Genomic DNA, 57,671 nt, shown 5'->3' on the forward strand with positions numbered 1-57,671 from the left:
GCCGCATCCAGCATCCCCGCCCTTCCAGACCTTAACCATTTTCAGCTGCTAGTTGCAGGAATCCCGAGATGTCTTCCCTGGCTTCATCCTCCTTCCGCACGCCCGCACTGAGCACCTTGTGCAGACCGTGTTCTCCGATGCGGCGGCTGACAATTCCTTCCGATTCAGGGATGAGCCAGTCGGGCATGACGGTGATTCCCCGCCCAGCTTCAACCAGAAGAAGCATCATCTCATGGCTGTCCAGCTCCCTCCGCCGGGGAAGCATCTGTCCCGAGGGGATAAGAAAACGGGTGTAAATATCCAGCCGGGTAATTTCCACAGGATAGCTGAGAAGCAGCTGGTCAGATAGATCGGCAGGCCGGATCTGATCCTGAGTTGCAAGATGATGTCCGGAGGGAAGCACCAGCCGCAGCTCGTAGTTCTTCAGGGGATGAAAGCTCAGGGTTTTTAGCTCATAGGGATCGGGGGTTATTAAGAGATCAATTTTATGATGCAGCAGGGCGTCCATGGCGGCAAACTGGAACTCCCGGTCTATCCGGGTGTCCGTGCCGGGAAACCGGGCCAAAAATCGCTTGAGGCTCTGAAGCAGCCACTGATAGCAGGGATGACACTCCACCCCGATAATCAGCGAGGACGCCACACCCGAGCGGTGGTTTTCCAGCTCTTCCTCCAGTTTTCTGAATCTGGGCAGAATTTGTCCCGCAGATCTGAGCACCGACTGTCCGCTTCGGGTGAGCACAATGCGCCGCCCCTGACGCTCCCATATCCGAAGCCCCAGCTGCTCTTCCAGCCGACGGATGCTGTGGGTGAGCGCAGGCTGGCTCAACGCAAGCACTTCCGCCGCCCGGGATAATGTCCCTTCCCGGGTGAGAGCCTCCAGGATTTCCAAATGCTGCCGTTCTACTGTATACATATAAATATTTGTAATTGATATATAATATAATATCAATTTTTTTCATCATTTAATTTTGATATTGTTCATCCTGTAATAATGAATCAGGAGGATACAGATGAGCGTTACCCTGCATAGCCTGGGACTTCCCAGGATCGGAAAAAACCGAGAACTGAAGCGTGCCCTTGAATCGTACTGGAAGGGAAGAATTGACCGAGAAGAGTTGGAGCGGCAGGGCCGAAATATCCGCATGGAAAACTGGAAGCTGCAGGCATCGTCAGGACTGAGCATGGTGAACGTGGGGGATTTCAGCTTCTACGACCATGTACTGGATACATCGTTTTTGCTGGGCCATCTCCCCCAACGATTTGAGAAGGCCGACGCAGCGTCCCGCCTGGACCGCTACTTCGGTGTGGCCAGGGGACTCACCCAGCAGCACATCGAACCCTCGGCAATGACCAAATGGTTCGACACCAATTATCACTATATTGTTCCCGAAATCGATGCTGCAACCGTCTTCACTCCCCGGACAGACGATCTGCTGTCACAAATTCGTGAAGCGGTGGAGGCAGGCTTTACCCCCAAACTAGAGCTTTTGGGCCCGGTGAGCTATCTGCATCTCAGCCGATCGAAGCTTTCCACGGAGAACGAACATGGCCATGAAGCGGCAAAACTAGAAAAGCTGGATGAGCTTATCGCTGCATACCGCAGTATTCTGGAACAGGTTTCAGCCGAAGGGGTTGAATGGGTACAAATCGATGAGCCGATCCTTGTTCTGGATACTCTGAATGATAGCTGGCGCAATGCATTCACCCGGGCGTATGAAAGGCTTAGTGAAGCAAGCCCCCACACCCCCGCCGTCGGCAACCCGGGCAACGGAAACGGCGCCGGCCGCGCTCCAGAGGTAACCAGCACCGGAGGCTCAGGCGACACAGGAGCTGCCGGCAGCGCTCCAGAAGCAAACGGTACAGCCAGCCGATTTCCCAAACTCCTGCTTACCACCTACTTTGAAAGCATCGAAGAAGAGCTGGATACCGTGCTGAAGCTGCCGGTGGACGGCATCCACTTGGATTACGAGAAAAATCGTCAACTGCTGCCCAGGCTGATTGATCGCCTCAATCCCGACCAGGTGTTAAGCCTGGGCGTAGTGAACGGCCGCAGTCCCTGGCGGGAGGACCCTGAAGTTCTTGCGGCGGAATTGAAGGCGCAACTGAAGAAAAAGCTGGCACCCCTGCGCAGCCGGGACCGGGCATCCGAACCCGACCGCCTGTGGCTGGCCCCCTCATGCTCCCTTCTACATCTTCCTTGGAGCATAGAAGGTGAAACGCTTCCCCGGGAACTGCAGGGCGTATTGGGTTTCACCGTGGAAAAGCTGGCCGACCTGGGGAAACTGGGCGCTGCCCTGGAAAAACTTCGAGCCCCGGACTCGGTATCCGATTCCACATCTTTCTCTGGCCCCTCTTCTGGCCCCTCTTCTGGCTCCTCCTCTGGCTCTTTCTCTGGCTCCTCTTCTGGCCCCTCTTCTGGCTCTTTCTCTGGCTCTTTCTCTGGCCCCTCTTCTGGCCCTTTCGTTGGCCCAGGATCCACCGGGATCCCATGGGCCGAGACTGAAGGGGACAACCTGGAGGAACTTCTGCAAAGCCGGCGCAGCTCTTTCCGTGAGCGGCAGAATATTCAGCAGGAAGCCCTGAAGCTCCCTGCGCTTCCAACCACCACCATCGGTTCCTTTCCCCAAACTTCGGATATTCGGAAGCTGCGCCTGTCCTGGAAGCGGGGAGAGATCGATAATTCCGCATATGAGAACCGGATTATGGAAATAATCGAGCGGAATATCCGTCTGCAGGAGGAGATCGGTCTGGATGTGCTGGTGCACGGCGAACCGGAACGCTCGGACATGGTGAGCTTCTTTGCAGACCGCCTGGAGGGAGTATGGACCAGCAAGTCCGGCTGGGTGCAGTCCTACGGAAGCCGCTGCGTGAAGCCGCCGGTAATCCATTCATCGGTACGGCGAAGCCCGGATCTGGGCTGGAAATGGATCAGTTATGCCCAGAGCCTGACTGACAAACCGGTAAAAGGGATGCTCACCGGGCCGGTGACAATTTTGAAATGGTCGTTTGTTCCCCCCCACACTCCGCCGGAGAAGATCGCCTACAATATTGCCCTGGCCCTTCGGGAAGAAGTGCTGGAGCTGGAGGCTAACGGCATATCAATAATCCAGATTGATGAGCCGGCCTTCCGGGAAGTGCTGCCCCTAAAGCAGCGGATGTGGCCCCGGGCGCTGGAGTGGGGTGCCCAAGCTTTCCGCTTAAGCCATGCGGGGGTGAAGGATGGTACGCAGATTCACAGCCACATGTGTTACTCGGATTTCAACAGTATTTTCGAGGGGATCGATGCCATGGACGCCGACGTGATCAGCATTGAGACAAGCCGCTCACAGGGAGAGCTGTTCGGCGAACTGGCAAAGAAAGGCTACGCCAAAGGCCTGGGCCCCGGGGTCTACGATATCCACAGCCCGCTGGTTCCCGAGACCCGGGAGATACGCACCCGGGTTGACCGGGCTCTGGCCCATCTTGACCCCAGGGAGCTCTGGGTAAACCCCGACTGCGGTCTGAAAACCAGAAACTGGGATGAGGCAAAGCCGGCGCTGGAGGCCATGGTTGCTGCGGCGAAGGAGCTTCGGGGGGCATGACAAACCCCTCTTGCTTCCCGGAATGCTGCTGTTCACGCATTATTTCCTAAATTTGGGGGATTTTCTGAACAGCAGCATGAATTCCCCGGCTTTCTTGAGTAAAATGGTAATATGACTAATGAAAACCGGAAGTTTACCAAGGTGGACAATCCGAAAATAGACGACGCACATGCAGAGATAATCCGCACCATGGATGGGGCCGCAACGGTTACCAGCAAGGCGGGTCTTCTCTCGGTGATTATTGATATATACAAGCATGCTTCGGTGCATTTTCTGGAAGAAGAGCAGTTCATGAAGGATCAGGGAATGCCCCGGGATTATGTGTACGAGCACAGCGGGCATCATATCAGATTACGAAAGCATATTCAGTCGGTAATTATGGACATTGACAGCTACAGCCTCCAGGAACTAAAGCAGCTGCTGAGTCAGATGAAGGACTTAATGCTCCACCATATTGAAGCGGTGGATTCAAGAATGGTGGAGTATTTAGACGATTAGTCCCGCCGCAGAATGGGTCGGGACTGCAGCGGGTGATTATTTTTCATTTCTATTTCAGAGCGGGTTCAAAAGCAAATTTAGCAAAGATGCTAGGGGGTAAAAATGATCCCCGCCCCAGCCCGGAACAGATCAGGGGAGAAGCGGTAGTCCAGTCCGGCTTCAATTCCGTCGGCGCTGGTCTCCCATGCAGTGCGGTTCCAGCCCACACGAAGTTCCAGTTTCACCCCGTCGCTGAGATGGTACAGACCGTTTGCATACAGATCATGGGAATAGACTCCGCTGGAAAAGTTTATGCCCATACCCGCTGCATACGCCAGAGTCAGGTTAAACACCGGGCTGCGCCGGACCATATGCACATAGGTGAGCCCGGGACGGAGATAAAGTGTCTGCTGATCGTTGTAGAAGTTGTAGATGTAGCGGGCTTTCAGAGAGCCGACCCAGTCCTTTCCGGGCAAAAACGGCAGCAAAGCCCGGGGGGTGGCATCCGCAATTAACAGATGCTCCAGGCGGTTAACGCTGTCCGCCCAGCTCCAGCCCCCCGCACCGTCGGAAACCCAATCGTCGTCGTGACGGGCACCCAGCTGCATGCGGTAAAATGCCCCAAGCTTCAGATTATCAATGATCCGGAAGTAGGCTCCGGCGGTCAGAGAGCTCAGCCCCAAAGGCTTGGAGTCCGGCTGAAATGCAGTGGAGATCTCAACCAAGGGATCGATCCGTCCTGTGTCCGGGGCAATGACCGCCCGGAATTCGAATTCGGCAGAACTTTCTTCCACCTCGGAGGGAACATTATTGTCCGCCAGGATGGCGGATGGAATGAGGACCAGCAGTGCGCCGAGTATCAGCATCAGCTTGCTAAACGGGTGCAGGAATCGAGGGAGTAATGTATCAATCATAATCGATATCCAGAAGGTCGTCGTAGAGGGCATCGGCTCGGGTTCCGTCTGTAACCGGTCCCGCATTCGGATCCATATTCCAATTCAGCTCTGTGGTCCATTCATAAAAGCGGGGATCGGTCACGGTTCTTCCGCCCAGAATATTGATCCCCTCCCCTTCTTTCACCAAGGTCTCGCTCTCCGGATCTAATTCCGGAATGGATACGCCCACCGCACCCTCGTTCACGCAGAGCCAGACATCCCGCTCGTCGTCCACCTGTTTCCCGAAGAGGGTGAAGAACTCGGTGCCACGGACCCCGGCAACCATGGAGCCGGCCCGGAGGTCAAACTTCCGTCCTCCCAATCGGTGAAGGCGGGAAAACACAGCGCCGCTTTTCAGTTCCACGGCAATATCACCTTGAATCGAATCCAGGACCAATTCAGTACCGGGAAGCAGCTTCACCTGTCCCCGATCATCAATATTGATAATCACCAGTCCGTCTTCTCCGGTGATTACAATATCGCCCTGCTCCAATTCATCGCCGAAATTCGGCACGAAGGTATTCCCCCCTCTCTGCAGGGTTACTTCCCCTTCCAAATATTCAATAAAACCGTTTTGGGCGGTCAACGACATGACCGATGCAAAAAGAACTGCGAGTAACAATACAAAACGTGGTGTACGGAACATGCATAATCTCCTAAGGAAAAAATCATAAGATATTCTACGGGTAATACTATAGCTTTTTAGTCAGAATTTCTTCCATGATAAAAAATTATTGTGGCGTTTTAGATTTTATAGATCTGCTGTGTGGATTGGCATGGTTTCAGTGCATTTGGGTGCGCCCTAACTGTAACGGAGCAGTTTCCACACTCTTTGGGGCATTCATTAATGATTTTAGATTTTATCCAGCTCCGCCACTACGGCATGTGAAAAATCCCGAAAATCATTCAGATGTGTAGTGACAATGGTATACAGAATGGCAATATTCATTTCCCGGTATTCATGCACGGCAACATTGCGAAAACCTACAGCTCTGCGCATCCGCAAGGCTGAATCCTCGGACAATATACCTGCATTTGCGAGGGCTGAAAAACCTTCGCTCATGCTGGATGGAGCCCTCAAGCCGCTGTTCACTACAAGGTGAGCAGCGATATCAACACATTGCTGAACCGCACGCTCAAGATTCAGAACAATAATATCCTGGGCGTCCATATCCTTAGAAAGCTTTTCAATACTCTCAGGCCGCTTTTCCTCAATTCTTTTTATGCATCTGCGTAGGGAATCAAGCTTGCTGTATATTAATTCTTTATTCATTAATCCAGTCCTTCAGGGCATCCCTTTGCGCCTCTAGTACTGCCGGAAAAAGATTCTCACGAAAATCCATAGCTTTTATAGATAGACTGCTGCGTAGCGTTTCCTCTTCTATGAGCACCTCTCCGCTTACGGCTTCGCATAAGATGAGACCCTCTGCACTGAGCAGATCGATAATATCCACGGTTTTAGACAGCCGTTTTTCCAGCTCCACTGACAGGTCAATTTTTGTCTCAACACTCATAATACCCGAATGTAAGGCAATTGCGATATCAATATCGGATGCAGAATTCATGGTTCCCGCTGCAGCGGATCCAAACAGCAGGGCGAGACGAATATCCGAATTACGTTTCAATGCTTTCATTGTCCGGTTGGCAATAGAGTTTTTACCCATACCAGTTACCCGCCTTATTGTGTGAACAAAATACACGGTTTTTCAGTTTTGAGTAAATAGTACCATATTAGAATAGGGAAATCAGCTGGGTGAAGCATTATGGGAGGCTGATCGAAAGAGGGACAGAATTTCTTCGGGATCGAGATTGCTGAACAATGACTCGCCGCTGCCGAAGATCTCGTCGGTGAGTCTGCGCTTTTTTTCCTGAAGCTCCCGCACACGCTCTTCAATGCTGTCTTCAACAATGAAGCGCATGGCCAGAACCCGCCGGGTTTGACCGATTCGGTGACTGCGGTCGATGGCCTGGGATTCAACAGCAGGGTTCCACCATGGATCGACAATGCATACATAATCGGCTTCGGTCAGATTTATTCCCACTCCTCCGGCACGGAGGCTGAGGAGAAATATCTGTTTGTTCTCGTCTTCCTGGAACAATCTGATCTGCTCATTTCTCCGGCTTGCGGAGAGCGAACCGTCCAGATAGGCGTAATCCATGCCCCGTGCATCCAAGCGGGCGCTGATCAGCTGGAGAACCTTCACAAACTGACTGAAGACCAGGACTGAGTGTCCTTCGCCGGATGCCTCCTGGAGCTTTTCCACCAGCATGTCAAGTTTCGCCGACACTTCAGGCCCGCCAACCAGCTGGGGAGCGATGGCCGCTTGCCTCAGATGTATGAGGGTTTGAAGAATGGCAATTCCAGCTTCCTGGGCTTCCATGGATGCCATAATCTCAAGAACCTTCTGCCGACAGGCCTGCTCAAGTTTACGGTAAAATGATCGTTCCTGGTCCCCCCGGCGGACGCTGATAAGCATCTCCTCTTTCTCCGGTAAATCCAGGGAAATCTCCTCCTTGGTTCGACGGAGAAAGAACGGACGAATCCGGCGCTGTAGTTGCCCGATTGCAGCCGCTCCGGAAGATTTGGACACGAATCGGCGCTTGAACCTCTCCCGTTTCCATAGAAGACCGGGGTTAGCTATCTCCATGAGCGACCAAAGGTCCAGCAGGCTGTTCTCAACCGGGGTTCCCGAGAGGATAATTGTCTGGGAAGCATTCAGCTTCTTCAAAGCCCGGTGCAGCTTGGTTCGGGAATTTTTAAACTGCTGCCCTTCATCCAGGATATTCAGGCAAAATTCCCGGGCGGTGAACATTTGGATGTCCCGAAGCATGGTCTGATACGAACAGAGAACGGTTCCGCTCCCTGGGAGCTGTGCCCCCCTGCCGCTTCCCGCATGGAGATGAACTGTTTCATCGGGAAGAAAGCGTGAAATTTCCCGCTCCCAGTTGCCCAAAGTGGAGACAGGTGCAAGCACCAGTGCGGGACGCAGGTCATCTTCATCCCGATAGTCAGCCAAAATCCCAATGGCCTGGATGGTTTTTCCCAGCCCCATGTCGTCCGCCAGGATTCCCCCTGCCCCCAGATTTTTCAAAAACCGCAGCCATGCCAGCCCGGTTTGCTGATACGGCCGCAGCACCGCCTGAAACCCCGCCGCCCCCGGTGCATCGGTGGTGGTAAACGCCCATTCCGCCCTCTCAGCCATACTCAGAATGCTGTTGAGATGGTCCTGGTCCGTCCCTTCTGCGGCACTCCCGCTCTGACCGTTTTCTTCCAGCAGCGTGCGGATGTATTCCCCGGCTTCGGCGTCTAAGGGGTGAATACGTAATTCGCCTTCTTCGGAAGTTTGTGAATCCCCGTCCAGATCCAGTTCCCTCAATTTCTGCCAGGCCCGTACGCGCTGGGTATCTATGAGCCGGTACGCTCCCCGGGACTTCAAGACGTTCCACAAGCCGTCAACCTCAAACTGGGATAGCCGTTCATTCTCAAGATGGCCGGATTGCTCAGGATCTGTTTCACTCAGGCGGGCATGCAGCCCCAGCCAGTCAACTCCGGAAGTGACTTCTATCTGGATGGCTCCCCCGGAGTGTACCGGCTTCCTGTTTATAAATAATTTGGTTTCACCCCGATCGATATCCGGGAGAAACTCATTCGCTATCTGTTCCATGAGCTCATCCGGGGGTACGCCGTCAAAATTGTAGCATTCATCCCCAAAACGGGATTCCACTACGGCTCCCAGGCCGTCGGCTATGCTTTCAGCCCTCATTTCAAAAGCCGCCTCGGCCTCATAGTCAGGGATCATCTGAAGCTCACCCTGTTCTCCCGAGAATTCCACCCAGGGTTTGCGTTTTGCCATGGGCGGCAGTTCTCCTGATGCATACTTCACCATGGGCCGCATGGTGAGGGAAAAACCCGAATCAACATAGAGCCTGAACTCGGGCTGGGCGCTGGGAAGAGAAGCCAGGTGAACGGGTCCATGTATATGAACAATATCTTTAAGAGAACCCAAAGAGTTCAGTTTTTCCTTGAGAAGTTCAATTTCGGGCTCCCGATAGGTAACGGGGCTGTAACTGATAAGCTGAAGAATCTCCCCCGTGTACATCTGACGCAAGCTGTCACCAGGGCTCGTATTCGGGACCGCGTCCTCATTTTCCTGAACAGCCGCTCTTCCATCCTGAACACCCCCTCCTCCCGGCATGGCAGTGGAAGCCCAGGCTGAGCTCCTTCCGAGAGAATCGCTCTCATAGAGAACCCCATTCAACCCATCCAGAAAAAACAGATCCGGACCTGCATTTATAACCGAAAGAAAGTGTCTGTGACAGCCCGAGATTACCCGGCCATCGGCAGACAAAAAACTGATGCGGGGAGTGTAGACGCCATGAGAATTTTCGAAGGCGGGAATTCCCGATCGTTCAACAACCAGCTTGGGGTAGCTGACTTCCCCCTCTTCAATGAACTCAACGCGTATGCATTCCGGAGAAGATACTGTCAGCTCCTGAAATCCCTGCTGAACCGGAATAATGAGCCGGGGTGAACTCCGGCCGTGTGTATGTTCATCGAACAGGGTTCGCAGCCATCCGGAAACGGGGAAACGCCGATCTTCAGTGTTCATCGCCTGGTTAATAAGTGGATACAGAAGCTGATGTGACTGAGCCCCTGTACTGAGTTTCATTTTCGGATTCCAGCGACTGTATGCCCCAGGCCTCGCATCCTGCTTGATATATTGTCCATACAAATCAAGAAACCAGCCGCTTCGCAACGAATTGACGGAGGAAGTCAGCCGGCCGTCAATCTTTCCTCTCCGATTATCCAGCAGAATACAGGGAGTATATCGCTTCTCATCCTGACTGCGCTGTTTTCCCCTCAGCTCCCCAGGGTCATTTTCCGCTGTTCGGACAGCATCCCCATTGTGATCCGCCCCGTTTTTCGGATCCAGACGTGAAGAGAGACGAATAATTGAATCCAGCATTCTTACAACAGGATGGTCCGACGACCCGCGTTCATAGCCTTCAGAGCCTATAGCATCTTCATCGCTTTCATCACCTCTAGCCGCTTCATCGCTTTCATAGGAATCCATCTCGCTTATAAAAATATCTTCCTGAAAGGCCGTGATTATCGCCGCAGCCATATGTTTACAGGTATCGTCATAGGGACAGTTGCAACTGGCATGTAATATCCCCTCTTCAATGGAGGAATGGATAAAAACAGTGTAGGGTACGGAACCGCTGCCTGCCACCCGGAACTGAACCCCATCCGGTTTTCTGAGATATTCTTCTACCTTTCCCAATCGTGCATAATTCTCTCCCCGCTCCCAAATCTGGGGGGAAAAGAATTGTGACCGGATTGTATGCAATTGGGTGTTTGCCTTCATATAGATTTCAGAGTGTTCCACGCAGAATGGCAGCGGGCATTACAACCCCGCCAGGGCCAGACCCACCGGTACAGCGGCGATCAGCAGGGCAAGAATGCTTGAGAAAATCGTGAATCTCCGGTTGGATTCATCGAAGCGTTTATCCATTTGTTCAAACCGCTTTTCAACGTCTTCAAAGCGCTTATCTACCTGCTCAAAGCGTCTGTCCACCTGCTCGAAGCGTCGGTCCACCTGTTCGAAGCGTTTATCCACCTCTTCGAATCGCCGGTCCATTTGGGTCTGCATGTCGTTAAAACGCCGGTCCATGTAGGTTTGCATCTCTTCGAAGCGCTTATCCGATTGAGCCTGCATTTCGGCAAAGCGTTGATCCGATCGTGTTTGTTGCTCGGAAAAGCGGGCGTCCATGCTCTTTTGCAGATCTTTAATGGCTTCATATTGATGCTTCAGCTCTTCCTCGACCCGGACAATTCGTTCACTCAGGGCAAAACCGGCCAGGGGAGATATACCCGATGCACTAAGCTTTTGCTCCTGTTCAATAATCCATTGTGAGAAATTTTCTTTGATATATGCTTCGATTTGCTGATAGTCCTGCTCTGTCATGTTAGCTTCCGCCATCTTCTCCCCCGAATATACTCCGGTCTGGACACAGGAACAAGCTCCTGTGTACGTATAACCGGGAAAAACGGGGCGTCTGATTTATCCCGATACATATTTTCGCATATATGAGGCCTCAATTTACAGCCGATGCCGCTTTTGGGCTCGACAATATTTCTAAAACCAGTTGGAATGGGTATATGATTGAATCTGATGCACGCTACGCACATACATTGTTGGACGAGATTCTCCCGCCTGCTTTCGATTACGCACAGAGAAAACGGATAGGCGATCGTAATTTCAAGCATTTGAAACAGCTAGATCTGTATGAAAACCAGGACGAACAGAGCCTGGATCTGATTATGGGGATGCTGGTGGCCGGCGCCCTGTTTACATTTACCAAACATGTCGGAGGATTCCTCCGGGGTCGGGGAGATGAGCTCAGTGATGATGCCCTGAAAACCGCCCGTGTATGGCGAAAAATCCCCTGGATTTTTATGGCCGCTGATATTGAATCCCGGGAGGGAAACACCCCGTTCTTCCAGATGAAAGCCCATGGCGCCCAACCCTCATCCCTTCCCTCCGATGAACCCTGGCCGGAATTCACCCTCTATTCCCCCGCTCTTCGAGATCTCCATTCCCAGGGGTACGTCAGATTCTTTTCCCTTTTCTGGAAAGCCGGGGATTGCTGGCACAGCTACGGTCCCATTATTCCCCTTACCCAGCTGCAAAGCATGAATGACCTCCGCTACTATGGGGAAATCAGCGCAAAAGAGCGGAAGAACGGCCAAATAACCGGTGCACGAAAGGAATCCGAATATCCTCTCAGTACCCGCATGGCATCCAACCCCATACCCTGGATCCGATTAATCCAACTATCCGGGATGCCCAGGGTGGAAAACCCAAGATTCACTATGGGCATGTTCGCTTCCTGCGCCGACCACCCCAAAACACCCGAAGATACCCACCAGCTGCTCACAGAAGCGGAACACATATCCGCGGTATTGGAAGAGCAGAATCTTCACCCCCATGTTCGAAGCGCTGAAATACCCGGGCTGGGACCCGCCGTCCGCCTGGGCATAGAGAACCCCCAACGGCCAGGGGATATGAGCACGCTCTATATCCACAAGGGAACCGTTTTTCTCCGGAGCCTTGCACTGGAAAGCTACAACGAGATCCGCAAATTTCTTGAAACCCTAGTGCAGCTCCCTGAACAGCCCATGCTGGATATCAACTACGTATTATACGGTTATGCAGATGACTGGTATGCATCCACCGATACCCTGCATTTGCTCATAGAAGCCTTCGAAGACGAGATAGATGACGATGACGACTTTGATGATTTTGACAACTTCGAGGATCATGACGGTGAAAAGGCTCACTCCTCCCCCGGTGGAGATGCTCCGGAACTCCAATTCAATGTTGATTTGGAGACCATCAACAGCATATCCGGTGAGCTGATTTCTGCCCGGAATAGCGGTAGGGAGCCTGACCTGGATCAGATTATGCAGCGTACCGGCGCTTCCCGCAGCGATGTGGAGAATGTTCAACGGATGATTGAGCGCTCTTTGGCAAATATGGGGGTGGATGACAGTCCGGGACCGTTCGATTTACCTCCGGCAGCCGTTCACGCTCTCACTACGCCCCCGCTGGAGGAGGCCGACGGACTGCTTTCGCTGAAGACCCTCTCCCGGCTTGATCCTGAGGAATTTACCGATACGCCGGTAATCCGTGTGTACAAAAAACTCACGGAGGCATCTGAATCGGGAGGGTTCATCCCCGCCACTGCAGCAGGCTACATCAAGCCCGCAATTGTGAAACAATTGGCTCAGGAATTACCTGAAAGCCGCGTCTTTGGAAAAGCCATGAAAATTTCCAAAGAAACGGATTGGTTGTGGCTTCATCGGATGAGAAATGTCTTTGTGAGCGCCGGTATTCTTGTTACCGAACCCAAGGGGTTCCGAATATCCCGGACCGGCACAAATTCTGAGGCACTCAAGGAAATCCACCTTCAGGTACTCAAAACACTGTTTCACCACCATCCCTGGGAGGACCACCCCCGATTCAGCGCCAACAATGAAACCTGGATTCACCGCACATCGGCCCTGCTGCTCTACGGCTTGAAATACCTGGCTCAGCAGGATCCGGAACAGAGGGTCTACGATCATCAGATGGCGTTCCATCTGGCCAACTATATACCGGAGTACCGGGAAGCGTTAAAAAACGCAACGGACCAGGATGCCGATTCTTTCGACTCGCCCCTCTGGTATCTACGTTTACGGGTAATTAGCCTGTTTTTTTCCCATTTCTGCGTACCCATGGGCCTCGCTCAAGAAGTGAACACCGAAGAAGGACTCTTTAAGCCCGAACCCCTAGTCCCCACCGCTCTGCTGGATGCATTGGTGAGCCTCAGGAACTGACGGCGCGGCCAGAAACCGTTCACTCCCTCACTACACCCCTGCTGGAGCAGGAGCGTTCTCATCGCCGGGATATGCAAACCGCGTTTATTTTCGCCGGGGTTTTTCAGAGCAGGGTACGCAGATGAGGGCTTCGGGAACCAGCCTGAGCCGGCCCATGGGAATAGGTTTTCCGCAGCGGATGCATTTTCCGTAGGTGCCGGCCTCAACACGGCTCAATGCGTTGTTCAGACGCTCGAGACTCCGCTTGGCCTCTCCCAGAATATGTTCATTCACACCCTTGTCGTTTAAAGCTTCCATGCGGGTCAGACGCCCAAGGCTGCAGCTTGGACTCACCACCTGGGTTTCCTCATTAAGATAGGGAAGCTGATCCTCCAGCTCGTGTATTCGCTGGAGTATGAGCTCTTTGAGTTCCATCAGTTCATCTGCACTGTGTCCATCGCTGTTTTGCCCGTTCATTATGCCTCAATAATACAGTATTTCGCCCGATATATCAGTACCGGTACTCCGCAGAAGCCTCTATTCTCAAGCCTTTTGGAAATTCGCCGAACAGCTCACCGTCCTGCCCAATGAACAACGGTAGATTCAGCTTGAGTTTCAAGCGCTCAAAAAGCGTATACGATGCCCCGGCAACCAATACGCTGCTCCAGTCCTGCACTGAAATCGCATAGCCCAGGGTACTTTGAAACTGATAGTCGGGGCTTATATAGCTGATTCCCGAGATAATCAGATCGGAAAACATGGATTCCATAACAGGTTTCGGAGAGCTGTTCCAATGGGGATGATATTCGCTGAAAAACACAACAGAAGGCTGAAAAAGCCGATAATTGAATCCTAGAACGCCCTGGAATGAGAGGGGGCTGAAATAGAGGCTATCGGCACCGATGTAATCCTCTTCCCGGGATGACGGGTAGGCCTTATTGAAGCTGAACAGCACATCCGAATAGATCTGCAGGGAAGATCCGCTGTACTTCACCGCCCCTCCCAGACTATGGTTTCTCTTGGTAATATGGGTCAGGTAAATCCGATACTCTGATCCATCCACTCCCGGATTAAAGAACACCAGTTTCGGAATATAATTTTCATCCCCCGGCCGGCCGTAATAATAGAGCAGATTCACATCCAACGGACCAAAGCTGCTCCCCCATTCGAGGGCCGCAGAAACATCCCGGAGAAAATTCCACTGAGAGAAATCTGCTGCATAAGGCTGAACATAGCGGATATCCTGAAGAAAATACCGGGGAGGGTCCTCACCCCCCTGGGGATCTTCCACAACTTCAGGAAAACGATTCGCCGGGAAATATGGTGAACCGGGCGGGATATCGATTATCGTGGGCGGGAATGGTTCAACAGAGGCTTTGAAATACCCCACAGGACTGTAGTAACTGCCCTGGAGCAATACTCCCCGGGACAGCGGATTCTCCAAGCCGAGAATTGCCTCCAAACTTCCGCGGGTGAACACATTGACTGGAGAAAGAAGCTGCGCCGCACCAGGCCCATGGGCCAAACGGCCCAGGCTGAGCTCGAAATTCCCCGAAGGATACCAGGATGCACTCCATTCATCCACGCGCCAGTTAAAGTAGAGCCCCCTCTGACCTTCCTGCCCCTCCTTCTCGGGAGCATAAACCGGAAGGTAATGTAGCGGTGAAGATGGTGCATAACTCCAATAGGAAAACCCGATCTCCGGGGTGACCTCAATGCTGAATGAACTCCACCACAGACCGAAGCCCAGTTCCTGGGACAACAGCAGCCGCTGGGAGTCCTGGGAACCTGAACTTCCTCCGGAAATAAAGACCCGGGCATCCATGGTGGAGCTGCTCTCAAGCTCAACATCCAGCGCAGATACTCCGGTTAACGGCAGAAACAGTGCGGTCAGAATAAGCCTGAGAATACAGAAACGGGAGCGGCAACCGGAGTGGGAGCGGCGACGGGGGCGGCAAGGGGTGAACAACTGCCGTTTCAACTGATGTCCGGTCACTGAAGATTCCCCCGGGAAAAAATCCGGCGGGGAATGACCGCATTCAGTTCAACATTCCGAAGCTGCAAAGCGGTGGAACTGCCCCGGTTCAGATCTTCCATTCTTGCAAGCGAAGCCACAGGTTTCTCCCCGGATCCGCTGATTTCCAGCACCCGGTAGCGCTTTACAATTTCCCGCTGCCCGCTGCCCGTCCCATCTTCGCGGCCATCGCCTGACACTGCATAGAAATCAATTCCCAGAATCAGGCCGCTGGACTCATGAACAAAGAGACGCTGCACCACCGTCTCTTCAGAGACATCCGCGGCGGAAGCTGTGGAAGAATGGGCTGAGGAAAAGCGCTGAACGGATACAACATCTGCACCCGAAATATCCGACGGAAGATCTGTTAATCCTTCACCTCCCCGGGAATCCATCCGATACCCGGCGGAAGTATCAACAAAGAAATCCCCTGAGGTGAAGTCCGAGTCAAATATTCGCCGATCGCCTGCTCCGGGTGGTATGCGCTCCACACCCGCCGAACTTGCCAGCCACTGCTGAACCGACCCGTCCCCCGAATCAATATGCAGATACTTCATATTCCGGAGAAACGGAGGGCTGGTAACCCCAAGAAACAGCCGGGCACCCTGCCCCTCCTGGTCCAAATGGAGGGAAAATGTCCGGCGTTTCTCACTGCTGCCGTCCTCCATGAGCATATCGATTTCCATCACTGCCGTGTCCGCAGGGGCGAAAATATATGCACTCCTCATCACATCCTCGGCAGTCTGGCCGGATACCGAAAAGACGACACACACCATGAGCATGGCTGCGATTATGTAAAGTTTGTAGGATTTTACCATTCTTACCTCGATTCCAACCGCCGGGGAAAAAGGGGCGGTAGGACGATATAGGTGAGAAGTGTAACATATACAATGGATGGAATAAATAAAAGTGCAGCTTCGAAAATCTGCTGAAGGTCCGAAAGTAACAGCACGGAGAATCCGGCGGCCAATACGGCCGTTGTGTTCAACACCGCCGCACCATACGAACGACGGAGCATTTTCAGCGCATTCGGCTTGTCATGCTCCTTTCGGTACTCCAGATACCCCAGAACCACGATGACAATATCGTCCAGACTGAGACCGAGAAAAATACAGAGGATCATTAGATGTCCGGGGCTGATATACATATCAAACCAGTAGGCGGTCATATACATGAGCAACAGCCCCCCGACCGGGGGAAGCAAAATAAACGGCAGCATCCGCTTTCGGGGAATCAGAATGAACGATAAAACAGAAACACACAGGAAGAAGGCTATTGGAAACCATACTAAAATCCGCCGGAGTTTCTCCGCCCGTTGTACTTTATTCTTTATTCCTCCGGTAATAGTATGGAGATACGGAGAAAAATCATCATGCAGACGCTTCAAAAACTCACTTTGACCGGTGAACAGCTCTTCCCTCTTCTCTGCGTACGGGTATCCTAGGCGTATCTGAGCATAGCGATAATCCCTGCTGATCAGCAGCGGCATCATGCTGCCGTATTCAGACGAGTAGAGCAGCTCAAGGCTCTCACCAATTCGAACATCAGTGAGACTGTCATCTCCCGGATACCGTCTCTCCAGCTCTGCTTCAACCAAATCCACGTATGAAAGCACACTTAGACCGGGAATTTGTGAGCTCAGCTTGGATAGCTTGGCATTTATATCGGAGTAAACCTGAGGATCAATGAGTCCGTACTCTTCGCCGCTGTCAATATACAGCGTAAGGGTATCGATGATCCCGGTTGACTTGATGTACTCCTGAAACTGAATCTCAACGCTACTCCCTGTTCTGAAAATATACCCCGGGCCCATTCCTATTTTCAAAGATGCGGGAGTGGTGAAAAACAACACGAGAGGAAGCAACGTGAGAGCAGCAGCCGATATATACAGAACTTTGCCCGGGGGATCACCGGAAGTAATCCGTTGAGTCTGCCTGTTTTGGGAGGTAAATGTGACCCGGAAAATGATAAAAAGACGGGGGAGAACGGTTATAGCTACAATAAATGAGAGGACGATGCCCGAAATTAAATAGATGATCAGGTTTCCTGGTATGAGATCCCGAGCGGTTAACAGTGCAAACACCGTCAGGGAGGTTGTGAGCATTGCAAGAAACAGTACTTTCCATAAGCGCTGGAGACTGTGGATGCTGTTCAGTTCGGGATGAGCCTGACGATGCTGGTATACGTGGATGCCGTAGGATGTTGCTATGACAAAAACCTGGAGGGGTACGAGCAGAGAGAACACATCAATAAGCACGGAATTCAGGGAAAAAAGCGCCAAAATTACAAGACCAGGCAGAACTGCAGCAATCCATAAGCTCAGTGCATCACGGATTCGCCTGGTTATCACCAGCTCGATGAGAAAAATGAACAGCATTGCAGCAACAATTAACTTCCATGCCTCGTTTTTAATTGTGCTTCGCCGCAACTCCGTGCTGTAATCCGAGCTATACTCGGTAATTGTCGCATCCGGAGGGAGTAGAGGGGCAATTATCTGAATAAGCTTTTCAGATGAACCGCCGCCGTGTATCAACCAATGGGATTCATCACCTGAGCCGAGAAGAAGAGATCTCAAGCGAGGCATATTGTTCAGAAACTCATCGTACCTGTCCACAAAATACTGTTCCGAAAGTCGGCCGTTTGAATGCCATTGTTCCATGATCATGGGACCGGAAAGGACATCTGATCCATTGTATTCCTGTTTAAGGGCTTCGTGCACAGAATACAGAGAACGCAATGATTCCCCGGATGGGGATGAAGTTTCGGAATCTGCGGGATATTCAATGAGAAATCGGGTGAGCCGGTAATCGCTAAAACGCTCTGCCAAATTCTCTTCTGAAGTGCCGATCGCATCCGTATCGGGGAAGCCGATCTCACCGGAAACATCCAGTCCATTAAGGCTGATGACAACCAGTGAAGCAACAATGAGGGCTGCCACTAACGCGGTGAGTGTATGTGATAATGTATGGTTCATCTACAGGCGGCTCCGGCAGGATCCCGGTTCCATGTAATCGACTTTCGCCGGATCACCTGGAAAAGGCCCGGATCAGCATAAAAAATCCCCGGCTCATAATGCCGGGGTATTTAATTCACAGATAATTATTTCAGCTCGAGCGTCCAGCTTTTCGGACCAAACGATCTGTCTTCGGCGGACATTCCGTTTGAACTGGAAAAATCAGCCTTCACAATCCCTATGCCTTTGGCAAAATAGATACTCCCTTCGTATGTATATTCCTCAGTGTTTTCATAATCCTGGCTGTCATCTGTCTTGTGATCTCGAATTCTGCTATAAAGGTTAGTGAAGACTCCATCAACCCTAACCACAGAATCAAATGTACCGGCGGGAACGGTTACCGAATCATCCACGGAAGCTACAGTAAGAATAATATCCACAGTGGTGGTATCTACTGAGGTTTCTACCACATCGCCAGTGCTGCTGTCGGTCACGACCTCATCGTTGCTAAAGCTTTGAGCAAATCGCGACTCGGCACCTTCGACCAGTTCGGGGGGAAGCAGTTCAAGACCGTTAGAGTACAATGCGCTAAAAGAAATATCTTCGGTATCTGTTTCATTATCGAATGTATCTTCATAGATGGATGTAAAATCACCGGATACGCCATGAACTCTTACTCCCAGGTTGTTGGAAACATACATGTAAAATCCCTGGGCGATATCATTGAATTCATCGAAATCTTCCTGTGTGGAGGAACTTCCAGCCTCATTCATTTCCGCTGCGCTCACCTGCCAGCGCATGCCGGGCACACCCTCAACATCTGATTCGCCGGCAACAGTCATAGTAACATCCGCGTTCAACGCCATGCTATCATCTTCATTAATACCGTTTGAATCCCAGAAACTCAGATCTACATTGTAGGTCTGACTTGAACCGTCTTCCAAAGGAAAGAAATTCGCCGCATTTCCCAGTGCTCCATTGAATAGATTGCAGGATGAAACGGCAAACAGCATGCCGATTGCCACAACGGCCAGAAATATCTTCTTCATTACGCCCTCCATTGTCCAAATATCGTTGAAGATGCTTCGCGCATGTGAGAGCTTGGATACTCAGATTAGTAATATTTGGTTAATGCAATATATCACCTTTTCATGAGATATACCAGTTCAATTGATTATACATCAAATCATCTCTCTGAGAATCGTAACCGCCTGCTCCACCGACACCTTCTGGGTATCCACAAACAGCTCCGCATCGTGGTTCACCTCGTAGGGCTGATGGATTCCGGTGAAGTTTTCAATTTCTCCGTTTGCGGCCTTTTGGTACAGCCCCTTGGGATCCCGTCGTTTAGCTTCTTCCAAGTCAACCTTCACATGAACCTCTCTGAAACGTCCTTCGGGAAAGAGCCTGCGCACATCATCACGCATGGCTTTTCGGGGGCTGATAAACGTACACAGCACAATGAACCCGGCGTCATAAAAGAGTTTGGCGGCATGGCCCACCCGGCGGATATTCTCCTGTCGGTCGGCTTCGCTGAAGCCCAGGTCCCCGTTGAGTCCGTGACGGATATTATCGCCGTCCAGCATCACCACCTGTCGGCCTTCTGCAAACAACCGCTTTTCCAGGGCCTTGGCAATGGTGCTTTTACCGCTGCCTGAAAGACCGGTGAACCAGAAAATCTGGGCTTTATGGCCGTTCCGTTCTTCCCGGGCGGCAAGGCTAACGTCGGTGTCTTCCCATTTCACGTTGGGGCTGACGGTGCTGCGCTCAGCTGCGCCCGGGACTTCAGGTCCATTCTCGGATATTTGCCGTGCGCTGTGGCGGATCATGCCGGCGGCTACAGTGAGGTTGGTTGCCGGATCGATGAGGACAAAGCTGCCGGTCTGTCGGTTGCGGCTGTATGAATCAAAATAGAGGGGATGTGCGGTTTCGATCCTTACCGCTCCGATTTCATTCAGTGTGAGACTGTCTGCGGGATCGTGGGACAGATCGTTTACATCGATATTGTATTCCAGCCGATTCACATAGGACTGAACCCTGCGGGTGGTCTGTTGGAGAATGTAATGGTTGGAGAGAGACAGATCGTTGGCGTCGTCCATCCAGCAGAGTATTGCTTCAAAATTGGTGGAAGATTCGGGGAGATCCTCGCTTTTCACGATCATGTCGCCCCGGGAAATATCAATTTCATCTTCCAGAGTGAGGATCACCGATTGGCTTTCGAAGGCCTCATCCAGCTCCCCTTCGTAGGTGACGATGGATTGAACAGTGCTGATTTTGTTGGAAGGCAGGGCGGTAATCGCATCTCCCTTCTTCACCGTACCCGAAGCAATTCTCCCGGCAAAACCCCGGAAGTCCAGATGGGGTCTCACCACATACTGAACCGGGAAGCGGAAGTCTTCAAGGTTTCTGTCTCCGGCCAGGGTAACAGTTTCCAGATGATGGAGCACCGAGCGTCCCTCGTACCAGTCCATGTTGCTGCTTTTATCCACCACATTGTCTCCGGTGAGGGCCGAGATAGGGATAAAGGCAATGTCATCAATGTCCAGATTATCGCAGAAATCGGTATAGTCGGTGACGATATCGTTAAACACCTGTTCGGACCAGTCCACCAGATCCATTTTGTTCACCGCCACCACCAGATGGGGAATACCCAACAGGCTGGCAATGAATCCGTGGCGCTTGCTCTGTGTGAGAACCCCTTTGCGGGCATCGATAAGCACTATTGCAAGATCCGCGGTGGATGCGCCGGTAACCATGTTCCGGGTGTACTGCTCATGTCCCGGGGTGTCGGCGATAATGAACTTCCGCTTGGGGGTGGAAAAGTAGCGGTATGCCACATCGATGGTAATACCCTGCTCCCGTTCGGCTCTCAGGCCGTCGGTCAGCAGGGCCAGGTTCACATCTTCTTCCCCACGCAGCTGGCTGGACGCCTCCAGCTGTTCCATCTGATCCTGGAATATGGCTTTGCTGTCGAACAGCAGGCGGCCGATGAGGGTGGATTTTCCGTCGTCCACGCTTCCGGCTGTGGTAAACCGCAGAAGTTCCCGGTTTAAGTATTCTTCAATATTGTATTCGTCATGTTCGCCTGCGGTGTTTGTTGCCCCGTCTGCCTTGCTGGCTGCTTGCTGAGTGGCCGCTTTCTTGTTGGCTGCTTCCTGAGTGGCCGCTTTCTTGTTGGCTGCTTGCTGAGTGGCCGCAGCCTGAGCGGCGGAACTCTGATTATGCTCATCGTTATTTTTGGTCTTTGAACTCATTAGAAATACCCCTGTTTTTTCCGGTCTTCCATTGCAGCTTCGCTCCGCTTGTCGTCGGCCCGGCCTCCCCGTTCGGTGGTTCGGGTGGCGGCGATTTCCGCAATAATTTCTTCAACATTCCGGGCGGGACTTTCCACCCCGCCGGTGCAGGTCATATCTCCGATGGTTCTGAACCGGACTTCCTTCTCCACCGGTTCTTCACCGGGCAGCTTCTCAATTACATCGCTGTCTCCCAGAATCACACCGTCCCGGATAAGTACCTTCCTGGTGTGGGAGAAGTAGAGATTGGGCATGGGAATATTTTCCAGGGCGATATAGCTCCACACATCCAATTCGGTCCAGTTAGATATGGGGAAGACCCGGAAGTGTTCACCCATGTTTTTTTGGGCGTTGAATATGTTCCAGAGTTCGGGACGCTGACTCTTCGGGTCCCATTGGCCGAAGCGGTTTCTGAAACTGAAGAAGCGCTCCTTCGCCCGGGCCTTTTCTTCATCACGCCGGGCTCCGCCCATGGCTGCGTCGAATTTATTCTCTTTAATTGCATCGAGAAGGGTTACAGTCTGAAGGGAGTTTCGACTGGCGTAGGGGCCGGTTTCTTCGCTGACCCGGCCGGAGTCTATGGAATCCTGAACGTGGGCTACGATCAGGTTCGCCTCATAGTCTTTAATGAACTGATCCCGAAACTCGATGGTTTCAGCGAAGTTGTGACCGGTATCCACATGCATGAGGGGAAAGGGAATTTTCCCCGGATAAAAGGCCTTTCTGGCCAGATGGGCCATGCAGATTGAATCCTTGCCACCGGAAAACAGCATTACCGGCCGTTCAAATTGAGCAGCCACCTCCCGAATTACATATATGGCTTCGGATTCCAGTGATCGCAGATGATTCAGATGATACTTTTTCATAGAACTGTCCTTGCCGCCCTGCTCATACCGTATGATCGGTCATCGTTGCAGAGCAGATGTATTTAGTGCTCCAGAATCCTCGGGTCCCGGTATACCAGAAACCAGGGATTCAGCAAATCTTCCTTGTTATATTCCAGGGGCTGATGATTCTCAGCCTGTACCACCCCAAGACCTGCAGCCCGGCACACTGCGTCTGCTGCCGCAGTGTCCCACTCCATAGTGGGGGCAAAACGGGGATACACGTCGGCCTCCCCTGACGCCACCTTGCACAGCTTCAGACTGCTGCCGAAACTTGCGAGCTCAACCCCATTATACGCCGATTCGAGCCCGGCGATAAACTCTTCGGTGGCCTCATTCAGGTGACTTCGGCTTGCCACCACTCTGAGAGACTGCTGTGTTCCCGGACCGGAGAGGGTTTCCGTTTCGGTGGACACGGCAAGTGCAACACTTCGAGTCCTCCAGGCGTCCACGCCCTCAGACAGGCGGTTGATCTGATAGGCCCGTCCCGGAGCGTCGGCACCCGGAGCGTCGGCACCCGGAGCGTCAGCACCCGGAGCGTCGGAACCCGGACTGCCGTCGCCGTCATCTCTGTCCCTCCACCCGATATAGGCAATATCCTGCACCGGTACATACACCACGCCCAGAACCGGCTCCCACACCCCGTGGGGGGCATCCGGGGAGTCCGGACCAGCGCCGGCACCCTGAGCACCTTGAGCGCCGGCACCCTGAGCACCTTGAGCGCCGGCATCCTGAGCCCCTGGAGCGCCTGCGCCCGAAGGCCGGGGGGCCATGAGGGCGATGTTGGTGGTGAACTCTCCGTTACGCTTGATAAATTCCTTGGTTCCGTCCAGGGGATCGATGAGCCAATAGCGCCCCCAGTTTCTCCTCGAGCCGTACTCTGAAATATCCCCTTCTTCGGAAAGCACAGGAAGCTTCTCATCGCCATCCTGGGAATCTGCATCCCCGGCCAGCGTCAGCTTTTCCAGGCCCCGCTGAATTACGGCGTGGGAGCGGCGGTCCGCCTCGGTGAGCGGGGAGTCGTCCTGTTTCATATCCACGGAAAAATCCCGGGAATACACGTCCAGGATCTCCTTACCCGCCTCAAGACTGATCTTCAGCAGTGCGGAGATGAGTTCTTCGCTGAACGGTTCATGCTGGTTGTTGGTCATATATCCTGTTCACCCTCGGGAGAAATAGTAAATCCGGTTCAATTATTATTGATGAAGCCATTCTATCGGTTAAAGATAGAGCATGTCCACCATGAACATTGTCACAAGAAATGAGATCACATTCATGGGAAGCCCCACCTTGAGAAAATCCCGAAACCGGTACTGGGCGGCACTCTGAACTATCAAATTGGTCTGATACCCCATGGGAGTGGAAAAACTGCTTCCCGCGGCAACCAGGAGAACCATGATCATAGCTCTGGTATCGATTCCCATGCTTTGGGAGAGACTCATAACAATAGGAAAGAGAAGCACAGCCGCCGCATTATTGGTGATCAGCTCGGTGATAATATTAGTGATAATAAACACCACCGCCAAAATGCCCAGGGGACCGAAGAACCGTGAAAGGGTGAACATCTGTTCGCCGATTCGATCGGCAATTCCCGTATTCTCCAGGGCAACGGAGATCCCGATGGCCGAGGCAATAATAAACAGCAGATCGAAGCGGATCGCCTCCTTCATATCCCTGGTATTGATGGTTCGGGTTGCGAAAAGGATGGCAACCAGAAGGGCGGCAAAGTGGAGCAGCCCCATTGGCCGTCCTCCCACACCCAAAATAAAGCCCATGGTACTTAAGGCGGCCAACGCGATCATAATTACCGTACCGGCGTACACCAGGTAACGCTGCCATTTTTTCAATACCGTTACCTCACGGGTTCTGTCCAGGAGATAAAATTCCGGAATCCGGCGAAGCTGTTTAACCCGATCATCCGTTGTGAGAATGAGAAGGTTGTCCCCTGGCTTCAGCTTCATATCGCCGATGCGGCCGCTGAGCCGTTCACCCTTTCTGTGGACGGCGATCACCGCCGCACCGTAGCGGCTGCGGAAGGACATCTGTTTAATGCTGCGCCCGGGAAGTTTGGTATCGTCCCGGACAACCAGCTCAACCAGGCGGTTTTGAATATCCCGGGTATCGGAGGCAAAGCTTTTCGGATCTCCGGGAACCAAATGCTTCTCCTGGGCCAACTCTTCGGCGGCCTCCACATCTCCGGCAAAAATCAGCCGGTCACCCTCTTTCAGGCGAAACTCGGGCTCCACAGGTCCGTAGAGCAGATCCTTGCGGTAGATCTGGGCAAGATACACTCCCCGGAGGTTTCTAAACCCCGCCTCTTCCACGGTCATACCCGAGAGAATACTGCGTTTGGGAACCATCAGCTCGATCAGGTATTCATCGCTGTGAGCCGCCAGCCTCTGCCCCGGTTCTTCATAGGAGGGAAGCAGATGTCTGCCCGCCAGCATCATGTAGAGAATACCTGCAATGGTCAGGGGCACACCAATAACTCCCGGTTCAAAGAAAAACAGACCGTTCCCGCTGTAATCGGTAAAGAGGTTGTTGATCAGCAGATTGGTGGAGGTTCCGATGATGGTCCACATACCGCCGACAATGGCGGCGTAACTCAACGGTATGAGCAGCCTGCTGCTGGGCACATCATGCTTCTGCGCCCAGCCCTTCACCGCCGGAACCAGCATAAGAACGATGGGCGTATTATTCAAAATAGAGGAGAAAAGGGCTACAGGAAGCATGAGCACGAAAATCAGCACCGTCTCAAAACGGAAGGTCTTCTCGGTGCGGATAAAGCGGACCGCATCGCCGATAATTCCGGTCTTCTCCACCGCCTTGTTTACAATAAAGAGCAGTGCCAGGGTGGCGATTACCGGGTTGGCAAAACCGCTCAGAGCCTGAGAGGGAGTAATAATCTGAAGAAGAAATAAAACTCCCACCGCTCCCAGGAAGGCAAAAACCGGGCGCACCCGGTCGCTGATCAATACCGCCAGCAGCACTCCAATGGTTACAATGGTGGCGATTGCATTGAAGCTCAGTAAAGGCATATACCTTCCTTAGCTGCGCCTGTACGGATTAGCTGAGAATTTGCCATTTACCGCAGCCACGCATAGTCGTCTTCAAGACGCTGCACGTCGGTTTCATCTATCTGGACGCTTTGTCCGCCCCGGGTCTGGTCGTTTGCTTCATGGGCTCCGCTGATATCAGGGTGGGGAAGAGATTCGTCCTGTTTACCCCCTTCCTCTTTGGAGGGGGCTGGGGCCACGGCCGCGGATGAGGCGCGGGCTGCGGCGGCGGGAGTATGGGCTCCGGCGTCGGCCGCCGTTGAGCCGTTCTTTCCGGTGGAAACACCCGTTCTCTCAGGGGCGTCGGCGTCGGCAACTCCAAGCTGGGTTTCAATAATTATGAGGGTCTCATCGGAGGGGTTTTCTATGCGGTGATACGCCCCCATGGGAATCTCAACTCCCTGCCCGGGATAATAATGCTTTCTGCTCTTCTCAATCTGTACCAGCGCCTGCCCGGAAACAATGGTCCAATGCTCCTCCCGCTTGAAATGGCGCTGGAGGCTGGTGCGCTTTCCCGGTTTAATCTCTATGCGCCGGACCATATACGCTCCGCCGTCGTGCAGGGTGGTGTACTGCCCCCATGGCCGTTCAATGGTGGGAAAGCGCTCGGTGAGCCGGGACTCGGGACCGTCACGCTGCTCCAGCTCCTTTACCACATTCTTCACCTTCTGGCTGCTTCCCCTCCGGGATATAAGCAGGGCGTCCGGCGTCTCCACAACCATGAGATCCTCAACATCGATCATGGCCACCTGCCGGCCACCGCCGATTACCAGATTACGTCGTGAATCTATATACACCGGATCAACGTCCGCAGCGGAGGCGTTGCCGTCGTCGTCAAAATCCGCCTGATCCCCGGACATGGCCTCCCGGGCGTCCGATTCGCCGTCCCGGTAAAAATCGTAGAGTGCATCCAAACTTCCCAGATCGCTCCAGCCGATATCGCAGGGGACAACTGCAATCCGCCGGCTCTTTTCCATTACCGCATAGTCCACGGATATTGCCGGGATCCCTTCCATATCTTCAACCCGGGGCTGCCAGGGAGTTCGCTCCCGTTTCGCCTCAGGTCCACCGGCGTCTTTGAAGGCCGCCAGGGCGGCGGAGTACACATCAGGTGCATGCAGCTTCAGTTCTTCCAGAAATGTGCCTGCTTTGAAACAGAACATTCCGCTGTTCCAATAGAAATTTCCCGCTTCAACGAATTGTTCCGCTGTGGCCTGATCAGGTTTCTCACGGAACGCCTTCACCCCGTAGGGATCGGCGTCGCTGCTGCCCTCCTGCGGGCCCTGGGCTTCAATATACCCAAAGCCGGTTTCAGGATACTCGGGGCGGATTCCGAACGTGACGATCCGGCCTGCCCGCGCCAGCTCCACCGCCGTTTGAACGGCGTCGGCATAGGCCTCTTCTTTTTCTATGAGATGATCCGAAGGGGTGGCCAGGATAAGGGTTTCTTCATCCACCAGCATGGCTGCCAGCGCCATGGCGGGTGCGGTGTTCCGTCCCACCGGCTCGATGAGGCCGAAATGCTCGTGGATGCCCAGACCTTCCATCTGGTTGAAGCCCAGAAACGCCTGATGCCGGTTTGCCGCAAGCATGGTGGCGGATGCAATCTTACGGTTCCTGGCAACCGTGCGTTCAAAGAGGGTTTGTCCCCTGAGAATTCGTGAGAACTGTTTTGGAAGAAGCTTTCGGGAAAGGGGCCATAATCTGCTGCCCACCCCGCCGCAGAGAATAAGATTCACAAGTTCGCCCGATGGATTCACTGCATTGGAACTGCGCCTGGACATACTCACTCCTTCCGATCATGTACCTTTCGATTATTAGTGGTCAATCATTCTGCGCTGCAGGCAGCAATCCATACCGGGGAATTTGCAGCCCAGCTCTATCCGGATATTACCGAACGTTCTGAAATCATCTTACCCCCGGACAGAATAGCTTTCCAACCCCAAATTCTTCATTATTCGAATAGATGCCCCCGAGTTGTTCAGTGTATAGAGGTGAATCCCCGCAACCCGGTGACTCAGGAGATCACTGATCTGCTCGCTGGTCCAATGCTCACCCACCCGGGAAACTGCGTCCCGGACTTCGGCAGTGTTGTTTGCTTCTGCGCCGAATATGCCCCACTGTCCTCCGTTGTTGTTCACACTCCGCTTCAGCCGCTGAAGCAGGGCCGCAGGAAAGCGGCTGCCCCCGGAGAGCTCGGCCATTTTTTCCATCCCTTTCACGGATGTTACCGGCATGAGTCCGGCAATAATGGGAATATCAATTCCCGCCAGCCTGCAGCGCTCACGATAATCGTAAAAATCCCGGTTGTCAAAAAACATCTGGGTCACAATATAATCCGCCCCGGCGTCCACCTTCGCTTTCAGATAATCCATCTCCTTCAGACGGTTTGCAGTAGCCGGATGCCCCTCCGGAAAGCCCGCCACACCAACCCCGAAATGGGGGTACTTCCGTTTGATATATCCCACAAGATCGGCGGCGTAGGCGAAGGGGCGCTCAAGCACCGTTGCTGCCCCTGTCTTGGGAACATCCCCTTTAAGCGCGAGAATGTTGTGGATGCCCTCCCGGTCGTAACGCTCAAGAATGGCGGCAATCTCCGTCTCGGAACTTTGTTCGCAGGTAAGATGGGCAACCACCGGCAGCCCTTCGCCGTGAATCCGGCTGACCAGATCATGGGTGTTGTCCCGGGTGCTTCCGCCGGCGCCGTAGGTTACCGAGACATACGCTGGATTCAGAGGCAGCAGTTCGCGCATGGTGGTGAAAAGCTTATCCCAGCCCCGGGAAGTCTTCGGGGGGAAGAACTCGAAGCTGAAGGGTATTTTCCCCTCATCGTTACAGCCGTTAAAAATATCTTTAATAAGCATTGAGTTGTTCTTTTTCCCGGACAATTTACAGTGCCGCCTTCAGAGCAGCCGCTCTGTCGGTCTTCTCCCAACTGAAGCCGTCCCTGCCGAAATGACCGTAGTTGGTTGTGCTGCGGTAGATGGGCTTAAGGAGATCCAGTTCGCTTACAATGCCTTTGGGGGTAAGGTCGAACACCTTCTTCACCGCTTCGGCAATCTGAAAATCCTCAATTTCCCCGGTGCCGAAACTGTTCACCATGACGCTTACGGGAAAGGGTACGCCGATGGCATAGGCAAGCTGAACCTCAGCCCGGTCGGCCAGACCTGCCGCAACAATATTTTTCGCCACATACCGCGCCATGTAAGCGGCGGAACGGTCCACCTTGCTGGGGTCTTTTCCGCTGAAGGCTCCGCCGCCGTGTCGGCCCATGCCGCCGTATGTGTCCACAATGATTTTTCTTCCGGTCAATCCCGCATCTCCGTGGGGGCCGCCGATAACAAAGCGTCCGGTGGGGTTAATAAAAAAGTCGGTTTTGGGTGTAAGGAGCCCCGTAGGTTCCAGCACCGGGCGGATAACCTCTTCCCTGATCCGCTCTTCAATTTCCTTCCGGCTCACATCTGGGTCATGCTGGTGGCTTACTACCACTGAATCTACGCTCACCGGGGTGAATCCGTCATATTGAATAGATACCTGGCTTTTACTGTCGGGCCTCAACCAGGGAATGTTCCCGTTTTTACGTAATTCGGCTGCCCTGCGCAGGATTCTGTGGGCAAAACTCACCGGCGCGGGCATTAATTCATCGGTTTCATTACAGGCGAAGCCGAACATCATGCCCTGGTCCCCGGCGCCCTGTTCGCCGGAATAGAGCCCTGAGCCGTTCACTCCTTGGGCGATATCCGGGCTCTGGCTGTGGATCGCATTGAGCACCGACATGCTCTCCCAGTCCAGACCGTAATCCGCATGGGTGTACCCGATATCCCGCACCACATCCCGGGCAATCTGCTGAATATCCACATACGTCTCGGTGGTGATTTCTCCCCCGATGAGTACCATACCCGTGGTGGTGTAGGTTTCACAGGCCACATGGGCTGTGGGATCATCGTTGAGACATGCATCAAGAACCGCATCGGAAACCTGATCCGCAAGCTTATCCGGGTGTCCTTCAGATACAGACTCAGATGTGAATACATACTTCTCTTTATGTTGGGCCATGTGACCTCCTGATTAACTGGGGTAAACCATCGATCCCATCCCGCTCTGCGTATGGATCGGAGTCCGGATTATGAGTGGGAATATACAGAAAAGCACAAGGATAATCAAGGAAAGTATCGATATATCGCGATTCATAGATATTCTATTGAATATTGCCGGAGCTTCCCATTCAACCCTTGGAAACAACCAGACGATTTCTTCCCCCGTCTTTTGCGGCATACAGCGCCTGATCCGCCCGCTTCAACACTGCAGAAGCATTCTCTGAAGAATCATCCCTCCGGGACAACCCCATGCTTACCGTAATATTGACCGTCTTGGGCACCTGATTTCTGCTGCGGCTGTCTGTGTTCCCCTTCCCTTTTGCTTGGGGGATCTTTCTTCCCCCGGTCTTCTCTTTCGGACCGCCGCTTCGGCCTTTAGGACTGTGACGGTAGGGCCGGAAAAACTTTCTCAGGGCAAAGGGATAGGAAGCAATTTTTTGTCTGATGGAATCAGCATGCCGGGCCGCTTCACCGGCATCCAGACCCGGAAACAGCAGGACAAACTCTTCCCCCCCGTAGCGGTAGGCGGTTCCCGGGCGGGCATGTGCAGCCATGATTCTTGCCACCATCTTCAGCACCTGGTCTCCCACATCATGACCGTAACTGTCATTAAAGCTTTTGAACTTATCAACGTCCACCATCACAATGCTGTATTTCTTCCCCAGATTAGACAAGGCATCATCGAAGGCCCTGCGTCCGGGCAGTTCGGTGAGCTGATCCTGATACGCCATACGATAGGAAATGTCGAAGAGGGTTACCACTTCCAGAATTGCGGCGGTGAACACCGCCAGGGCAAGAAATCCGTGAAGGCCCGGCTCAACCCCTTCCCCGGCCATGAACATAAACTCGGGGGTCAGCTCATTTCCTTCCAATCCCGCAGTCACCAGCTCGGGATAACTTTCCATCCCTGCCATCCGGATCATCACCAAAGAAATTACCAGTATCCACAACACCGCAGCCATGTCCCGACCGGGCCTGAGAATATACCTGATAATCCCCATACTCACGGCTCCCCCGTACAAAAAAAGCGACCATGACGAAACGCCCAGCTGGGCCAGTTTGGTATCCGGCGGCACAAGATCCAGGGAAGCAGCCCAACGGGTAAGGGGAAGGCCCGCATACTGCTCCAAAAGAAATCTCAGCAGCACCGGCAATCCAATAATGAGAAGAAGAAAACGGGTGTGGGGACTGAAAATACCCCGTTCCCGGGCAAACATGAACACCGCAAACGCCCAGGGAATAAAGATGAACGTCCAGTATGCGCCGTTGGTCAACTCTTCCTGCTGAAAGAACCACATCTGGATAATCAGCAGGAGGGTGAAATAGAACCCCCGGGCACGGAAGTAGCGAAGCGAGAAGGAGAATATTGCCATCATTCCGATTACCAGAGCCGCGTCCAGAAGATTCAACACGACCTGGGAAATCCGGGCGGCCTCGCTGAAACCGCCCATAGGCAGATATAGCACCCCCATGAATACGGCAAAAAAAACAGCACCGGGCAGAAGGATTGGCACAAAGTAATCGCCGAGAATGCGTCGGATTGTCGGGGCTTCCATGTTTCTCAGCATAATGCCCGCCATTGGGAAAGTCCACGGAAAGGGGAAAGTCCGCAGAAAAAGTTGCGAAGGCCGGCGGCCTCGGCTATTCTATGTAACAGATCAGCAACCCTGCGGTAACGGCCCGGGAGGAAACCATGTCCGAATCACTGAACATATCAGCGTTTATTTCGCAGATTTACCCGCCAGACACGGCACAACATGCACAACAGGAACTCAGCAGGCTCCTGAAGACCCATGGGGAAAAACTCAGGGAAGCCCGCAGCCGCTTCCAGTCGGCCAGCCAGGCAGTGGGAGAAGACGGGGACAGCGGAGGAAATGCTTCCGGCCCCTCAGATGCAAACCGGAGCCGGCTGCCCCTGAGTGAAGAGGACGCCTTTGTGATCTGCTACGGGGACAGTTTTCTTTTGGGGGAGGAACCTTCTGCTCCTGAACAGCGCAGCCGGGCCGCCCTGGGTGTGGGCGGCGGCATTGAAGAAGACGGAAGCCTTCATCCTGAAGCGGACGAGAAAAACCGCCACCTGCGGGCCCTGGCGAAGTTCGCCGGGAAGCATCTAAAGGATGTGGTAAGCGGAATTCACATTCTGCCCTTTTTCCCCTACTCTTCGGACGACGGGTTCTCCATTATCGATTACTACCGGGTCAACCCCGACCTTGGGGACTGGTCGGATATCAACCGGATTGCTTCGGACTTCCGGCTGATGGCGGACCTGGTGCTCAATCACTGTTCCGCAAAGGGCCCCTGGTTCAAGGCCTATCTTGAGGGGGACCCCAAGTATCAGGGATTTTTTATTGATATGCCTTCAGACAGCGATGTTCGGGAAATTGTCCGCCCCCGCACCCATCCGTTGTTGACCCCGTTCCCCGCAAAGGATCCTGAGAGGGGAGAACAGATTACCCGGCATGTGTGGACCACATTCAGCGCTGACCAGGTTGATCTGAATTTCAGCCACCCTGGCACCCTGGTTCAGATGATAGATGCCATCTTGTTCTTTATTGAGCAAGGCGCTCAGGTGATTCGGCTGGATGCAATCGCCTACCTTTGGAAGGAATTAGGCACCCCCTCCAGTCATCACGAAAAAACCCATCTGGTGGTTCAACTTTACCGGCACATTCTTGACGTTCTGGCACCCTGGGTGGTGCTTATTACCGAAACAAACGTTCCCCACCGGGAAAACATGAGCTATTTCGGAAACGGGGTGAACGAAGCCCACATGATCTACCAGTTCAGCCTTCCCCCGTTGATCTTCGATGCCTTCCTTCGGGGTGATGCGTCGCATTTACGGGATTGGGCGAGAACTATTCCCAGCGGAAATCCCGGACCGGTGGGATACCACAGCAGCTACTTCAATTTCTGCGCCAGCCACGACGGCATCGGGGTCACACCCGCCCACGGCATACTCAGCGAGGATGAACTGGAGGGACTGTATCAGGCGGCTACATCCAGGGGAGGAAAGATCAATTACAAGGCCACACCCGGGGGCAGGATTCCCTATGAACTGAATATTAATTATTTCAGCGCCGTTGCGGACCCGGATTTACCCACTGATATGCGGGTTAAGAAATTTCTGGCCAGCCAGACCGTACTCCTTTCTCTGGCAGGAGTCCCGGGGATCTACATTCACAGTCTCATCGGTTCGGAAAACTGGGAAGAGGGCGTGGAGCTTACCGGAGCCAACAGAACCATCAACCGTCAGAAACTGTTTCTCTCCCGGGTGGAAGAGGAGCTGGCCGACCCCTCCAGTCTCCGTTCAATGGTGTTTAGCGGATATACACACATGATCAAAACCCGGCGAAAACAGAGGGCCTTCCATCCCGCGGGAAAACAGAGTATTCTGGATGTGGGCTCCGAAGAGGTGTTTGCCGTTCTCCGGGAATCGCCCCTCCCCCCCCAGGGAGGAGAGCCTGATCAGATCATACTTTGCCTGATAAATACATCGGCACGGCCCGTACACGCGCGACTGAACCGGAATTTGGGATACACCGGGATTGCGGGAAAGGAGTCCGGACCGGATTTCTACGACATCCTCAGCGACCAGATGTTTTGCACCAGCCTCCAGTGTTTCGAAGGGGAGGAAACGGCTGCAGATTCAAAGGAAGACCTGAGCGAACGCACCGCCATTCTCAAGCTGGCTCCCTGGGAAGTTCTCTGGCTGGAAATACGCAGCCCCCGGTGATTCCCTCCATTAACGCAGCTGTCATTCACAGCCGAGCTGTGCCTGTATAGATTTTCCTAGGAGGAGTATCGAATGAAGTTTCCATCCCGGCTGAAGCCGATCACCGACAGACTGTCCGATTACAGCGAGGGTATCCGTTCCATGCGGGAACAGATAATCACCAATTCCATCCTTATCGGCCAGGTTCCCCCCATCGCAGTGAACGTGAAGCAGGATGAGGTGGAACATAAAAACACCAATCTCCGGGTAAGAACCTTTCTTGAACGTCTTTCGGAAGTGGGGCTTCATGAAGCCGCCACCGATACCGCAGGAAACGCCGTGGGCTTAATTAAGGGAGATGGGGAACGGGAAGGCTGCATCGTGGTGGCCGCCCACATGGACACAGTGTTCCATTTCGACCAGGAAACCCACCTCTCCATCGACAGCAACAGCATCAGCGGACCGGGGATTATCGACAACTCCATCAGTCTGGGAGTGCTGCTCAGCCTGCCGGAAATCCTGAATCACCTGGCCCTGAAATTCAATTCCGATATCGTTCTGCTGGGCCTGAGCGAGTCCCTGGGCGAGGCCAATCTCCGGGGAATCCGCGAATTTCTCAAGCATTGGCGCCGCCCCATTAAGGGAGCAGTGATCCTGGAAGGTGCCGAGCTGGGGCGGCTCAACTATTTTTCCCGCTCAATGATCCGTGCCAACATCAACTGTGAAATTCCCATGATCTCCGGCTGGGAGAATAAGTACGGAAACAACGCTATTATTATTCTGAACGAAATTATCAACAGAATTCTGGAGATACATCTTCCTCAGCGGCCCCAGACCCAGATTATCATCGGAAAGATTAAGGGAGGCATTAAACACGGAGACCTTGCCCTGTCCTCCAGCCTGGGTCTGGAAATTGAATCAACTTCCGACGAGCTGGTTCAGCAGATATATTCAAAGATCGAAGATATTGTGGACACCGGAAAGCACGAGAATCTGATTGATATTACCCTCACTCCCCTTTCAAACGTTCATGCGGCCCGAATGGAATACACCCATCCTCTGGTGAAAACCGGGGTTGCATGCCTTGAGGCGTTGGGAGTAAAACCGGTAATTGAATCCAGCGAATCCGAGCTCTCTATTTTTCTGGGCCACAAGATTCCCGCAATTACGGTGGGGGTCAGCCACGGGGAAAACTATCATACGGAAAATGCCCAAATTGAAATTGACCCCATATTTAAGGGGATTGCCCAGATCGTGGGCATTATTGAAGCTATAGACAAGGGGATCATCGATGAGCAATAGCACACAAAGCTGGCTTCAGCACAACACATATCATCATTCCGATTTTGCAGATATCCGGAAGCTGGTGGAGATGAAGAAGAAGAAAAATCTGACCATTTCCCTCTGCCTGCCCACCCTGAATGAAGAAAAGACCATCGCCAAGGAAATTATCATCATGAAGTCGGAGCTGATGCTCCGCTATCCCCTTCTGGATGAAATTGCCGTTATCGATTCCGGCTCCACAGACAACACGGTGGAGATTGCCAAAAGCTACGGCGTGGACGTGCATCTTGCGGACGATATTCTGCCCGAAATGGAGAAGTTCAAGGGGAAGGGGGAAAATCTCTGGAAGGCTCTGTACGTTTTGAAAGGCGATATAATTGTCTATATTGATGCGGATATTAAGAACATCCACCACCGTTTTGTCTACGGACTGCTGGGCCCCCTGCTCATGCGGGAGGACGTCCGCTATGTGAAGGCGTTTTACGACCGCCCCTTAAGCATCGACGCCCGGCAGGTGAAGCCCACAGGGGGAGGAAGGGTTACCGAGCTGGTAATCCGTCCCCTGTTCAGCCTGTTCACCCCCCAGCTCAGCCAGATTATTCAGCCCCTGAGCGGCGAGTACGCCGGGTACCGGGATGTGCTGGAGCAGGTGAGCTTCCCCATCGGCTACGGTATTGAAACGTCCATGCTTCTGGACATTTACGAGCGCTGGGGCATGGAAATAATGGCCCAGGTGGATTTGGATAAACGGGTACACCGCAACCAGGACACCATCGCCCTGGGGCGTATGGCATTCGGAATCATGCAGACCTTTCTGAAACGAATTGAAAAGCTGGGGCTGATCAACATCAACACCGAAATGTTCGATGAAATGCTTCAACATGCCATTCAGGAAGGCAGCTACGACAAAATCAGCACCGAAATGCGGGCCAAAGAGCGCCCTCCCATGATTACCATACCCGAGTATCAAAAGACGTTTTATCCCCAGGGGCTTCCCGCCGACCGGGAAGATAAGGCCAAGGGAGGGGCCAGGAAGGCCAGTTCGGGCAAAAAATCCGGCAGCGCATCATGAAAGTCGCATTTATTCACTACCATCTGAAACCCGGAGGGGTAACCAGAGTGATCCGCCAACAGGCATCAATCTGTGAAAAGATGGGTTGGGATTACTGCATTCTTGCCGGGGAAAATCCACTGGAGCTTCCCAATGTAATCACCTTAAGCGAACTCCACTACGATCTCCACCGCAGCGGTCTGGGGGGAGGAAACCCGGCGGCCGTCCTGGCCCAGCGTATTCACAATGCGGTGTCACAATTTTTCCGCTGCAGAGAAACCCGCAATGGCGAAGACGAACAGGACGGCGAAGACGAACAGGACGGCGAAGAGCGATCCGCCCCGGTAACCGGCTCCCGAACTCACCACCGCAGCGGGGGTGAGTCGGATGTTCCCAGCCCCCAAACCGGCGCTCATTCACCCGTCTGCGCAGATGTGATTCATGTGCACAACCCAACCCTTGCTAAAAACAGCGACCTTCTGCCGGCATTGAATATCCTGAAAGACCAGGGGCACCCTCTCTTTTTCCAGATCCACGATTTCGCGGAGGATGGACGCCCCACGGTGTACTCTTCAGCTCCGTATCCCGGGGACGTACATTACGGCTGCATCAACAACAGAGACGGGGAATACCTGAAGTCCGCAGGCCTGGCAGCTGAGCGGCTTCATCTCTTGCCCAATCTGGTAAGTCCTCTTCCTGGGGCCCTGGAACCAGGGTCGGCTGTCCCCCCGGTATCAGGCGGGAAGAATAGCCCGGGAATCGGCAAAGGCAAGCAACGCCGCTTCGCCCTCTACCCGGTACGGGGTATCCGGCGGAAAAACCTGGGAGAAGTACTGCTGCTTTCCATGCTCTTCGACAACCTGGAATTCGGCATCACTCTGGAACCTAATAATCCGGCGGATATGCCTTCTTACCGCTTTTGGGAAGCCCTGGCAGATGAACTGGATGCCCCGGTGTATTTCAACACCGCCAGAAGGCAAAGTTTTGAACAGGCGTTGCAAAAGGCGGACTTTTTCATCAGCACAAGCGTCCAGGAGGGGTTCGGGTTTACCTTTCTGGAACCCTGGACTCTGGGAAAACCTGTGGCCGGGAGAAAAATCCCCTACGTGAACCGGGATTTCACCGCTAACGGCCTGATTATGGACCGCTTCTACGATGAGCTCCCCGTTCCCGTAAACCTTATACGTATGGAACTATTCAGGCAGGAATGGCTGGAGGAGACCCGCCGGCGTTTAAGCCGCTTCAGAATTGCTTTGCGGAATCAGGGACTGGACAGGGGAGCTGCCCGGACCCGGGAAATTTCCGGAAACCTGGAAGCACGTTTCGAAGAGCTGTACGCATCCCGCCCTCACATCGATTTTGCCCGGTTGGACCGGGAAAACCAGGCATCGTTCATCCGGACCCTTCGGGAGTCCGCCGAACAGAGACAGCTTCTTCTTTCCCGGGTTCCTGCACTTCAGGACTGCCCGTTCACCGGCTGCGTAAAAGATATGAAGCAGGAAATCATCAGCAATCACAGCAAGGTATACCAGGCATACGGCGGGCAACAGTATGCACAGCGCATGGAAGATATTTACCGGGTGGTCATACGGGATGCAAAAATTTCCGGATCCCGTTCCGCTGCGGCAGAATCTCCTGTGCCAGCACTGGATAAGGAACACCTGCTCTTCTCCTTCCTGGATCCTTCGCAGGTGTTCCTGGTTGCGTCTCTGTAAAACCGAGGGCCGCGGAATTCTGTCAGCGGGGCGGAATATGATCGAAAGGCCCGGAATAATGACAGATGGGTCATTGCAGATCATTCAGAAGGGGAGGAACACAAACAGATGAGCCCAAATAAAAGCGAACCCTACGATCAGCTCATATCCCAGATATTTCTTGAAGAGCGGGAGATCATTCACCCGCTGCAGCTCCCGGATACCCCCTCTTCCCTGGGGCGCCACTCTGCAGGGGGAGACAACAGTCATGAACCGCCGGCCGGTCCCATTGAGGCCCTGATCTTCGATATTTACGGTACGCTGATAATCTCCGCAAGCGGAGATATCAGCCTGGGGGAAGACACTTCATCCAGAGAGGGAAGGCTGAAAACGCTCCTGAATGAGTATGATATCGACAGCGACCCCTCCCGGCTCAGCGCTCAGATGAAAGACCGGATCCTTCGCGTCCATCGGGAACTGAAAGAACAGGGCGTGGACTACCCGGAAGTGGAAATTCGCAGCATCTGGTCATCCCTGAAGTCCCTGGAACATCTGGGAGAAGAGGATATTGCCCTGTTCTCCGCTGAGTACGAAGCGCTGGTAAATCCTGTGGCCCCCATGCCGGGTCTGGAAAATGTGCTCGCCTGCGCCCGGGCTGCGGGCATCCCCCTGGGGATCGTCTCCAACGCCCAGTTTTACACCCCCGCCATGTTCCGGGCGTTCACCGGAAAATCCCTGCTTCAACTGGGGTTTCATCCCGACCTGATGATATTCAGCTACCAGGAAGGTTACGGAAAACCCAGCACAGTTCTCTACCGGAGACTTGCTGAACGGCTGGAAAAACTTCAGCATCCGGGCCATGGAATTCGCTCCATCCCGCCCTCCCGCTGTCTCTATGTGGGAAACGATATGCTCAAGGATGTGTGGGCGTCGGCTCAATGCGGATTTCAGACGGCGCTGTTCGCCGGAGACGCAAGAAGTTTCCGTCCCCGAAAAGAAGATCTACGCTGTGCAAACTTGCAAGCCGATTATGTAGTATCTAAACTTGAAGATATCTGCCTGCTGCTTCACGGATAATTCCCGAACATGGAATACGGCGCATCAGCAGGCCCCGAGGAGTCTATATGTATGTACGCGGATTAAGCGGTGAAGTAAAGAATATCGGTTTTATCTCAACCCGGTTTCAGGGAACCGATGGTGTGAGTCTGGAGACGGACAAGTGGATCACCGTACTTGAGCGCATGGGCTTCGACTGCTATTTCTTCGCCGGAATATCCGACTGGGACCCCGAACGTACCATGGTGGCTCCCGAGGCATTCTGGGAACATCCGGATGTTGCGGAAGTTCAGCGGGAAGTATTCGGCAGCACCCGTCGTGACGAGTCAATCACAGGCCGCATCCACTACCTCAGGCGACTTATAAAGGTTCAGATCTATGAGTTCATCCGGCGCTTCAATGTACAGATCCTCATTATTGAGAATGCACTGGCCATCCCAATGAATGTACCCCTTGGCCTGGCAATTACCGAGGTGGTGGCGGAAACCGGCATTCCCAGCATCGGGCATCATCATGATTTTTACTGGGAGCGCCCCAGATTTCTGGTGAACAGCATCCCAGAATACATCTCCATGGCCTTTCCGCCGAAGATGCATTCTATGGCCCATGTGGTGATCAACTCCGAAGCCAGGAAATCTATGAGCTACCGTCGGGGCCTGAGCTCGGTGGTCATTCCCAACGTGCATGATTACCACAGCAGTGCTCCCGGCATAGATGATTATAACAAGGATTTCCGGCAGGCAATCGGCGTAGCCGATGACGATATCCTCATCCTCCAGCCTACCAGGATTGTGGCCCGCAAGGGGATTGAGCATGCCATTGAGCTGCTGAACCGGATGAAAAACCCTAAAGCCAAACTGTTGATCAGCCATAAGGCGAAGGATGAAGGGAAGGAATACTACGAACGGATTGTAGATTACGCTAAATTAATGAATGTGGATCTAATCATCCGGCCGGACATTGTGGGGGCTGAACGGGGAAAAAATGAGGATGGTCATAAAATGTACAGCCTCTGGGATATATATCCTCATGCGGATTTTGTAACCTACCCATCAACATATGAGGGCTTCGGAAATGCCTTCCTGGAAGCCATCTACTTCCGCAAACCACTGATGGTGAACCGCTATTCCATCTTTATTCAGGATATCGAACCCCTTGGTTTCGATGCCATTGTAATGGACACCTATATAACCGACCGGGAGGTTCAGCAGGTAAACGATGTACTGAACGAACCGGAAAAAACCAAGGCCATGGTGGATAAAAATTATGAACTGGCGATGGAATACTTCAGCTATAACATTCTTGAACAAAAGCTGAGAACGGTTCTTCTGAACTTCGGGATCGTAGGGCATGAGTAATTCCCAGTCCGGATTGTGCGGCAGGATCCGGATTCAAAAGTAATTGATTGAATTCGCCGGATTCTCAGGGTATAATCACCAAAATTTCCCCCTCGTAAAGGGACAGCACGAGCTTCAGAAGCACAGGGTTAACTATGTCATTAATAGATTTTATCAGTGGAGTTCTCAGCGGAACTGTATGGGTCAGGCTGATTATGGTCCTCGTCCTCTGGGTGATCACCTCCCATGTGGAAAAAAAATACGTCATACCCCATATCAAATGGCTGAAAAGAGTTCCCCTGATTCTTCTACTCCGGGAAATTGCCGCACTCTTTTACTTCACTCCGTCGCTCTTCTATATTTCAGATGCCCTCATTCTGACCATTTATCTCTGGTGGCTGAACTCGTATGCCGGCAACAGAAAGAACACCATGACTCTTTCATTGCTGAATTTTGCAATTCTTATTCCCATTCTGACGGTGGCTGAACTGTTTCCTGCCGCCCAGCTGATTTTTGTGGCCGCCGATCTACACCTTGCGGTATTCGTTTTTCTCTTTTTCATTCAGATGAGCAATGTTTCAGTCTACAACACCGAAGATGCGGGGTTTATTATTCAGAACCGGGGCAGCATTTTCATGTTTATGATTTTCACACGGGTTGCCCTGCTCTTTGACGCCTCGTTTTCAACGGTCTGGGCCCAGACTCTTCTGCTGCCCCTCTCTATTGTGCCCTACATTTTTTACTTTATGCAGTATGACCTCTATTTTTATGCCCTGCAGAAAGAATCGGAGGAATTCAACAATCAGTATCTGAACTCACTCTTTGACTTCATGCAGACCATCGGTACCGCAATGACCGAAAGGATTGAGGTGAAGGCGGTACTGGAGTATGTAATGCAGGCCATTGTTCAGTACACCGACGCCGAGGCCGGTGTGGTTTTACTGAAAGACAACGACGAAGGCACCCTCCATGTTACCTGCCGGGAAGGGTATTTCCCGCCCCCCTACGATCTGCCGCAGATGGTGGCCACCAAGATCGCCAGTGTGGAAACATACTTCGAAAGTGCGCCCATTCATATCGGCGAAACGGTGTTGGGTGAAGTGGCAATGGACAATGAAGCGGTGTTCATCCGTAACACCGTTGAAGACGGTCGCATGACTGCGAATATTAAAGAAAACACCATGTTCATCAGTTCGCTCATCGCCATCCCCCTCATCGTTAACAATGAGGTATTTGGAGTTGTATCGGTTATTCACCGGCAAAAGCGGCAGTTATTCAGCGAGCTGGACTATGAACGCTGTAAGGTATTCGTAGAGTACGCATCACTCACCTTGGATTCCCTGTATAATTACGCACAGCTTCTGGAAAAACAGGAAATTGAACGGGAAGTAAATATCGCCGGTGAGATCCAGAAAAAACTTCTCCCCGGACGTCTGCCCAAACGGATCCGGGAAGCGGTGACAGCATGGAGTCAGCCTGCAAAAGGTGTATCCGGAGACTACTACGATATCATCACCCTGAACCGCTCGGGAAAACTGGGCATGGTTATCTGCGATGTGGCGGGAAAAGGTGTACCTGCCTCCCTGATCATGGTAATGATTCGTACCATTATCCATCTGGTTGCCGGTTCCACCCAGGACGCATCCAAGGTTGTGAGCTGGATCAACCGAGGTATCGCAGGGCGTATCGATATTGAACGATTCGCAACCCTGAGTTACATTACCTATGATCCCAACACCCAGCGGATTGAATACTCCAATGCCGCCCATCACCCGCTGGTAATTCTCCGGCATGAAACCGGCGATATTGAGAAGCTTGACTCCAAGGGACTGCCCATAGGGCTCGAACGGGAAGCAAACTACGAACGGGTAGGCACGACCCTCTCCCCGGGAGATGCGGTACTGCTATACACCGATGGTATTGTTGAAGCCATGAACCCTGAAGGGGAACAGTATGAAGAAGAGCGTCTTGAGGAGGTGTTCCGCGAGCACGCCAACCGGAGTTCCTCAGAAATAATGATGGCCATACGTTCAGATATTGAACACTTTGTCGGTCCGGCAAAGCAGCACGATGACCAAACCCTGATTGTTATGAAAGCATGATATAATAGATCATGTATTTTATACAGATTCTCTTCGCACAAGAGTGGTTTCATCGTATATAATACACATTGTACTTTTTTCAAGGAGCTGTACATGGAAGTTAAACTGAAAAATAAGAACGGCGTTCTTCTTGTTGAACTCCAGGAAGAGATCGACTTATTCCATGCCAATAAACTCAAGCTGTACTTCAACAAGATATTTGAATCTTCCCATAAGAAAATTGTCCTGAATTTTCAGGAAGTGACATATATCGACAGTTCGGGTATTGGTGCCCTGCTGAATATTTTCAAGGAATCCAAGAAACGGGAAATCAAAATCCTCTTTACCAACATTCACGGTTCAGTGAAAAAGGTAATTGAACTCACCAAACTGGATGATTATTTCCCTATTTTAAGGACTCAGGAAGAAGCCATAGAACAACTTGAAGCTGGGGAGTAAAAAAGTGGAAGCAAAACAGTTAATAGTAGATGAGAATCACAATTTGTTCGATAAGAACAACATGTTTTACAAAAAATTCGCCTCTGACCAGCGTCAGATTCGCTATTTCGCTCTGGTTGTGGTGCAAAAAGCGCCCCCTGAAATTCATGAAATCAACCTGCTTGAACAGCAGATTTCCGAACTTCTGAAAAACGCCGTTAAGCACGGAAACCGGAACGATCCCAGTAAAAGCGTCCATGTCTGGTATTATTTCAGCAGCGATGAAGCCCGGCTTATCGTTGAAGACGAAGGCGACGGTTTTCAGGATCTTGAAAAGTGGAACGAATTCAACCGCAAGCGAATTCAATGTCTCCAGGAACGGAACTTCGATGAGCTTGATAACTTTGTAAGTTTCCGGACCAAGCGAAGCGATGAACATGACGGAGGCAATGCCCTCTTCGCCGCCATGGAATACTGGGACGAAGGCATGGTGTATAACGAAAAGAAAAACGCCGTGGCAGTAGGCAAAAAATTTGAAAAGAAGCGGCTGGAAGTGTAATCTCAACGAGTGAGTGATCTTTCAGCGGAAAGCTGCCGGCAATCTACATCCCCCGGAAAAACCCCGGAAGATCACTGTAAGAACAATACCAGTCCCCCGGGGAAAAGATTCAGAAAAATCGGTCAACAACCTGAGAAGCGGCTGCGGGATATATTTCCTGCGGCCGTTTTTTGATCCCGGGAATGCTCTACTCGAGTACCTGCAATTCCAGAAATGAGCGGATTGTCAAGTAGAGATTCTCAAGCTTTTCTTCCCGCATATTCAAAATTGCATGGGATTCATCTTCTAAACGCTCGGTCACAATGTTTGCATAAGGCGCACTGAGCTTTGGAATGCCGGATTTCCAATCCACCACCGAGTCGCCGGTACCCTGGAGAACCAGAACGGGTCCGCGGTACAGGTCCTCAGATATTTCACCCCAAGAATCGATCCAGCGGGAATATGCATCCAGCCAGCCCGGTGCATAGACAGAAGAGAGGAGCGGATCCTCCCGGGTTCAGAACTCCCGGAAATCCGGATTCTTGCTGACTCCCCGGGGAAGAACCGTAGGGTTTTGCGCAAACGGGGGAATCTCAATGTTCTGCCCTCCGAGAATGGCGCTGGCACGGCTGCGGAAACGGTAGCCTTTCATATCCACCAGAGGGGCTGCAAAAATGACCCCGTCGGGCATTGGACCATTATTTCGGTACAGAATCCGCTGAGTCTCTATTATGGCCGATGCGCCGGTGCTGTGCCCCATCATTATACACGGCAGCTGTTGCGAGACATCGCCGCCGGTGTACAGCTGGTTCACCACGTTCCCGTAATGGGAGAAATGTTCAATATCATTCCGGGGGCCGTCGGAGAGACCGTGACCCGGCAGGTCGGGAAGGATCACCGTCCAGCCGTCTGAGGTGAGCAGCCTTGCCATATCGGCCATATGCCCTGCATGGGCCATATAGCCATGAATAAGCACTACGCACCCCTTGTTCTCCACGTCTGCGGGACGCTGCCGGGCGAGAAAAATCCGCCCAAGGTCGCTGTACATATAGCGGGCTTCCAGCTTAAGAGGATCGAACCCGAAGTATGTTGCATATTCCCCCAATCCGGGAACCTGTTCCCATCGCCGCCATTCTTCCCCGAGACTCTCTTCTATATGCATCAGCCCTGTCTTAATATCTGCAGGAATTTCTTCAACCGTGGTGCAGGAGGTAAAAAGCACGGCAGCGGCAACCAGAAAGAGAACGTTCACAGCCCGGGATCCGGGTACTTTGCTTACCACTAATCTTCTTCCAGATGTATCCGCCAGCTCCCAATTTCTCGGGGATAGGCCTCTTTCAGTGCATGGAACTCCTGAAGAACAATATGATCCAGATGATACTGCATATAGAGGGAGCCGCTTTTCTGTTCAATATACTCGGGAAAGAGCGTAAGGGTGTCAGGTTTTATGGTGAACGCAGTGAAGCTGTGTTGAAAATCACTGGGCGAATACTCTTCACCGCCATGGAAATACCTTTCGCCCTGTATGAAATATTCTCCCTCCTTCAGGTCCTGAATTACCATGAACGACCTGGATGAGGGAACTCTTTTCTGCACAACTATTGCTCCGGACTCAACGTCCGCCACCATCAGTACTGAATAGTTTTCGCTGGTCACATCTTTACTATCCAGCATCAGCAAAAGTGCCCCGGTATTATTCCCGGGGTTTTCCGGGAAGCTGGCACATGAGCTGAACGTCGCCAGGATCGCCACACTCATCCCCAGCAGTACCCTGGACATTCCACGTCGCGCTTGAATCATTGAATTCCTCCTTTGTGAGTATGCAGTGCACCAAAGCTTGTGAAAAACATCATTTTTCCATGTTTTCACGAACCGAACCACTACCGGTTAGGGTGTGAAAATTGGAGACACTACATCTATGGTCTGCCGCATGCAGAATATCCCGTTTCACAAGCTTCTGTGCACTGGAATCGGACTAAAAAATCAAATTCAGATTCATTAAGCTCTGTTTGGTACTGGGAATGTAATTTACGAAAGACTCAAAGTTAATATCCATCTTACTGCAGGCGTCCTTCAGATAAGAAAGATAGTACAGCCCCAGGTCCTTGTTCATCACCTCGGCTCCATATCCTGCGGCAAAAAAATTGTCCAGGCTCTTCTCCCGCAGATTAATGTTGGACTTGGAGTCGACACGGTCACGGAGGGATTCGAATTCCTGGTTCTGCTGGATAATATGAATCTTCATTTTGGTGCGCTCGTTCTTTTCCCGCTTTTTTTCAGAAAATTCCATGGATATATTCACCGCCTCATGGCCCATTGCCGCTTCGGCGGAGCCGCCTCCCTGAGACATAATGCCGCCCACTATAATAATCATCTCAATGAGCATCAGTGCCAGATACTCGGGAGTTTCGGAGCGGTCCAGATATACCTCCAAAGATGTGCGCAGCTCCTGCAGAAGGCTCTGGGCATCTATCCGCTCCCGATACACGGTAAGCAAAAGCCACACTACCGGATCCACCATGTTGAGGTAGCGGATTGCCAGGTACATTTTTTTCTTCTTCTCATCTTCCAGGGCGGATTCATTACGGACAATCCTGGCCTGGATCGATTTCAGCAGACCTTGCTTGAACGCGGTTATTTCCGCCTCGTTCTTTTTGATAACCGCCATAACCCCGGCGCTGCGGACGTTCATCCCGAATCCTATGGCCACCTTTGGAAACTGCCTGTTCCATAAATTTGTGAGGTTCGACTCCATAATGATATCCCATATCCGGGCATCAAACTGACGGTAGAGCATACCGTAGGTCATAAGCTTGCTCAGATCGATGAGATTATTTCTGTCCCGGGCTATATTCCTGGTCTGCAGCTCAACCCGGTTCATAAACCCGTTCACGGCCATCTGCTGGAGCTGACGAGCATCTGCTGCAGGCAGGGTGTATCCGTGAAGAGCTAATCCGTCGAACATTACCACTTTCGAGATTTTCTGCCGGCGCTGCAAATGGTACGCAACCCCGTCATCGTGAAGACCAATTCTCAGTGGTCCCTGAATGGGTTCTCTGTTCTGTTCCACGTATCCAATTGTAGTCCGACAGGCATCACTCTTTCCAGCCCCCCCGGGGCCTCCACCTTGACAGCACTAAACCGGTTTTATTAGTATGGCACTGGTTCGGTTCTCGTCTTTTTTCCCAATCGGAGAACAGTCCCGCAAGTCAACATTTCTTCCCGGCGGCTTCGGGGGTAGACGCCGGCGAGGCATACCAGCAGTGGTACCACTACTTCGTAAAACCACCGTGGATAACCACAGAGGAGTACAAATGGCTAAAGCTAGTAATTCTGCACCCAAAAACATCCGGAACGGCCTGGACGCCGAGACGGTTAAATGGGATTTTGCGGAAACCCTGAAATACACCATGGGTGTAGACAGTTATTCCGCCACAGAACATGACCGCTACATGGCTCTTGCGTACGCAGTCAGAGACCGGCTCATTAATCAATGGCTTCAAACTCAACGGACCCATCACAACAAAGATGTGAAGCGGGTGTATTATCTGTCTCTGGAATTCCTCATGGGTCGGGCCATGGGAAACAATGTTATCAATTCCGGTATTGAAGGGGCCGTACGCAAGGCTCTGGACGAACTGGGGTACGACTTTGAGGAACTCCGGGAACAGGAAATCGACGCAGGTTTGGGTAACGGCGGCCTGGGACGTCTTGCCGCATGTTTTATCGATTCCATGGCAACATTGGATTTGCCCGCATTCGGGTATGGTCTGCGTTATGATTACGGGATTTTCCGTCAGGAAATTGATAACGGATATCAGGTTGAGCATCCCGATGACTGGTTGAGAAACGGAAACCCGTGGGAAATTGAACGCCCCGATATTTCTGTTGAGGTAAATTTCGGCGGCCGGGTGGTTGCAACAGAAGACAACGGGAAAATTAACTACCGATGGATCGACACCGACAGCGTTGTAGGTGTTGCATACGACCAGCCCATTGTGGGTTACGGCGGGAACACCGTGAACACCCTCCGCCTCTGGGGTGCCCGTGCCAATGAAGAATTCAGCTTTTATGACTTCAATGCCGGGGATTATGCGGAAGCGGTTGCTGACAGGGTTCAGGCGGAAAATCTGACCCGCGTACTCTACCCGAACGACACCCTGTATCTGGGTAAAGAACTGCGGCTGAAGCAGCAGTATTTCTTCGTTGCCTGTTCTCTTGCGGATATTCTCCGCCGCTTCAAAAAGTCAGGCAAAAAATGGACCGAGCTTCCCAAAATGGCAGCCATTCAGCTGAATGACACCCATCCTTCCGTGGCAGTTGCAGAACTGATGCGGGTTCTGATCGACGAAGAAGGTCTGGACTGGGACAACGCCTGGGACATAACCGTAAATACCATGGGATACACCAACCACACACTCATGCCCGAAGCATTGGAAAAGTGGCCCGTACCCATGTTCGAAAAGCTCCTTCCCCGCCATCTCCAGCTTATTTATGAAATCAACCACCGCTTCCTCAGCAAAGTTGCTGTCAAGTTCCCCGGCGATACCGCAAAACTCCGGGATATGAGCATTATTGAAGAAGGGGAGCCCAAAATGATCCGGATGGCCTTCCTTGCCATCGTAGGCTCACATTCCACGAACGGGGTTGCCGCTCTTCATACAGAACTTCTGAAAGCCCGTCTGGTGCCCAACTTTGCTTCCATGTGGCCCGAACGGTTCAACAATAAAACCAACGGAATAACCCAGCGACGCTTCCTGCTCAAGTCTAATCCTCCCCTTGCTCAACTGCTCACGGAAACCGTTGGTGAAGGTTGGATAACCCAGCTCAGTGAGCTGGAACAAATCCGGAGCAAAGCCAAAGATGCCACGTTCCAGAAGAAAATCGCGAAGGTGAAGCTGGAAGCGAAGAAACGGCTGGCCGAGTATGTGGAAAAAGATTACGGGTACAAGCTGGACACATCCCACATCTTCGATATCCAGATCAAGCGTATTCATGAGTATAAACGACAGCTGCTGAACGCTCTTCACATCATTATGCTGTACAACCGGATCAAGCGCGGCGAAACCAAAGATATGGCTCCCCGGACCTTTATCTTCGGCGGTAAGGCAGCCCCCGGGTATCAGATGGCAAAGCTTATTATCAAACTGATCAACAATATTTCCACGGTAATCAACAACGATCCGGATGTGAATACATACCTTCAGGTATACTTTCTGGGCAATTATCGGGTAAGCCTTGCTGAACGTCTTATTCCCGCCGCAGATGTTTCCGAGCAGATCTCCACCGCCGGAACAGAGGCATCCGGTACCGGAAACATGAAGTTCATGGCCAACGGAGCGCTCACTATCGGTACCCTGGACGGAGCCAATATTGAGATTAAGGAAGAAGCCGGGGATGACAACATTTTCATTTTCGGTATGAACGCCGATGAAGTGGAAGCTCTGCGTCCAGTATACGACCCCTATCAGTACTATCTGGAAGATACTGAGATCAAGGAAGCCCTTGACCTTCTGTTCAGCGGATATTTCAACTTCGGCGAGCCCGGCATTTTTGAGCCCATCCGCCAGACGCTGTTTGAACGAGGCGATAACTACATGCATCTTGCCGATCTGCGAAGCTACGCTGACGCACACGATCAGGTTGTAAAAGCCTATAACAATCAAAAGAAGTGGTTGGAATTGTCCATCAACAATATTGCGGGATGCGGAAAGTTTTCCTCAGACCGGACAATTAGTCAGTATGCCGAAGAGATCTGGAATGTTAAGCCCTGCAAGGTGGAAAGAAACACCGAGGGCGATGACACCCTCATTGAGGCAACACTCAAGGGTAAGAAATAAGATACGTTTCACCCGGTATGCGGTTTTAAGCCGCTTACTGAACAGGACGCATACAAGGCCATCCGGGTTTCCCGGGTGGCTTTTTTTATCTCTAGCCACCGCCCTGCTTGGCTGTATCTTTGTTTAATGGGGCTTTAGGGGGGACAATTCAGTTAGGCCGGAAAAATGGGGATACAGAATTGGAAAAGTAAAAACCGCCGGCGGATGTTCCTGGCCGACGGTTATTTCGGTGCTTCGAGTGGCTGAATGTTTCCCCGCGCTTCATCGTGCTGCGCGGCGGGGATTAATGGCGGAACCCGATCAATGGCCGTGTCCGCCGCAGCCGCAGCCGCCACCGCCGCAACCGCAGCCCTGGTCCTGATTCAGCAGATGCTCGGGGACCTCTTCTACGGAGGTGACCTTAACGGTAAATTCGATATCTTGTCCCGCCAGGGGATGGTTGGCATCAAGGGTCACTTCATCGTCGCCGATTTCTGTAACCGTAAGCTCAGCGGGGCGTCCCCCGATGGTGCTTTGAACCCGAACCCCCGGCTCCAAGCCTTCAAAGCCTTCAAAACGCTCAATGGGCACGGTGAATACGAGGTCCTCTCTGCGTTCGCCGTAGGCTTCATCCGCAGGGATAACAAAATTCAGGTCATCTCCCACTGAAGCTCCCTCCAGTCTGTCATCCAGACCGGGAACCACATCGCCTCTTCCCAGAATAAAAGAAAACGGCCCGTTTTTTTCCGAATCGCCCAGCAGAACTCCGTCTGTGGTCTTGAACGTATAGTCAATGGTTATTTGTGTGTTCTTTACAGCAGTCATATATCAGAGAATAGTAAAATCCATCCCGGCAATCAAGCCTGTCAGGCAAGAATATTACAGATTTGGTAAGTAATTATTTACCCGGTGACCTAATCACACAGACGGACAGGATATTCGAGCGGGCGGCTCGGCTGCGGCTCGGCTGCGGCTCGACTGCGGCTCGACTGCGGCTCGGCTGCGGCACTGGCTAATCCTAATCCCACAGGCGGGCGGGGTATTCTCCCGACTCCACCAGAGACTGTATGCTGCGCACCACATCTGGTCGGTCCTCCTGATAGGTAATTCCGAACCACTCGGCGGAGCTGGGCAGAACCTTCATGCTTGCTTCGCCGCTGTGTACCGCATCGTTAGCCACCGTGGGAATGTAAAATTCACTTTTCAGATCGGGTCCTGAGCGGGAGAGAAATGCGGCGAACATTTCCTGCATACGGGGCAGCACCGCCGGGGTGAATCCGAAAAGATTCATTGAGACCGGCTCATCCCCGCTGAAGCGTTCGCTGCTGCCTTCAGGCAGATGACTGAGCACATGATCGCTCTTTTTTTCCAATTTGGTATGCTCGGTCATTCCGGTTAAATATCCTCGTTCATCCACCTCACATATTCCCCGGGAGACGGTACCATTCTCGCTGACGGTTTTCATCAGCTGATACCCCACCATGGCATACTCCCGGTCCCCGGTGTTCCGGGAGGCAAGAAAATCCCCCATAACCCGATATGCATCCTTTCCGTAAAAATCGTCGGCATTAATAACCGCAAAAGGTTCTTTCAGCACATCCCTGGCGGCCAATACCGCATGGGCGGTTCCCCAGGGTTTGCTGCGACCCTCCGGAACCTCAAAACCACCGGGTAGATCATCCATCTCCTGAAATACATACTCACAATGTATTTTATCCCCAAAACGGGGGAGAACATGCCGATCAAAATCCTTTTTGATATCTTTTCTGATAACAAAAACCACTTTACCGAACCCGGCTCGGATGGCATCGAAGATTGAATACTCCAGAATAATCTCCCCGTTGCTGCCAACAGGCTCAATTTGCTTAATGCCGCCATAGCGACTCCCCATTCCTGCGGCAAGAATAAGTAAGGTCGGTTTCATCCACCCTCCTGAGAAAAACTGTTCTTGATTTACCTGAAATCAAAGTATAGCATGGCCATATAGACAAAAAAACCCCGGCCGTTTGGCCGGGGCACACTGACCCTTAAAAAGGACCCTTTGTGAAGAGGAGACTCTCCAACACACTCGTATGTTTCTATTATACTTCACCGATTAAAGAAAACAATCTTATTGTCCACTTCCTTTTCCTGTTACCGAATAATTTCATCCAATTTCCGGAGATATGCCCATGAGCACCCCAAATTCATCACGAAATATCCTTATTGCAGTACAGTCCGGGAAAATGATTCTATGGCATCTGGTGGATGCATCGGGTAGAATCCGCGAAGAACGCATCTTTGAGCATGGTGCAGCAGAAATCGGCGAAGAGCTTCCCACCATTGTGTACCGTATTCGAAAAATGCGTCATGATCCCAAGCGCCAAGCTGCCGGGGTGGTTTTCACCAACCTGGATGAAGAAGCCTCCCGGCTACTTGCCCGGGGAATTTCCGGAAATGACGGTGCGCCTATCACTCGACTCTCTCCTGCCGAGGCACTTTCCTTCTTTATTCAGGGAAAAACCGTGGCGAAACAGTCCCCCAATGCCGGGCAGGAAGCATGGACAGAAATCCATCATCCGATGCTGCTTGTTATCGATGAACGCACCGAAGTATACGTTCCCGACGCCCATGCAGGGGGCGGTTCGTTATTCACTCCCGGATTAATGATTCTTCGTTCTGACGGATTTCTCCACCCGTCTTTTCCAAGAGGGAGCGCCGCAGCCGAGTTCAGCAGTCATGGACTGGCTGAATCCCTTTCCTTTGCAGCACCCGGAGGGCCATTGGAAATCCAAGCCAGGTTCCGCAGCCGGCTTCGCAGGGGTGAACCCGATGCCCGGAAATATTTTTCACGGTTCTGCGAAAATCTCGCCTTTCTCTGCATCAACCTTCATTCCATGTTTCCAGGCCGTGAACTGCTGCTCTATGGGCCGCTGGTTTCATCCGACCCCATGTTTCAGAAAACTGTACGAGAAAACATCAACAAAATTATGTATCCTGTTGATGCCGGGGCGTTCGCAACTTCCGTCCGAGTCGGGCTTGATTATCTCAGATGCATCAGTTCCGGGGCCGGTATGTGGTTCGGCACGGATGGATCCACGGCAAAAACGACGGAGGGAACCACAGAGGCGGCCACGGAAGGAACCGCAGCAGAAAATGAGGAGACTCAATCATGAACCGTACAATCGTTTTTCCGCTCCAACCCGCGCCACCCGTCCGTTCTAATCTTCCGGCCGCCCTGCTCCTTATTCTTGCACTGTTACCCCTGTCTTGTTCTTATGGTACAGACACCCCGGATGGAGCCTCCAGAGCATTCCTTGAGGCGCTGCAGGAGGGAGACTTCCAGACAGCCGCCGATCTATCTCTGGACAGCAGCGCAGGTCTCATACTGTTCATGGAAAAGATGATTAAGGCTGCAAATGAAAGGCCAGAAACGGGGCAGGAAAGCCTATCTCTGCCTATTCCGCCAAAGGATACGGACATAACACTGATATCTGCGGAGGAGAGAACCGGGTATCAACGGATGAGTTACCGCATAGGAGAGAAGGTATTCGTTCTCCATGCCATTGAGTCCGACGGGGAATGGTTCATTGAGTTGCCCAGGGAAAGCTGGGACAGCGGTGACGGTGCAGACCGGCGCTAGGTGAGGCTTTTCCCACACTCTTTGGGGCATTTTCAATGAGCTAGTGCTGGCGTTCCTTATGGAGATACATCCGCCGATCCGCCTGAATCAGCAGCTCTTCTATGCTGTCGCCGTCCATGGGGAAGGCCGACTGCCCCAGTGAGATGCTGAATTTCATCCCTTGCATTTCCCGCAGTGAGAGGGCGCTCACATTCTCCGTAATCCGTTCGCTCAGGCGCCGGGCATGTTCTATGTCTGCGCCGTCCATGAGGATCACGAATTCATCACCGCCGTAGCGGCATAACAGATCGCTGCCCCGGATGGTGCCCGCCAGGGTTTCAGAAATAGCACTGAGAAGCAGGTCACCGGCACTGTGACCATACCGGTCATTTACTTCTTTAAAATTATCTATATCCGCAAAGACTACGGCCAGGCGGGAATCCTGCCTCCGCGCCAGCTCCATGAGCCTGGCATACTCCCGTTCAATAAATCGCCGGTTATATAAGCCGGTAAGTGGATCGGTCAGACTGTCCATATGGATCCGTTGAATCCTGTGATGCTCTTGGGACGCTTCATCCAGCACCGTTTTCAGATCTCCGGTATCGAAGGGCTTCTGAAGAAAGCTGAATACCCTGCTTCTGTTTATGGCCTGCATGGCCGTTTCCATATCCGCGTAACCTGTGAGCATAATGCGGATTGTATCGGGAAAGCGCTCCATGCTTTTGCGCAGGAAATCGATTCCATCGCTTCCCGGCATTCGGTAATCGGCGACCACCACAGAAAAGGGAGCTTCGGATTCCAATAACTTCAACGCCTCATCGGCATTGGGCGCTACGGCACACTCATATGATCGGCGGAAATTTCTCTGGATGGACTGAAGGAGATTGGTATCATCATCAACAAATAGAATTTTGTCACGCATGACTGCCTCCCTGAGTTTTGCTCTGTACAGGCAATTTCACACATCTTCGTTGTATGTAATTGCAGGAACCTATTTAGGACTGATTATTCGGCTGCATCAGGTAGAATAAGGCGAAACTCGCTGCCTTCTTCGGGTGAACTTCGCAGCAGGATTTCACCGTTATGGCGATTTTCTATGATTTCATAGACAATTGCAAGACCCTGACCGGTCCCCGCCCCTACTTCCTTGGTGGTGAAAAAGGGTTCGAAAATCCGATTTTGATGCTCCGGGGCAATTCCCACCCCGTTGTCCTTCACCACAATTTCCACCCGTCCCGCACGCCGGGAACTGGAAATTCGTATTTCGCCCTTGAGGGGTTCATACGGGGCTTTTTCGCTGTAAAAGCGTTCCTTGACTGCATGGGCTGAGTTCACAATCAGATTGATAAGCGCCTGGCTGATATCCTGGGCGGAACACAACAGTTCCGGAGGTGAAGCGCTCAGATCAGTCTCCACCCGGGCGTAGCGGGACCATTCATACTTACAGAGCAGCACTGCGTCCAGGATAACTCTGTTGATATCCGCCTCCGTATTCTGACCCGGAGCGGCATTGCCCGGGTGGGAATAGGTCCGCATGGCGTCCAGAAGCTGTTTCTGCTTATTAACCCCTTCAATACTCTGACTGATAGCCCGGGGTATCTCATCCAGAAGAAACGGAAGATCCATCTGGGAAAGCTTCTGGGTAAAATACCTCACCCGTTCATAGGGCATATTGGTAATTGAAGATTCGTACTTCTTCAGCTCTTCATGAAGTTCTCCACCAACAGAGTACATTGCCGAAAGACTCTCATCAATAAAGTGGAGATTATCCTGTATATACTGATTCGGCGTATTCATTTCATGGGCAATTCCCGCCGCCAATTCGCCCATGGCTTCAATTCTTCGGGTATGATTCAGCTGAACTTCCATTAGCTCTCTCTGAAGCCTGAGCTGTCCCTGTTTAAGATAGCTGCAAATTTCATGGAACACCGCCTGAATGAGATCATGATCTCCATTTTGCTCCAGATTACGGTCGTACGCGTAGACTTCCAGGGAGAAATTATATTCACAGCTAAATTCCGTTTCCTGACGGTAATGATCGGCACAGCCATCCGATGAGCATTCTCCCACGGAGATTTCCTGCCCGTAGAGATGTATTTGAATACAGCAGAATCTTCTGTTGTCCAGATGTTTGTATAACAGGGATGCGGCCTCCCGCACTTGGGTAACAGGGTCTCCCTGATCTTCCCGGAACAATCGATTAATGCTGAACAGACAATTCAGCTGGCTGACCTTCTGCTCAAGACGTTGAATCAGATTTTTCTTTTGAACATCTCCAAGCCGCTGAAGATAATAGCTTTTAAACATCTCAGCGATCATGAGAAACAGCATTCGGTCCTCATACACCAGGGGAGTTTCCGGCGCGAAAATCCACAGACTTCCTAAAAGCCGTTCCCCGTAGCGCATGGGAAGGATAAATATCCGGGGGATGGGTTCCCCCTCCCAGCTCTCGGTGTAAATATATTCTTCGCCCTCCAGCGCATTCCGTAAATCCTGCAGCTGCTCATTGCGTAAATTCCTCCTCTCACCTTCGTGGAGTTTTCTCCGATTGACCCAGCTCAGCTCAGAACCTTTGAATATATCTTCCTCCGGAGAGTACAGTTCCATGGACACCGAATCGGCTTCACACAGACTGCCCAGCTGTTCCAATGCTTCCATGAAACTGCTCCGGGGGTTTTCCACTTCTATAAAATACCCGGCAATAAGGCTCATTGCACTTTCCATTTTCAAGCGATGTTTGAATTTATCTTCAATCATCCGGCGTTGTGATATATCTCTGATAATGCTGTAGTACAGAAGTGATTCGTCTGAGGAAGAATTGATCTTTCCGGTGAGTACCTCCGCAGAAAACACCGTATTCCGTGCATTCTGAAGCAGGAGCTCCAAATGCATTTTGTCGTGGAGCGAGCTTCCGGAAATCAGCTCATTGAATACTCCTCTGAACTCCGAGGGTTCATAGTCCTGCAGCCGATTTCCATCCGGCCCGCCTTCACCTCCACCGAGTAACTCCCGGGCCCGGGGATTCGACTGAAGTATAACCCCTTCCCGGGTATGCACGAGTATTCCGTCGCCGTTGTTGAGGAAAAGCTGATGATACGCCTTACCAAAGCCCGCCGGATCGGCACCCTCGCCGGACACGGGAAATTGGGGGAAGCCTGGCCTGGATGCACGGAGATTTCTCCGAACCGACAGTTCCAATTCGGCTTGGCTGTAGGGCCGGGCCAGGAGGTCATAGTTGCAGCTCTCAAGCTCACCCGCTCTCAAGGCGTCCTCAAGAGCGTTACGGTCAAGACAGACAATTGCCGGTATCCCGGCCCGGGTTAATGAATTGCACCGGGATTTCCGTTCTGCGGGATCATCCATTGCATCGCTGTCAAAAAAAACCAGGGAGACTCTGCTCAGGGCTTCAAGGAGCCGATCCGCAAGATTTTCGCCAGGGCCAAGAACGGTAAAACTTTCAATACCGCATTTCTGGAGTACGGCGGCAATTCGGGTATGGGTTTCCGGCGTATTTGCTATAATCAGAGCTGAGTGATGGCGTTTCATACCATCAGTATATTACAGAGAATTCCAGAGCAGTACGCAAAGTAAGCAATTCAATAATATTCACTTCGAATTCTGCAGCCTTTCGGGTATCAATTCCCAAATTTTCTGCTTCTTGAGGAGTGAGAAACCTCCCACCCTGGATTTTTCGGGAATCGGTATCTGCATTTTCCGGAAGAACGAATACCAAAACCAAATTCGAACTGTCGAATATGGAATTCAACCCATCCTCACCGGCATAATCCCCCAGCGCCCATAAAAGGTCGCTCCGATACTGTTCAGCTGTTACTTCTGCGGTCCCGGATACATCTCCCGGGGGAAGCAGAAAGTCCGCAACTTCACGGGAACTGGCCGGTCCCAGGGAAAGAAGTCCCCGCACCACCTCCGGGGTGATCCGAATGTTCAGTTCCCGGGAACCTGCTGCATTTCCTGACATACTGATAAATTCCCCGGTTGTGGAAAGGTTTTCCCGGGACACCAGTTCATTAATGTTCTGGAATTCAACACTCACATTGATATGCTTTGGATCATCCTGGGACAGGCTGCGGAGCACCACCCCGCTGCGGCTATTCAGCTGTTCTGTAAGCTGCAGAGGATCCAGAATGGTTTCCAGATCGTAATTTCCGGTAATATCCTGATAATACTGTACCAGTATCGGGTGAACTGAGGCATTAATCTCCCCAGTACCGGATAAATCGGGTTCAAGGAGAATAGTTGATTCTGAGGAGCAGGATGCCCCAAGGAACATACATGCCGCCGCTACAAGAAAGGATGAAACCACTGTCATATTCCGGTTGTTCATAAAGACTGCCCCTGCAATTGAAATTTCAATCAGCCGTGCTCCCCGCGTACGGTACGGATTATCCCCCGCATTCTCTCAGCATCGGCTTCATTGCCACGCTTCTGTGCACCCTGTATGTATATGTTCGCTTTCTTCACCAGCATATTACGGATCGCCGCCAATTGTGCCGGAGAAAACCTGCTGCCGGATCCATCCAGCAGCCGCTGCAACGCCGTTATGCGGAAAATCTCAATCTGCCCATACCGCTGGGACAGCTGATCCTGACCGGGCATCCCCGCCCGTTTCAGTACACAGGGCTCATCCACATAACCAGCCTCTTCCCGTGCAGTTACACGCAACCAGAACTCATAGTCCTCGGCCACCTGCAAATCCTCACGGAATCCGCCCAGAGACTCAAAAAGCCGGCGGTCCATCATGACGGTGCTTGGCCCGATAATACACTTCCAGAGGGAATCGACGAACAGATCCCCGCTTCTCCGGTGCTTCTGACGTTTTTGGCTTACTTCCCGCCGGCCTCCATGTTCATCGAATCGGATCCAGCGCTCCCGGGTATGGGTGATGCTCCACCGCCCATGCAGGGGAAGCTGAAGGGCAAGCTTGGATGGAAGCCACATATCATCCGAATCCAGAAATGCTATGAGATCGTGCCGGGCCAGTTCTACTCCCCGGTTCCGTGCACGCCCCGGGTATCCCCGGTGTTCAATGGTAAGGGGCACAAAATCCCGTTTCAGCCCCGGCTGGCGAGCCTGAAGCTCCTTCCAACGGGATTCGGCCCCCACAAGAGAACCGTCGCTGGATCCGTCATCAACCACAATGCACTCCAGGTCTCCATCGGTAAAGTCCTGATGAAAAACGCTATCCAGGGCCTCAAGAAGGTGGTGAGCACGGTTATACACAGGTATAATTACAGAAACGGAATTCAGATTCACTGATCCGCATTCTACAACAGATTACTTCGGAGGAAAACATGGCAGAAAAGAAAATCATCTACCCCGATAAAACCGTCCTCACCGGCATATCCCCCCGGGCGTGGGAGCACCCCGCAGACAGGGCCGCATTGAAC

Annotated in this window: 45 protein-coding genes (1 of these 45 running past the window's edge); 16 read left to right on the plus strand and 29 right to left on the minus strand. The window is 52.4% G+C overall.

Annotation, left to right across the window (positions count from 1 at the left end):
- Positions 1-31 precede the first annotated feature (31 nt).
- Entirely contained in the window at positions 32-913 is an 882-nt protein-coding gene (locus AC52PS_RS02285; protein WP_495561410.1) for a LysR family transcriptional regulator, read from the minus strand.
- Positions 914-1,010: 97 nt separating this feature from the next.
- Here AC52PS_RS02285 and metE point away from each other — a divergent pair, with 97 nt between their 5' ends.
- Together metE and AC52PS_RS02295 are read left to right on the plus strand one after the other, a co-directional pair.
- The gene (gene metE, locus AC52PS_RS02290; protein ID WP_495561411.1) at positions 1,011-3,581 is read left to right on the plus strand and encodes a 5-methyltetrahydropteroyltriglutamate--homocysteine S-methyltransferase; all 2,571 of its coding nucleotides are present in this window, start codon (positions 1,011-1,013) and stop codon (positions 3,579-3,581) included.
- 111 nt (positions 3,582-3,692) lie between these two features.
- Positions 3,693-4,079, plus strand: a complete 387-nt coding sequence (locus AC52PS_RS02295; RefSeq protein ID WP_495561412.1) for a hemerythrin domain-containing protein — start codon at positions 3,693-3,695, stop codon at positions 4,077-4,079.
- An 89-nt stretch (positions 4,080-4,168) separates the two neighbouring features.
- On the opposite strand, the gene AC52PS_RS02300 is transcribed toward AC52PS_RS02295, so the two are convergent.
- The 6 genes from AC52PS_RS02300 to AC52PS_RS02325 form a co-directional block, all read right to left on the minus strand.
- Positions 4,169-4,972, minus strand: coding sequence for a hypothetical protein (locus tag AC52PS_RS02300; protein ID WP_495561413.1), 804 nt, complete (start codon positions 4,970-4,972; stop codon positions 4,169-4,171).
- On the minus strand, positions 4,965-5,639 hold the full coding sequence (locus AC52PS_RS02305) for a FecR family protein (RefSeq protein WP_495561414.1): 675 nt from the start codon (positions 5,637-5,639) through the stop codon (positions 4,965-4,967). Before AC52PS_RS02305 ends, AC52PS_RS02300 begins: the two co-directional genes overlap by 8 nt.
- Before the next feature lie 207 nt (positions 5,640-5,846).
- Positions 5,847-6,266 (minus strand): type VII toxin-antitoxin system HepT family RNase toxin, encoded by a 420-nt coding sequence (gene hepT, locus AC52PS_RS02310; RefSeq protein WP_495561415.1) that lies wholly within the window; start codon positions 6,264-6,266, stop codon positions 5,847-5,849.
- Entirely contained in the window at positions 6,259-6,657 is a 399-nt protein-coding gene (mntA, locus tag AC52PS_RS02315) for a type VII toxin-antitoxin system MntA family adenylyltransferase antitoxin (RefSeq protein ID WP_495561416.1), read from the minus strand. Before mntA ends, hepT begins: the two co-directional genes overlap by 8 nt.
- Before the next feature lie 81 nt (positions 6,658-6,738).
- A complete protein-coding gene (locus AC52PS_RS02320; protein ID WP_495561417.1) occupies positions 6,739-10,362 on the minus strand; it encodes a DEAD/DEAH box helicase in 3,624 nt (1,207 codons plus the stop codon).
- Positions 10,363-10,401: 39 nt separating this feature from the next.
- A complete protein-coding gene (locus AC52PS_RS02325) occupies positions 10,402-10,977 on the minus strand; it encodes a hypothetical protein (protein WP_495561418.1) in 576 nt (191 codons plus the stop codon).
- A 179-nt stretch (positions 10,978-11,156) separates the two neighbouring features.
- Here AC52PS_RS02325 and AC52PS_RS02330 point away from each other — a divergent pair, with 179 nt between their 5' ends.
- A complete protein-coding gene (locus AC52PS_RS02330) occupies positions 11,157-13,376 on the plus strand; it encodes a hypothetical protein (RefSeq protein ID WP_495561419.1) in 2,220 nt (739 codons plus the stop codon).
- An 84-nt stretch (positions 13,377-13,460) separates the two neighbouring features.
- Here the strand turns inward: AC52PS_RS02330 and AC52PS_RS02335 are convergent, their stop codons facing one another.
- The 13 genes from AC52PS_RS02335 to AC52PS_RS02395 form a co-directional block, all read right to left on the minus strand.
- Positions 13,461-13,832 (minus strand): TraR/DksA family transcriptional regulator, encoded by a 372-nt coding sequence (locus AC52PS_RS02335; RefSeq protein ID WP_495561420.1) that lies wholly within the window; start codon positions 13,830-13,832, stop codon positions 13,461-13,463.
- A gap of 34 nt (positions 13,833-13,866) precedes the next feature.
- On the minus strand, positions 13,867-15,351 hold the full coding sequence (locus tag AC52PS_RS02340; protein ID WP_495561421.1) for a hypothetical protein: 1,485 nt from the start codon (positions 15,349-15,351) through the stop codon (positions 13,867-13,869).
- A complete protein-coding gene (locus tag AC52PS_RS02345) occupies positions 15,348-16,187 on the minus strand; it encodes an outer membrane lipoprotein-sorting protein (protein ID WP_495561422.1) in 840 nt (279 codons plus the stop codon). The genes AC52PS_RS02340 and AC52PS_RS02345 overlap by 4 nt, the downstream gene beginning before the upstream one ends.
- Before the next feature lie 2 nt (positions 16,188-16,189).
- Positions 16,190-18,343, minus strand: coding sequence for an RND transporter family protein (locus AC52PS_RS02350; protein WP_495561423.1), 2,154 nt, complete (start codon positions 18,341-18,343; stop codon positions 16,190-16,192).
- 125 nt (positions 18,344-18,468) lie between these two features.
- Positions 18,469-19,371, minus strand: coding sequence for a hypothetical protein (locus AC52PS_RS02355; protein WP_495561424.1), 903 nt, complete (start codon positions 19,369-19,371; stop codon positions 18,469-18,471).
- 132 nt (positions 19,372-19,503) lie between these two features.
- Complete coding sequence (gene cysN / locus AC52PS_RS02360; protein ID WP_495561425.1) at positions 19,504-21,576, minus strand: sulfate adenylyltransferase subunit CysN; 2,073 nt, start codon at positions 21,574-21,576, stop codon at positions 19,504-19,506.
- Complete coding sequence (gene cysD, locus AC52PS_RS02365; protein WP_495561426.1) at positions 21,576-22,481, minus strand: sulfate adenylyltransferase subunit CysD; 906 nt, start codon at positions 22,479-22,481, stop codon at positions 21,576-21,578. Before cysD ends, cysN begins: the two co-directional genes overlap by 1 nt.
- A gap of 62 nt (positions 22,482-22,543) precedes the next feature.
- Positions 22,544-23,650 carry a 3'(2'),5'-bisphosphate nucleotidase CysQ family protein gene (locus AC52PS_RS02370; RefSeq protein WP_495561427.1) on the minus strand — a complete coding sequence of 369 codons (1,107 nt, stop codon included), beginning with the start codon at positions 23,648-23,650 and terminating at the stop codon, positions 22,544-22,546.
- Positions 23,651-23,719: 69 nt separating this feature from the next.
- Complete coding sequence (locus AC52PS_RS02375) at positions 23,720-25,537, minus strand: SLC13 family permease (protein WP_495561428.1); 1,818 nt, start codon at positions 25,535-25,537, stop codon at positions 23,720-23,722.
- A 47-nt stretch (positions 25,538-25,584) separates the two neighbouring features.
- Positions 25,585-27,339 (minus strand): mannose-1-phosphate guanylyltransferase/mannose-6-phosphate isomerase, encoded by a 1,755-nt coding sequence (locus AC52PS_RS02380; RefSeq protein WP_495561429.1) that lies wholly within the window; start codon positions 27,337-27,339, stop codon positions 25,585-25,587.
- 129 nt (positions 27,340-27,468) lie between these two features.
- Positions 27,469-28,419 (minus strand): methylenetetrahydrofolate reductase [NAD(P)H], encoded by a 951-nt coding sequence (gene metF / locus AC52PS_RS02385; RefSeq protein WP_495561430.1) that lies wholly within the window; start codon positions 28,417-28,419, stop codon positions 27,469-27,471.
- 25 nt (positions 28,420-28,444) lie between these two features.
- On the minus strand, positions 28,445-29,611 hold the full coding sequence (metK, locus tag AC52PS_RS02390) for a methionine adenosyltransferase (RefSeq protein ID WP_495561431.1): 1,167 nt from the start codon (positions 29,609-29,611) through the stop codon (positions 28,445-28,447).
- 169 nt (positions 29,612-29,780) lie between these two features.
- The gene (locus tag AC52PS_RS02395) at positions 29,781-31,208 is read right to left on the minus strand and encodes a GGDEF domain-containing protein (RefSeq protein WP_495561432.1); all 1,428 of its coding nucleotides are present in this window, start codon (positions 31,206-31,208) and stop codon (positions 29,781-29,783) included.
- A gap of 137 nt (positions 31,209-31,345) precedes the next feature.
- On the opposite strand from AC52PS_RS02395, the gene AC52PS_RS02400 reads away from it, so the two are divergent.
- The 9 genes from AC52PS_RS02400 (at position 31,346) to AC52PS_RS02440 (ending at position 42,864) form a co-directional block, all read left to right on the plus strand.
- Positions 31,346-33,385, plus strand: a complete 2,040-nt coding sequence (locus AC52PS_RS02400) for a sugar phosphorylase (protein ID WP_495561433.1) — start codon at positions 31,346-31,348, stop codon at positions 33,383-33,385.
- Between the two features lie 72 nt (positions 33,386-33,457).
- Complete coding sequence (locus AC52PS_RS02405; RefSeq protein WP_495561434.1) at positions 33,458-34,666, plus strand: M20/M25/M40 family metallo-hydrolase; 1,209 nt, start codon at positions 33,458-33,460, stop codon at positions 34,664-34,666.
- Complete coding sequence (locus tag AC52PS_RS02410; RefSeq protein ID WP_495561435.1) at positions 34,656-35,720, plus strand: glucosyl-3-phosphoglycerate synthase; 1,065 nt, start codon at positions 34,656-34,658, stop codon at positions 35,718-35,720. The genes AC52PS_RS02405 and AC52PS_RS02410 overlap by 11 nt, the downstream gene beginning before the upstream one ends.
- Positions 35,717-37,414, plus strand: coding sequence for a glycosyltransferase family protein (locus tag AC52PS_RS02415; protein ID WP_495561436.1), 1,698 nt, complete (start codon positions 35,717-35,719; stop codon positions 37,412-37,414). The genes AC52PS_RS02410 and AC52PS_RS02415 overlap by 4 nt, the downstream gene beginning before the upstream one ends.
- A 108-nt stretch (positions 37,415-37,522) precedes the next feature.
- Positions 37,523-38,470, plus strand: coding sequence for an HAD family hydrolase (locus AC52PS_RS02420; RefSeq protein ID WP_495561437.1), 948 nt, complete (start codon positions 37,523-37,525; stop codon positions 38,468-38,470).
- Between the two features lie 47 nt (positions 38,471-38,517).
- Positions 38,518-39,807 (plus strand): glycosyltransferase, encoded by a 1,290-nt coding sequence (locus AC52PS_RS02425; RefSeq protein WP_495561438.1) that lies wholly within the window; start codon positions 38,518-38,520, stop codon positions 39,805-39,807.
- Positions 39,808-39,941: 134 nt separating this feature from the next.
- Positions 39,942-41,888 carry a GAF domain-containing SpoIIE family protein phosphatase gene (locus AC52PS_RS02430; protein ID WP_495561439.1) on the plus strand — a complete coding sequence of 649 codons (1,947 nt, stop codon included), beginning with the start codon at positions 39,942-39,944 and terminating at the stop codon, positions 41,886-41,888.
- Between the two features lie 93 nt (positions 41,889-41,981).
- The gene (locus tag AC52PS_RS02435) at positions 41,982-42,326 is read left to right on the plus strand and encodes an STAS domain-containing protein (RefSeq protein WP_495561440.1); all 345 of its coding nucleotides are present in this window, start codon (positions 41,982-41,984) and stop codon (positions 42,324-42,326) included.
- Between the two features lie 4 nt (positions 42,327-42,330).
- On the plus strand, positions 42,331-42,864 hold the full coding sequence (locus AC52PS_RS02440) for an ATP-binding protein (protein WP_495561441.1): 534 nt from the start codon (positions 42,331-42,333) through the stop codon (positions 42,862-42,864).
- A gap of 496 nt (positions 42,865-43,360) precedes the next feature.
- On the opposite strand, the gene AC52PS_RS02445 is transcribed toward AC52PS_RS02440, so the two are convergent.
- The 3 genes from AC52PS_RS02445 to AC52PS_RS02455 form a co-directional block, all read right to left on the minus strand.
- Positions 43,361-44,125: an alpha/beta hydrolase gene (locus tag AC52PS_RS02445; protein WP_495561442.1), complete on the minus strand. Its 765-nt coding sequence runs from the start codon at positions 44,123-44,125 to the stop codon at positions 43,361-43,363.
- Entirely contained in the window at positions 44,125-44,643 is a 519-nt protein-coding gene (locus AC52PS_RS02450; RefSeq protein WP_495561443.1) for a hypothetical protein, read from the minus strand. Before AC52PS_RS02450 ends, AC52PS_RS02445 begins: the two co-directional genes overlap by 1 nt.
- A gap of 175 nt (positions 44,644-44,818) precedes the next feature.
- Positions 44,819-45,913, minus strand: a complete 1,095-nt coding sequence (locus tag AC52PS_RS02455) for a DUF8084 family protein (protein ID WP_495561444.1) — start codon at positions 45,911-45,913, stop codon at positions 44,819-44,821.
- A 244-nt stretch (positions 45,914-46,157) separates the two neighbouring features.
- Here AC52PS_RS02455 and AC52PS_RS02460 point away from each other — a divergent pair, with 244 nt between their 5' ends.
- Positions 46,158-48,683: a glycogen/starch/alpha-glucan phosphorylase gene (locus AC52PS_RS02460; RefSeq protein WP_495561445.1), complete on the plus strand. Its 2,526-nt coding sequence runs from the start codon at positions 46,158-46,160 to the stop codon at positions 48,681-48,683.
- Positions 48,684-48,983: 300 nt separating this feature from the next.
- Here the strand turns inward: AC52PS_RS02460 and AC52PS_RS02465 are convergent, their stop codons facing one another.
- Both AC52PS_RS02465 and AC52PS_RS02470 read right to left on the minus strand, forming a co-directional pair.
- Positions 48,984-49,487, minus strand: coding sequence for an FKBP-type peptidyl-prolyl cis-trans isomerase (locus AC52PS_RS02465; RefSeq protein WP_495561446.1), 504 nt, complete (start codon positions 49,485-49,487; stop codon positions 48,984-48,986).
- 193 nt (positions 49,488-49,680) lie between these two features.
- Complete coding sequence (locus AC52PS_RS02470; protein WP_495561447.1) at positions 49,681-50,586, minus strand: nucleotidyltransferase family protein; 906 nt, start codon at positions 50,584-50,586, stop codon at positions 49,681-49,683.
- Positions 50,587-50,833: 247 nt separating this feature from the next.
- Here AC52PS_RS02470 and AC52PS_RS02475 point away from each other — a divergent pair, with 247 nt between their 5' ends.
- Positions 50,834-51,817, plus strand: coding sequence for a hypothetical protein (locus AC52PS_RS02475; protein WP_495561448.1), 984 nt, complete (start codon positions 50,834-50,836; stop codon positions 51,815-51,817).
- Positions 51,814-52,284, plus strand: coding sequence for a hypothetical protein (locus AC52PS_RS02480; protein WP_495561449.1), 471 nt, complete (start codon positions 51,814-51,816; stop codon positions 52,282-52,284). The genes AC52PS_RS02475 and AC52PS_RS02480 overlap by 4 nt, the downstream gene beginning before the upstream one ends.
- 40 nt (positions 52,285-52,324) lie before the next feature.
- Here AC52PS_RS02480 and AC52PS_RS02485 read toward each other — a convergent pair whose 3' ends face one another.
- The 4 genes from AC52PS_RS02485 to AC52PS_RS02500 form a co-directional block, all read right to left on the minus strand.
- Positions 52,325-53,185: a diguanylate cyclase gene (locus AC52PS_RS02485; protein ID WP_495561450.1), complete on the minus strand. Its 861-nt coding sequence runs from the start codon at positions 53,183-53,185 to the stop codon at positions 52,325-52,327.
- An 83-nt stretch (positions 53,186-53,268) separates the two neighbouring features.
- A complete protein-coding gene (locus tag AC52PS_RS02490) occupies positions 53,269-55,809 on the minus strand; it encodes an ATP-binding protein (protein ID WP_495561451.1) in 2,541 nt (846 codons plus the stop codon).
- Positions 55,810-55,813: 4 nt separating this feature from the next.
- Positions 55,814-56,608: a hypothetical protein gene (locus AC52PS_RS02495; RefSeq protein ID WP_495561452.1), complete on the minus strand. Its 795-nt coding sequence runs from the start codon at positions 56,606-56,608 to the stop codon at positions 55,814-55,816.
- A gap of 29 nt (positions 56,609-56,637) precedes the next feature.
- Positions 56,638-57,537, minus strand: a complete 900-nt coding sequence (locus AC52PS_RS02500) for a glycosyltransferase family 2 protein (protein ID WP_495561453.1) — start codon at positions 57,535-57,537, stop codon at positions 56,638-56,640.
- Positions 57,538-57,575: 38 nt separating this feature from the next.
- Between AC52PS_RS02500 and AC52PS_RS02505 the strand changes: the two genes are divergently transcribed.
- Positions 57,576-57,671: the 5' end (the start) of a M48 family metallopeptidase gene (locus AC52PS_RS02505; protein ID WP_495561454.1), read on the plus strand. The gene runs 939 nt beyond the window's last position; the window shows 96 of its 1,035 coding nt (coding positions 1-96); the start codon lies at positions 57,576-57,578; its stop codon lies off the right edge, out of view.

Source organism: Salinispira sp. (genome assembly GCF_059431795.1).

Bases quoted from the DNA above. Each gene is read 5' to 3' on its own strand.
- AC52PS_RS02285 (WP_495561410.1), bottom strand. From the start codon at position 913: ATGTATACAGTAGAACGGCAGCATTTGGAAATCCTGGAGGCTCTCACC.
- metE (WP_495561411.1), top strand. From the start codon at position 1,011: ATGAGCGTTACCCTGCATAGCCTGGGACTTCCCAGGATCGGAAAAAAC.
- AC52PS_RS02295 (WP_495561412.1), top strand. From the start codon at position 3,693: ATGACTAATGAAAACCGGAAGTTTACCAAGGTGGACAATCCGAAAATA.
- AC52PS_RS02300 (WP_495561413.1), bottom strand. From the start codon at position 4,972: ATGATTGATACATTACTCCCTCGATTCCTGCACCCGTTTAGCAAGCTG.
- AC52PS_RS02305 (WP_495561414.1), bottom strand. From the start codon at position 5,639: ATGTTCCGTACACCACGTTTTGTATTGTTACTCGCAGTTCTTTTTGCA.
- hepT (WP_495561415.1), bottom strand. From the start codon at position 6,266: ATGAATAAAGAATTAATATACAGCAAGCTTGATTCCCTACGCAGATGC.
- mntA (WP_495561416.1), bottom strand. From the start codon at position 6,657: ATGGGTAAAAACTCTATTGCCAACCGGACAATGAAAGCATTGAAACGT.
- AC52PS_RS02320 (WP_495561417.1), bottom strand. From the start codon at position 10,362: ATGAAGGCAAACACCCAATTGCATACAATCCGGTCACAATTCTTTTCC.
- AC52PS_RS02325 (WP_495561418.1), bottom strand. From the start codon at position 10,977: ATGGCGGAAGCTAACATGACAGAGCAGGACTATCAGCAAATCGAAGCA.
- AC52PS_RS02330 (WP_495561419.1), top strand. From the start codon at position 11,157: ATGATTGAATCTGATGCACGCTACGCACATACATTGTTGGACGAGATT.
- AC52PS_RS02335 (WP_495561420.1), bottom strand. From the start codon at position 13,832: ATGAACGGGCAAAACAGCGATGGACACAGTGCAGATGAACTGATGGAA.
- AC52PS_RS02345 (WP_495561422.1), bottom strand. From the start codon at position 16,187: ATGGTAAAATCCTACAAACTTTACATAATCGCAGCCATGCTCATGGTG.
- AC52PS_RS02350 (WP_495561423.1), bottom strand. From the start codon at position 18,343: ATGAACCATACATTATCACATACACTCACCGCGTTAGTGGCAGCCCTC.
- AC52PS_RS02355 (WP_495561424.1), bottom strand. From the start codon at position 19,371: ATGAAGAAGATATTTCTGGCCGTTGTGGCAATCGGCATGCTGTTTGCC.
- cysN (WP_495561425.1), bottom strand. From the start codon at position 21,576: ATGAGTTCAAAGACCAAAAATAACGATGAGCATAATCAGAGTTCCGCC.
- cysD (WP_495561426.1), bottom strand. From the start codon at position 22,481: ATGAAAAAGTATCATCTGAATCATCTGCGATCACTGGAATCCGAAGCC.
- AC52PS_RS02370 (WP_495561427.1), bottom strand. From the start codon at position 23,650: ATGACCAACAACCAGCATGAACCGTTCAGCGAAGAACTCATCTCCGCA.
- AC52PS_RS02375 (WP_495561428.1), bottom strand. From the start codon at position 25,537: ATGCCTTTACTGAGCTTCAATGCAATCGCCACCATTGTAACCATTGGA.
- AC52PS_RS02380 (WP_495561429.1), bottom strand. From the start codon at position 27,339: ATGTCCAGGCGCAGTTCCAATGCAGTGAATCCATCGGGCGAACTTGTG.
- metF (WP_495561430.1), bottom strand. From the start codon at position 28,419: ATGCTTATTAAAGATATTTTTAACGGCTGTAACGATGAGGGGAAAATA.
- metK (WP_495561431.1), bottom strand. From the start codon at position 29,611: ATGGCCCAACATAAAGAGAAGTATGTATTCACATCTGAGTCTGTATCT.
- AC52PS_RS02395 (WP_495561432.1), bottom strand. From the start codon at position 31,208: ATGGAAGCCCCGACAATCCGACGCATTCTCGGCGATTACTTTGTGCCA.
- AC52PS_RS02400 (WP_495561433.1), top strand. From the start codon at position 31,346: ATGTCCGAATCACTGAACATATCAGCGTTTATTTCGCAGATTTACCCG.
- AC52PS_RS02405 (WP_495561434.1), top strand. From the start codon at position 33,458: ATGAAGTTTCCATCCCGGCTGAAGCCGATCACCGACAGACTGTCCGAT.
- AC52PS_RS02410 (WP_495561435.1), top strand. From the start codon at position 34,656: ATGAGCAATAGCACACAAAGCTGGCTTCAGCACAACACATATCATCAT.
- AC52PS_RS02415 (WP_495561436.1), top strand. From the start codon at position 35,717: ATGAAAGTCGCATTTATTCACTACCATCTGAAACCCGGAGGGGTAACC.
- AC52PS_RS02420 (WP_495561437.1), top strand. From the start codon at position 37,523: ATGAGCCCAAATAAAAGCGAACCCTACGATCAGCTCATATCCCAGATA.
- AC52PS_RS02425 (WP_495561438.1), top strand. From the start codon at position 38,518: ATGTATGTACGCGGATTAAGCGGTGAAGTAAAGAATATCGGTTTTATC.
- AC52PS_RS02430 (WP_495561439.1), top strand. From the start codon at position 39,942: ATGTCATTAATAGATTTTATCAGTGGAGTTCTCAGCGGAACTGTATGG.
- AC52PS_RS02435 (WP_495561440.1), top strand. From the start codon at position 41,982: ATGGAAGTTAAACTGAAAAATAAGAACGGCGTTCTTCTTGTTGAACTC.
- AC52PS_RS02450 (WP_495561443.1), bottom strand. From the start codon at position 44,643: ATGATTCAAGCGCGACGTGGAATGTCCAGGGTACTGCTGGGGATGAGT.
- AC52PS_RS02460 (WP_495561445.1), top strand. From the start codon at position 46,158: ATGGCTAAAGCTAGTAATTCTGCACCCAAAAACATCCGGAACGGCCTG.
- AC52PS_RS02465 (WP_495561446.1), bottom strand. From the start codon at position 49,487: ATGACTGCTGTAAAGAACACACAAATAACCATTGACTATACGTTCAAG.
- AC52PS_RS02470 (WP_495561447.1), bottom strand. From the start codon at position 50,586: ATGAAACCGACCTTACTTATTCTTGCCGCAGGAATGGGGAGTCGCTAT.
- AC52PS_RS02475 (WP_495561448.1), top strand. From the start codon at position 50,834: ATGAGCACCCCAAATTCATCACGAAATATCCTTATTGCAGTACAGTCC.
- AC52PS_RS02480 (WP_495561449.1), top strand. From the start codon at position 51,814: ATGAACCGTACAATCGTTTTTCCGCTCCAACCCGCGCCACCCGTCCGT.
- AC52PS_RS02485 (WP_495561450.1), bottom strand. From the start codon at position 53,185: ATGCGTGACAAAATTCTATTTGTTGATGATGATACCAATCTCCTTCAG.
- AC52PS_RS02490 (WP_495561451.1), bottom strand. From the start codon at position 55,809: ATGAAACGCCATCACTCAGCTCTGATTATAGCAAATACGCCGGAAACC.
- AC52PS_RS02495 (WP_495561452.1), bottom strand. From the start codon at position 56,608: ATGAACAACCGGAATATGACAGTGGTTTCATCCTTTCTTGTAGCGGCG.